This window comes from Streptomyces kunmingensis (genome assembly GCF_039533535.1).
In the GTDB taxonomy this organism is placed as follows: Bacteria; Actinomycetota; Actinomycetes; order Streptomycetales; family Streptomycetaceae; genus Streptomyces; species Streptomyces kunmingensis.
The window spans coordinates 1-43,681 of record NZ_BAAATS010000011.1 but is presented as its reverse complement, the minus strand read 5'-3'; the positions used below and the strand labels follow the sequence as shown (position 1 = coordinate 43,681).

General features: G+C 71.1%; 35 protein-coding genes. 24 read left to right on the top strand and 11 right to left on the bottom strand.

Going from position 1 to position 43,681, the window contains the following annotated elements:
* Positions 1-155: 155 nt before the first annotated feature.
* The 4 genes from ABD366_RS14700 to ABD366_RS14685 form a co-directional block, all read right to left on the bottom strand.
* Positions 156-1,235 carry a polyprenyl synthetase family protein gene (locus ABD366_RS14700; protein ID WP_324767822.1) on the bottom strand — a complete coding sequence of 360 codons (1,080 nt, stop codon included), beginning with the start codon at positions 1,233-1,235 and terminating at the stop codon, positions 156-158.
* Positions 1,236-1,501: 266 nt separating this feature from the next.
* Positions 1,502-2,407, bottom strand: coding sequence for a methylenetetrahydrofolate reductase [NAD(P)H] (metF, locus tag ABD366_RS14695; RefSeq protein WP_324767821.1), 906 nt, complete (start codon positions 2,405-2,407; stop codon positions 1,502-1,504).
* Positions 2,408-2,561: 154 nt separating this feature from the next.
* Positions 2,562-3,404 carry an AfsR/SARP family transcriptional regulator gene (locus ABD366_RS14690; protein WP_324767820.1) on the bottom strand — a complete coding sequence of 281 codons (843 nt, stop codon included), beginning with the start codon at positions 3,402-3,404 and terminating at the stop codon, positions 2,562-2,564.
* A gap of 127 nt (positions 3,405-3,531) precedes the next feature.
* Positions 3,532-4,374 (bottom strand): AfsR/SARP family transcriptional regulator, encoded by an 843-nt coding sequence (locus tag ABD366_RS14685; RefSeq protein WP_324767819.1) that lies wholly within the window; start codon positions 4,372-4,374, stop codon positions 3,532-3,534.
* A 3,454-nt stretch (positions 4,375-7,828) separates the two neighbouring features.
* Between ABD366_RS14685 and ABD366_RS14680 the strand changes: the two genes are divergently transcribed.
* The 5 genes from ABD366_RS14680 (at position 7,829) to ABD366_RS14660 (ending at position 13,015) form a co-directional block, all read left to right on the top strand.
* The gene (locus ABD366_RS14680; RefSeq protein ID WP_324767818.1) at positions 7,829-8,755 is read left to right on the top strand and encodes a ParA family protein; all 927 of its coding nucleotides are present in this window, start codon (positions 7,829-7,831) and stop codon (positions 8,753-8,755) included.
* Positions 8,752-9,363, top strand: coding sequence for a hypothetical protein (locus ABD366_RS14675; RefSeq protein ID WP_324767816.1), 612 nt, complete (start codon positions 8,752-8,754; stop codon positions 9,361-9,363). The genes ABD366_RS14680 and ABD366_RS14675 overlap by 4 nt, the downstream gene beginning before the upstream one ends.
* 490 nt (positions 9,364-9,853) lie before the next feature.
* The gene (locus tag ABD366_RS14670) at positions 9,854-10,933 is read left to right on the top strand and encodes a bifunctional DNA primase/polymerase (protein WP_411293666.1); all 1,080 of its coding nucleotides are present in this window, start codon (positions 9,854-9,856) and stop codon (positions 10,931-10,933) included.
* The gene (locus tag ABD366_RS14665) at positions 10,930-12,480 is read left to right on the top strand and encodes a DNA primase family protein (protein WP_324767815.1); all 1,551 of its coding nucleotides are present in this window, start codon (positions 10,930-10,932) and stop codon (positions 12,478-12,480) included. The genes ABD366_RS14670 and ABD366_RS14665 overlap by 4 nt, the downstream gene beginning before the upstream one ends.
* Before the next feature lie 145 nt (positions 12,481-12,625).
* Entirely contained in the window at positions 12,626-13,015 is a 390-nt protein-coding gene (locus ABD366_RS14660; RefSeq protein ID WP_324767814.1) for a DUF6009 family protein, read from the top strand.
* A 1-nt stretch (position 13,016) separates the two neighbouring features.
* Here the strand turns inward: ABD366_RS14660 and ABD366_RS14655 are convergent, their stop codons facing one another.
* Positions 13,017-13,967 (bottom strand): ScbA/BarX family gamma-butyrolactone biosynthesis protein, encoded by a 951-nt coding sequence (locus ABD366_RS14655; protein WP_324767813.1) that lies wholly within the window; start codon positions 13,965-13,967, stop codon positions 13,017-13,019.
* 270 nt (positions 13,968-14,237) lie between these two features.
* On the opposite strand from ABD366_RS14655, the gene ABD366_RS14650 reads away from it, so the two are divergent.
* From ABD366_RS14650 to ABD366_RS14595, 12 genes are all read left to right on the top strand, one after another.
* The gene (locus ABD366_RS14650; RefSeq protein ID WP_411293665.1) at positions 14,238-15,014 is read left to right on the top strand and encodes an HAD family phosphatase; all 777 of its coding nucleotides are present in this window, start codon (positions 14,238-14,240) and stop codon (positions 15,012-15,014) included.
* A complete protein-coding gene (locus ABD366_RS14645; RefSeq protein WP_324767811.1) occupies positions 15,011-15,784 on the top strand; it encodes an SDR family NAD(P)-dependent oxidoreductase in 774 nt (257 codons plus the stop codon). The genes ABD366_RS14650 and ABD366_RS14645 overlap by 4 nt, the downstream gene beginning before the upstream one ends.
* A 118-nt stretch (positions 15,785-15,902) precedes the next feature.
* The gene (locus ABD366_RS14640; RefSeq protein ID WP_324767810.1) at positions 15,903-16,571 is read left to right on the top strand and encodes a ScbR family autoregulator-binding transcription factor; all 669 of its coding nucleotides are present in this window, start codon (positions 15,903-15,905) and stop codon (positions 16,569-16,571) included.
* A gap of 391 nt (positions 16,572-16,962) precedes the next feature.
* Positions 16,963-17,601 (top strand): ScbR family autoregulator-binding transcription factor, encoded by a 639-nt coding sequence (locus ABD366_RS14635; protein ID WP_324767809.1) that lies wholly within the window; start codon positions 16,963-16,965, stop codon positions 17,599-17,601.
* 95 nt (positions 17,602-17,696) lie between these two features.
* A complete protein-coding gene (locus ABD366_RS14630; RefSeq protein ID WP_324767808.1) occupies positions 17,697-18,665 on the top strand; it encodes an SRPBCC family protein in 969 nt (322 codons plus the stop codon).
* Positions 18,666-18,709: 44 nt separating this feature from the next.
* Positions 18,710-20,029: a hypothetical protein gene (locus ABD366_RS14625; RefSeq protein ID WP_344441832.1), complete on the top strand. Its 1,320-nt coding sequence runs from the start codon at positions 18,710-18,712 to the stop codon at positions 20,027-20,029.
* The gene (locus ABD366_RS14620) at positions 20,026-20,865 is read left to right on the top strand and encodes a 4'-phosphopantetheinyl transferase family protein (protein WP_324769631.1); all 840 of its coding nucleotides are present in this window, start codon (positions 20,026-20,028) and stop codon (positions 20,863-20,865) included. Before ABD366_RS14625 ends, ABD366_RS14620 begins: the two co-directional genes overlap by 4 nt.
* Positions 20,862-22,895 carry a condensation domain-containing protein gene (locus ABD366_RS14615; protein ID WP_324769630.1) on the top strand — a complete coding sequence of 678 codons (2,034 nt, stop codon included), beginning with the start codon at positions 20,862-20,864 and terminating at the stop codon, positions 22,893-22,895. The genes ABD366_RS14620 and ABD366_RS14615 overlap by 4 nt, the downstream gene beginning before the upstream one ends.
* Before the next feature lie 129 nt (positions 22,896-23,024).
* The gene (locus ABD366_RS14610) at positions 23,025-23,237 is read left to right on the top strand and encodes an acyl-CoA carboxylase subunit epsilon (RefSeq protein WP_324769629.1); all 213 of its coding nucleotides are present in this window, start codon (positions 23,025-23,027) and stop codon (positions 23,235-23,237) included.
* 32 nt (positions 23,238-23,269) lie between these two features.
* The gene (locus ABD366_RS14605; RefSeq protein ID WP_411293723.1) at positions 23,270-24,862 is read left to right on the top strand and encodes an acyl-CoA carboxylase subunit beta; all 1,593 of its coding nucleotides are present in this window, start codon (positions 23,270-23,272) and stop codon (positions 24,860-24,862) included.
* A gap of 136 nt (positions 24,863-24,998) precedes the next feature.
* Entirely contained in the window at positions 24,999-25,844 is an 846-nt protein-coding gene (locus ABD366_RS14600; RefSeq protein ID WP_324769628.1) for an AfsR/SARP family transcriptional regulator, read from the top strand.
* A 217-nt stretch (positions 25,845-26,061) separates the two neighbouring features.
* Positions 26,062-26,883, top strand: coding sequence for an AfsR/SARP family transcriptional regulator (locus ABD366_RS14595; RefSeq protein ID WP_324769627.1), 822 nt, complete (start codon positions 26,062-26,064; stop codon positions 26,881-26,883).
* A gap of 128 nt (positions 26,884-27,011) precedes the next feature.
* Here ABD366_RS14595 and ABD366_RS14590 read toward each other — a convergent pair whose 3' ends face one another.
* The gene (locus ABD366_RS14590) at positions 27,012-27,812 is read right to left on the bottom strand and encodes a hypothetical protein (RefSeq protein WP_324769626.1); all 801 of its coding nucleotides are present in this window, start codon (positions 27,810-27,812) and stop codon (positions 27,012-27,014) included.
* Positions 27,813-28,273: 461 nt separating this feature from the next.
* Here ABD366_RS14590 and ABD366_RS14585 point away from each other — a divergent pair, with 461 nt between their 5' ends.
* Positions 28,274-29,119 carry a metallophosphoesterase family protein gene (locus ABD366_RS14585; protein WP_324769624.1) on the top strand — a complete coding sequence of 282 codons (846 nt, stop codon included), beginning with the start codon at positions 28,274-28,276 and terminating at the stop codon, positions 29,117-29,119.
* Between the two features lie 9 nt (positions 29,120-29,128).
* Here ABD366_RS14585 and ABD366_RS14580 read toward each other — a convergent pair whose 3' ends face one another.
* From ABD366_RS14580 to ABD366_RS14570, 3 genes are all read right to left on the bottom strand, one after another.
* Complete coding sequence (locus ABD366_RS14580; RefSeq protein WP_344441827.1) at positions 29,129-31,660, bottom strand: AAA family ATPase; 2,532 nt, start codon at positions 31,658-31,660, stop codon at positions 29,129-29,131.
* Positions 31,661-31,715: 55 nt separating this feature from the next.
* A complete protein-coding gene (locus ABD366_RS14575) occupies positions 31,716-32,027 on the bottom strand; it encodes a PqqD family protein (RefSeq protein ID WP_324769621.1) in 312 nt (103 codons plus the stop codon).
* 97 nt (positions 32,028-32,124) lie between these two features.
* Complete coding sequence (locus ABD366_RS14570) at positions 32,125-32,349, bottom strand: hypothetical protein (protein ID WP_324769620.1); 225 nt, start codon at positions 32,347-32,349, stop codon at positions 32,125-32,127.
* Positions 32,350-32,629: 280 nt separating this feature from the next.
* On the opposite strand from ABD366_RS14570, the gene ABD366_RS14565 reads away from it, so the two are divergent.
* Entirely contained in the window at positions 32,630-33,886 is a 1,257-nt protein-coding gene (locus ABD366_RS14565; RefSeq protein WP_324769619.1) for a helix-turn-helix domain-containing protein, read from the top strand.
* On the opposite strand, the gene ABD366_RS14560 is transcribed toward ABD366_RS14565, so the two are convergent.
* Positions 33,819-35,219, bottom strand: coding sequence for a condensation domain-containing protein (locus ABD366_RS14560; protein ID WP_324769618.1), 1,401 nt, complete (start codon positions 35,217-35,219; stop codon positions 33,819-33,821). The two genes, ABD366_RS14565 and ABD366_RS14560, sit on opposite strands and share 68 nt — an antisense overlap.
* 26 nt (positions 35,220-35,245) lie before the next feature.
* A complete protein-coding gene (locus tag ABD366_RS14555) occupies positions 35,246-35,473 on the bottom strand; it encodes a hypothetical protein (protein WP_324769616.1) in 228 nt (75 codons plus the stop codon).
* A gap of 383 nt (positions 35,474-35,856) precedes the next feature.
* Between ABD366_RS14555 and ABD366_RS14550 the strand changes: the two genes are divergently transcribed.
* From ABD366_RS14550 to ABD366_RS14530, 5 genes are all read left to right on the top strand, one after another.
* Positions 35,857-37,014 carry an aminotransferase class V-fold PLP-dependent enzyme gene (locus ABD366_RS14550; protein ID WP_324769615.1) on the top strand — a complete coding sequence of 386 codons (1,158 nt, stop codon included), beginning with the start codon at positions 35,857-35,859 and terminating at the stop codon, positions 37,012-37,014.
* Positions 37,015-37,193: 179 nt separating this feature from the next.
* Complete coding sequence (gene metK / locus ABD366_RS14545) at positions 37,194-38,405, top strand: methionine adenosyltransferase (protein WP_324769614.1); 1,212 nt, start codon at positions 37,194-37,196, stop codon at positions 38,403-38,405.
* A 93-nt stretch (positions 38,406-38,498) separates the two neighbouring features.
* On the top strand, positions 38,499-39,482 hold the full coding sequence (locus ABD366_RS14540) for a carbohydrate kinase family protein (RefSeq protein ID WP_324769613.1): 984 nt from the start codon (positions 38,499-38,501) through the stop codon (positions 39,480-39,482).
* The gene (gene metH, locus ABD366_RS14535) at positions 39,479-42,946 is read left to right on the top strand and encodes a methionine synthase (RefSeq protein WP_344441823.1); all 3,468 of its coding nucleotides are present in this window, start codon (positions 39,479-39,481) and stop codon (positions 42,944-42,946) included. The genes ABD366_RS14540 and metH overlap by 4 nt, the downstream gene beginning before the upstream one ends.
* Positions 42,947-43,026: 80 nt before the next feature.
* Positions 43,027-43,681: adenosylhomocysteinase (locus ABD366_RS14530; protein WP_344441821.1), on the top strand; the 655-nt coding region annotated here is incomplete at its 3' end.

Below are 43,681 nucleotides of genomic sequence, written 5' to 3'. Positions count from 1 at the left end.
TCGCGACAAGTGCGGGTCCGTGCGACTCCCCCGCGGTCAGCCAGCGCAACCTGCTCATGGCACGAGCTTTCTCGACATGTGTTCCTCCACGAATCGGTGCAGTGGCACGGCGGGCCGGTGCCGGGGTCGCCCGGAGCCGGGCAGGGCCGTCCGTGTCAGGAGGCCCGCTGGGTCGCGCTGATCGCCAGCCGGGTCAGCTCGTCCTTCGCGTATGCGGTGGCGGTGCTGGTGCGCAGCGCGGTCAGGGCCCGTTCGGTGCGACGGGTGATGTCGCGCTCGATGTGGTCCACCGCGCCCACGTCGGTCATGACGGTGCGCACGGTGGCGAGTTCGTCGTCGTCGACCGGTGTCCCGATCCTGGTCCTGAGGAACTTCGCCGCGTCCGGGTCCTGCTCGTCGGCGTACTTCAGCGCCAGCGCGAAGAGCATCGTGCGCTTGCCCTGGACCAGGTCGTCGCCGGACGGTTTGCCGGTCTCCTCCGGGGCGCCGAACACGCCCAGCAGGTCGTCGCGGAGCTGGAACGCGACGCCGATGTCGTGGCCGAACGCCCGGTAGGCGGCGATGAGATGGGGGTCCGCGTCCGCGACGGCGGCGCCGATGTGCAGCGGACGCGCCACCGTGTAGGAGGCCGTCTTGTACTCGTTGACACGCAGCGGCGTGTCGATGTCCTCGGCGCCGCGGACCTCGGCCGTCACATCGAGCAGCTGGCCGTGGAGCACCTCGGCGCGCTGAGCCGACCACACCGGGGCCACGCGGGCCAGTGCCCGCGCCGACAGGCCCGAGGAGTGCAGCAGGTCGTCCGCCCAGTTCTGGGCCAGGTCTCCGAGCAGGATCGCGGCGCCCGTGCCGAACAGCTCCGCGTTCCCGTTCCAGCACCGGGACCGGTGCCGGCCGGCGTAGAGGACCTGTACGGCCGGGGCGCCCCGGCGGGTCGCGGAGGCGTCGATGACGTCGTCGTGGATCAGGGCCGAGGCATGGAACAGTTCGAGCGCCGCGCCCACGCGCCGCAGCGGCCCGGCGTCGGCGCCGTGCTCCTCGCCCCCGGCGCCGAGCCAGCCGAGCCAGGCGAAGACCGGGCGTACCCGTTTGCCGCCGCGCAGTACACAGCTCTCCAGGTCGGTGACGGCCTCGGCGCAGACGGGGGCGATCGCCGCGGCCTCCTGCCGGCGTTCGTCGAAGAACCCGCGGAGCGCTTCCTCGACGGCCTGCACATGACTGATGCGGGTGCTGGTCATTCGGTCAACTTCCCTGGTTCTCATCGAGGACGAGGATTCGAGACGTGGTCGAAGGGTCATCGAGAGTATTGGCGAGCAGACTCGAGACCCGGTCGAGTTCCTGTCGTGATCGCCATGAGGCCCTCCGGCCGCGGACATGCGTCGGCCAGGGCGCGTCGGAGGACGCGTCCTGGTGCTTGCGGCAGGCCGGTGGGGGTGTCGGACGTGCGGGGACGTCGGACGTGCGGGGGTGTCAGACGTGCAGGGGTGTCGGACGTGCCGGGGCGTCAGACGTGCAGTGACGGCGCGGGCCGGGCGCCGGCCGGACCGGTCACGGCGCGGTGGATCTCCGCCGCCGCCGTCGACCGGTTGAGCGTGATGTAGTGCAGCCCCGGGGCGCCTTCGGCGAGCAGCCGCCCGGCCATCGCCGTGGCGTGGTCGACGCCGACACGGTGGCTCAGCGCCGGGTCGTGGCGCGCGGCGTGCAGGCGGTGTGCCAGTTCCTCGGGAAAGGCCGCACCGCTCAGTTCGGCGAAGCGGCCGATCTGGCGGGCGTCGGTGGCCGGCATGATCTCCGGGATGATCGGGATGTCACAGCCCGCGGCGGCCACGCGGTCGCGCAGCCGCAGGTAGTCCTCGACGTGGAAGAACATCTGGGTGATGGCGTAGTCGGCGCCCGCCCTGCACTTGGCGGCGAAGTGCTTGATGTCGCTCTCCCAGTCGGGCGAGCGCGGATGACGCTCGGGGAATGCCGCGACGCCGATACTGAAGTCCCCCAACTCCCTTACGAGGGTGACCAGTTCATGGGCGTGCCGGATGCCTTCGGGGTGCGGGATCCACGGGGCGTTCGGGTCGCCGGGCGGGTCGCCGCGCAGGACGAGGACATCGCGCACACCGGCGTCGGCGTACTGCCCGATGATGTGCCGCAGCTCTGCCACCGAGTGGCCGACAGCGGTGAGGTGGGCGACCGGGCGCAGCGTCGTCTCGGCGACGATGCGCTTGGTCACCTCGACCGTGCGCTCCCGGGAGGAGCCCCCCGCGCCGTAGGTGACGGAGACGAAGTCCGGCGCGAGGCACTCCGTGCGGCGGATCGCCTGCCACAGACCACGCATCCCGGCCTCTGTCCTCGCGGGGAAGAACTCGAAGGAGAACGAGGGGGCCGGGCGCGCGAGGATGTCACGCAGCGTCGTCATGCCCGGCCCCCCTCGGTCTCGTCGGCGCCGGTCCCCGCGGTACGCAAGGGGACTCCCCCGATCGCTCGGATTCCCCCCACCCTGCGGCCCGGCGCAGGAGAATCCCTCGCGGAACAGTGGACTCGGGGTGGAGGCCGCGGGCTCGGCTCCCGCTCTAGATCCCGTCGGAAGGGCCCTGGGCCGCGTACCGGTCGAACGTGGAGCGACGCCGCGGTTCCGCCGTCACGTCGAGCGCCGGGTCGAGCGAGATGATCGCCTGGCGCAGACGCTGTAGCTGCGGCGAGGGTTCCACCCCCAGCTCCTCCACCAGGCGTACCCGCAGTCTGCGATAGACGTCCAGGGCAGAGGGCCGTTGCCCGGCCCGGTACAGCGCCAGCATCGCCTGCGCGTGCAGCCCCTCGTGGTGGGGGTGACGAGTGATCAGGTCGATCAGCTCGGTGAGCAGGCCGGCGTGGCGCCCGAGCCGCAGATCGGTGTCGATGCGCCGCTCGACGGTCACGAGCCGGGCCTCCTCGAGCCGCATGGCCTCTATCTCCAGTACGGGACCGAGACGTACGTCCATCAAGGCCTGCCCCTGCCACAGGGCCAGCGCCTGCTCGAAGGCGTGGGCGGCCCGCTCGTCCTCACCGCGGCCGAACGCCGTCTGGCCTTCGGCGGCCAGCGTCTCGAAGTTGTTCACGTCCACGGACTGCGGGGGGATCTGCAGGAGGTAGCCGCCGTGCCCCGTGGCGAGCAGGCGCTTCTCCTCGCCACCCGATCCGGGGCCGAGGGCGGCGGAGATGCCGCGGCGCAGCTGCATGATGTACGTCTGCAACGTCGTCGCCGCGCTCGGCGGCAGTTCGCTCCGCCAGATCTCTTCCATCAGCGTCGAGATCGGCAGAACGCGACCGGAGTACAGGGCGAGCAGCGCGAACACCTGGCGGGGTTTGCCGGCGCTCGGCACGATCGTCTTGCCGTTCACGGTGGCACGCATCGGTCCCAGGACTTGTATCTGCATGACTTCCTCCGATCGTCGTCGGCAGGGCAAGCAGGACAGGGCAAGCAGGACAGGGCAACGCAGGACCGGGCGGGGCCGGACCGGGCGGGGCCGGACAGCGGGTCGGGTCGGGTCTGTGCCAGCGAGGTCAGACGCTGCGCGCCAACGACGCGCGCCGCGTGTCCGCGGCAGGCATGAAGACGCCCTCGGGGCCGGCCATGAGGATCATCTGCTGCACGCGGCGCAGCTCGGCGGAGGGCTCAAGTCCCATCTCGCGTACGAGAGTTGCGCGCAGACGCTGGTACGCCTCCAGCGCCTCGCCGCGCCGTCCGGACCGGTGCAGGGCCAGCATGTACTGCCCGTGCAGGTTCTCGTGTATCGGGTAGCGGTTGACGAGGACGGTGAGTTCGGCGAGCAGGTCACGGTGGCGGCCGAGGCGCAGTTCCGCCTCGATGCGCTGGTCGAGGACGCACAGCCGCGTCTCCTCCAGGCGCTTGGCCTCCATCTCGAGCTGCGGGCCGATCTGCACGTCGGCGAAGGCGGAGCCGGTCCACAATGCCATCGCCTCTCGCAGATGCCGTGCGGCCCCCGGGAAGTCACCGGCGTCCATCGCCCGGTACCCGAGGCCCGACAGACGGTCCAGCTCGCGTACGTCGAAGGTGCCGTTCGCGCTGTCGAGCAGATAGCCGCCGGGCGCGGTGACCAGGACGTCCTTGGTAGTCCTCGGTACGCCGTCGTCCGCGGCCAGTGGGTCTTTCTCCAGGGCGACCGCGATGAGTTCGCGAAGTTGCAGCACGTATGTCTGCAGCGTGGTGCGGGCGGTGCGCGGCGGGCGGCCTGCCCACAGCTCCTCGGTGAGCGTCCCGACGGGCACCACCTGGCCCGCGTGGAGAGCGAGCAGCGCGAGCAACTGGCGGGGCTTGGGTGCGGTGGGCGTCACGCCGACACCGTTCAGAGTGACTTCGAGCGCGCCCAGCAGCCGGATGTCCATGTGCATCTCCCCCTGTCGCCCAAGAACCGCGCCCAAAAACAGGGCGCCCGGTCTGTTGTCATTAAAGCACAGCCGTGTCCCGGGATCCGTAGATGCTTTTGAGCATCCTTTCCAGCGACAAATAAGGGCGGCCTGCCCCTATTTGATGGCGTTTCAGGCTCGACGGGAGGCGGCAAAAAAAGAGACCGTACGGTCTAAAAATGCACACAGACTTGGCAGTCTGCGTCCGGGGTGGGCTCGGTCGGCGTGGCGCCGGTGAGGGCGACCGCGGCCCAGATGGTTCAACGCTGAACGAATTCTGTGAGAGCGATTCTGAGGGCGGCCACCGGACCGCGAAAACCGGGTGTCACGTGCGCCGAGAGCATCTCCCCCGCCTTGAGCCGGGTGACTGCTCCCGCCCGTCCCGTCGGCCGGCCCGCGGCGACCGCTCCCCCGGCGAAGGACCTGACGGCCTCTCACCCGTCCAGCCGTCCGGCCGTGCGGAGCGGGTACGTCACTACTCCGAGACGTTCGGCGGCGCGGAAGTCTCTCGCTCGTGCCTCTCCCCGCAACCTCCTGGCCGACGCGCGCTCCCGGCCCGCGGCAGTAGCTCGGCGCCGCTGCCTGCGAAGGTTTTCGGCGGCGACGGTGCTGCGGACGCTTCGAGGGTCCGGTCGCCGTGACAGTGGCGGCTCGGGCCGATCTGCCGAGTCCGCGCCGCCGCCCGCAACTGCCCGTCCAGGTTCCCGGCTGCGGTCCCCCAGGCCCGTGCCCGGCTCCGCGGACGGTGGACGCGGGCCGCCGGCAAGCATGGTTCGAGGTTGCGCGTCGCTGTGTGTCGCGGTCGCCACCGCGCGGCCCCGGCATCGACAGCGGGCCATGTCCCCGGGGCCCTGGCCGAGTGGCTGTGGCCTGACGGGCGGCCATGTAGCGATCCGCGGCTCTTGGACACGAAACGTGGCGGGGGTCGTGGCCCACGTGAGCCCGTGCTGCGCGAAAGCCCCCGAGCCGGTTGCCCCCTGCCAAGCACCGGGTGCCGCACGCCCGGAGCCGAGAGCCCCCCGGCCGGGACGAGTGTCCGGGCATCCGGCCCGTACCGTCGAACGGCTTCCGCGACCCATCCTCCGGAAGGGGCGCGACAGCTGCGAACGCACGGGACGGCGTGCTTCGAGAGGGCGGCTTCGTGCTCAGGAAGAGCGGGTAGCTCCGCGACAGTTCCGCCGTAGGGAGGCAGCCCGAGACAGGCAGGAGTATGCAGACTTCCCGGCGGAGGTGCGCGGCCTGTGGTGCGCGAGAACATGCGGAGCCATGCTGTCGACGGCGTATTTCCCGGGCAGCGGTGACCGGAATGCGACCAGGGACTGCAACGACCATGAGGGGCGGCCTGAGTGCGGGCATAACGGAGTACGGGCCACTTTCTACAGGCCTGCTGCCGCCGTGTTGGGGGTGACAGTTCGGCTGGGCTGCCCCCCTCGACTCCATAGGTTGGCGTCACCGTTTGCTGCACGATGGCTGGTGCCGGCCGATTTCCTCTCTCGTCAGAACTGTGATGCGCCGGCCGATCGGCTCTCCGCCGAACGCGCGTTGGGTTCCCGCGTAGGCGCGACGCTTCGAGTTCGGTTGCTCGCCGGAACCGTCCGGACCTGTGCGCCGCCCCGACGATCAAAGGCGAAGGAACATCGAGCGAGGAGAGAGAAGGCTGGCAGGGCACGCGATGCGGGGGCCCTGCACTGCTCGCTCGTACGCCCCTCCCCTGCCCTCCGGCCTGTAGTGAGCTGCGCGGCTGTCGGCAAGTGCCGGGACGCTCATCGCCGCCGGTGGACTAGTCGTTCATGCGTAGCGGGCCGGTGATGTGCTGTCCAGACTGACTGGGCTTCATGCTCGGGAGTGTTGGAGGCGATGGTTGGCCCGGGGGATCGAAGGGGCTAGCATGCTTACTAGTTCGCCGCCAAAACGGCGTCTGACCTGGGAAAACAAACATCGTCGCAAACATCGCCACAAGTTTGCGGGCAACTAGAGGAGTGGGTTTGAGTAGTAGCCTTCACACCCACTCTGGCAACCGCAGATCCCTACGCCTTGCTAGCGATGAATGTGGCTGCGTGGCAGACCGCATGAGCATCTACGTACAAGCAGGCTTGCTTGTACGTAGATGCCCAGACCGTGCCGTCTACGAACCAGCAGGCCTGTTTGCAGGCGTGCCTACTTGTGCGCTCACCTATGTCATTGCGGGCCAGGTTCCAGACTGGGTCGGCTACCACCATGTGGGCCTGCATGCGGGTGTGCTTCGTGGCGTGACTACACGTGCACCACGAAACCAACAGGCAGGCCTGGGTGTTCACCTGCGAACCAGTCAACCTGCGCACAGATACGGAAGCAGGCCTACCCACCCGTCCCCAAGTGCGTATGCAGACAGGTACGCAGGCCCATCAGTGCACCGCCATGCAAGCCTGCATGCTGATGAATCCGCCTGTCCGTCACCAAGTCAGCGGAAAGTCAGGCCAGCAAACCCACCTGCAATGAGGCACGCAGATTGGCGTGCAGACCTACCCGCACGCCTGCATGCCGAGTTGTGGATAGGTGAGCGCAGCAGCAGGCGTACGAGTCAACCCGGCTGCCCGACAGGAAGCAGGCAGGGCAGTAGGTTCGTCGGTCTCCTCGGCAACCTGTACGCAAGTGGCAGAGCGCACGGGCAAGCAGACACAACCGGCGGCAAGTCTGCGTACGAGTACGGAGGCCAGCCCGCACGCACGCCTGAGCACAGGCCCACCCGTCAGCCGTTCGACAGACAAGCAACCCTGACGGCCTGTCCGTACGCCGGTAGGCAAGTCAACTTCCGTGTCAGCGGCTCCGGTCATCCAGTGACAGGCCGGTCCGGCTACCCGACCGTCGACAGGTTTCCAACTCGGTGCAGCAACAGGCCAGCAGGCGGCACCGCCCACGCAGCGGCTCGCATGAACGCACCCAGGCAGCCTCGTTCGCACTGAGGCAAGCATGTCCATCCGCCACCCGGTGAGTGCCTCTGTCGGCCTACATCCCTGATGAGCAGCAGATATGACGGCGCGTCGGCCCATGAGCCTGTAGAGGTTCCTGATAACGTGAGCGCTGCCCTTTGCCGCAACGTTCCCGGAGGTGAGCACTCTTGTGGGGATGTCTCCTGGCGCCCTTGCATGACAGCCGACCTCTGGAACTGCGATGCGACACCCATGAGTACACGCATCCGACACAACGGGGGACCACGCAGTGCCACTTGTAGGCCGCCCAACCCGAAGCACCTGTGTGAGCTGCGGCGATGGGGGCCAACGGAGTAATTCGGGGCTTCGATCCGCGGGACAGGGCCCTTCCGGACCCTTACCGGACGCCCTAGTGGCGCGCTGCGGAGCGCAGGATCGTTCTGAGCGAAGTTTTGACCATCAGCACCAGCTCAAAAGGGGCATTTCGCGCCCATTTCTGGGCCTGAACCAGAGTGAGAGGATCCATGGCCAGTCCCTTCGAAGCGCCTGACGCTCAAGCGCAGCTCCCGGGCATCCCCTGGGAGTCCCTGTCGCACATCTTCATGTTCGGCAACGGCAAGGGAGGCGTCGGCAAGTCCTCCGTCTCCGCGAACGCCGCGGGCAAGGCCGCGCGCAGCGGACTGCGGACGCTCATCATCGACTGCAACGCGCAGGGCAACATCGCGCGCGAGCTCGGGTACAAGCGGGCCGAGTGGAACGACGGGGGAGCGGGGATGCTCGAGTCGCTGCGCACCGGCGCCCCCCTGAACCCGGTCGAGAACGTGCGCGAGAACCTCGACGTGGTCCTCGGTGGCCCCGCGCTCGGCGACGAGTTCGGAATCTTCTTCCACACGCTGCTCGCCAAGGAGGGACCGCACGCGTACCTGCGGCTGCTCCAGTGTCTGCTGCCGATCGCGCACCGGTACCAGATCATCATCCTCGACACCCCGCCGGAGAACCCGTCGCTCCAGCGGCTCGCGCTCTCCGCCTCCCGCTGGCTGGTCATCCCCGTCAAGAGCGACGGCGGGGCCGAGGACGGCCTCGCGCAGATCGGGCTCGAGTTCTCCTACGTCAAGTTCGTCAGCCACATCAATCCGCACGTCGCCCTGCTCGGGGTGCTGCTCTTCGACACGGGGCGCAACTACAGCGGCATCCACGCCGACGTACGACGCCAGGTGCAGAAGGTGCTCGGCGAAGAAGCCCATATGTTCAAGCACCTGATCGGGCACACGGAGTCGGTCGCCCGCCTCGTACGCAAACGGGGTCAGCTGGTGCACGAACTGGCGGAAGGGCGTGCGGACGGCGACCGCTCGATCCCCGAGACCGTCCAGGGACTCGACGCGGACTACGAAGGATTCACCGAAGAGATGTTCGCCAGGGCACTGGAGCTCAGGAAGGAAGCCGCGGCATGACACCGCCGAAGAACAAGAAGACCCACACCGAGGACGATGAGCGGAGCATGTCGGACGAGGGTGTCGGCAACCTGTTCAGCGGGGGAGGGGCGGCGTCCGGCGCGCTCGCCGGCTGGGCCACGCCTCCCAGCCCCGCACCCGCTCCGGCGGCCCCCGTCGCACCACGCCCCGTCGCCGTCGTACCGCAGCCCGCCCGCGAGATCGTCGCCGACGAACCCGCGCCGGCGGTCGGTGACGCGGACACCGCCAAGCCGGTCGGCTTCTACGTGTCGACGAACGTGGCCAACCGGTTCCGCAAGCTGCGCAAGCAGAGCGACCTGACGCACACGCAGATCGTGTTCCTCGCGGTGGAGGCGGCCGTGGAGAAGGGACTCGCGCAGGTCGTCGAAGAGGCGCGGCGGGCTCCCAAGTTCCAGTCCAAGCTGTTCGCCGTGGCACCTGACAACACGGACCTGCGGGGGCTGGGCCCCGTACAGCTGCAGTACAAGCCGACGCGGGCACAGCGGCAGGTCATCGACGGTCTGGTGAGCGAGGCCGGTCTGCCGGACCACACCAAGTTCCTGGCGGTCGTGCTGGACCAGTACCTGCCGGGACGCAGGGACGCCTGAGGCCCGGCAGACCGGACGCGGTCGAGCCGCGCTCGAGAACGGAGCCGGTCCGGCTCGTGGCGCGGGACCGAACGGGACGGACCTGGACCGGGGGAGTCCGGTCCCGCGCCACGACAGAGGATGAAACAGCAGGTCAGGGCGGTGCCCCAAAAGTCAACGGGACTGACGGGGCCCAACCTCGTAGTTATCAGCTGTACAAGAAGACAGAGACATGTATGCGTACGCGTGATCCTCTGACTCTCTACATGGCAGATAACTGGAAGGTCGGGCCCCGTCAGTCCCGTAGACCGCTGGGAAGCCGCCCTGACCTGCACTTTTGTGTAACGGGACCGAAGGGGCCGAGCCCCGCGCGGGACTGACGGGACTCAACTTTCCCGATATGCCGATTCCCCCACTCGGGCCCCCACAGGTGGGCTAGTCTCTGTTCGGCCAGTTCGACCGAAAGAGGGCGACACCCTCCGCAGACGAAGAGCCCGACAAGGACCCGAAGTTGCCCGACCAGGCCTCGACCAACTCAACGGTCCCGCACGGGACCGTCGACGGGCACACGATCGCGCGGTGGTGCGCCAGGGAGGGCTGGCCGGTCCACCCGCTCGCCCCCCTCCAGAAGACCCCGGCCGCCAACTGCGCGCACTGCAAGGGCCATCAGCACGCCCCGGCCGCCTGCCCCTGCCGTACGCAGAGCCGTTGGTGTCACGGTTTCCACGCCGCGACCACGGACCCCGGCCTCGTCGACACCTGGTGGCAGGCACAGCCCCGCTTCGGCGTGGGCGTCTCGTGCGGACCGGCGGACCTCGTCGTCCTCGACGTCGACGCGCACGCGGTCCAGGTCCCCGCACGGGAGCGGCTGCTCCCAGGGATCCCCATCGGCCCGCAGGTGGTCCTTGCGGGTCTGGCCACCGGCTTCGACACCCTGGCACTGCTGGCCGCCCTCCGCGGCCTGCCGAGCCCCGCCGACGACGAGACGACCTTGCGGGTGCGGACCCCGTCCGGGGGCCTGCACATCTGGTACCGCAATCCGCACCCGGCGACCCGGTACCGGTCGTCCACCGGATCCGGCCCCAGAACAGCGCTGGCCTGGCAGGTCGACATCCGGTCCGACAACGGCTACATCGTCGCCCCCGGCACCCGCACCACCGCGGGCCGCTACGTACCCGTCGGCGCGGCCCGGCACCCCGCCCCGCTGCCCGACTGGCTGGCCGCCGAGCTGGAGCGCACCGGCCATGTCCGCGCCACGGACCCGCGGTCGACAGTCACCCCGGCCCCGGCGCGGCGTTCCCGGCGCCCCGCCGTGGCAGCGGGACGTCTCCTGGAGCCGCTGCTCGCGGAGGTCGCCGCCTGCGCGGCCGTCGCCCAGGGCGCGAGCTTCACCGAGAAGCTCAACCGCGCCGCCTACACCGCGGGAGGACTGATCGAGGGCGGCCACCTGACCGGACCCGAGGCCCGCAGGCTGCTCGAGGAGACCGCCCGCGCTGCCCGCCCGCACCAGGACCGCCGCAACCTCACGATCATCGAGTCCGCTCTGTCCGCCGGCGCGCAGCGCCCGCTCCACCTTCGAGGACGCTCATGAGCGCCGAGCCCGGGCGCTTCGACGCCGCAGCGGCAGCCAGACAGATCCAGCAGCAGAGCCTCGACCTCGCCCTGCGGCAGCAGACCGTCCCCGCCCGGCCGAGCGAGGAGCCCGCCGCGCACCCGCCGCAACCCGCCGGACTGCTGCCCGACTCCCTCAGCGACCGCGGCAACGCGAAGCTGTTCGCGCGCCTCCACAGCGACCGGTTCCGGTACGTCATCGGGATGGGCTGGCACTCCTGGGACACGTACCGCTGGAAACTGACCGGTGGCGAGGAGGCCGCCGTGTGGGCCGCGGGGGAGATGGCCGAGCAGTACGCGGGCCACGACTCGGCCGGCCGGTTCACCGACCGTCAACTGGCCGGGCATCGCCGCCACTCCGAATCGACAGCCGGGGTCAAGGCCCTCCTCTTCCAGGCGCAGGCGGCCCCCGGCCTGAGCCTGTCCCCCGATGTGTTGGACGGCGACATCTACGCCCTGTGCACGCCCTCCGGCGTGGTGGACCTGCGCACCGGTGAACTGCGCAAACCCAACCCGCTCACCGACATGCACTCGCGCGCCACCTCCGTCGCCCCGCACAAGATGCCGGTCCCGCGCTGGGACAGCTTCCTGCGCGACACCTTCGGCGGCGACGACAAGGGGCTGGAGACCACCCGGTTCCTGCACCTGCTCCTCGGTTACTCCATCACCGGCGACGTCGGCGCCCAGGTCCTGCCGTTCCTCTACGGCTCGGGCGCCAACGGCAAGTCGGTGCTCCTGGAGGTCATGACGCAGATCCTGGGCGACTACGCGAACGCCGCGCCGCCCGGATTCCTCATGGAGAAGGGCAAGTTCACGGAGCACTCCACGGAACTGACGGAACTGCACGGCAGGCGCATCGTCGTATGCAGCGAACTCAAACCCAACGACAAGTTCAACGAGGCCAGAGTCAAGCTGCTCACCGGCGGCGACACCATCACGGCCCGCCGCATGCGGCAGAACTTCTTCACGTTCATGCCGACGCACAAGCTCTGGCTGCTGGGCAACCACCGGCCCGAGGTGGGCACCGGCGGGCACGCGTTCTGGCGTCGGATGCGCATCATCCCCTTCGAGCGGCGCGTCCCCGACGAACGCAAGATCGACAATCTCGCCGCCGAACTCGTCGCCGACGAGGGCCCCGGGATCCTGCAATGGCTCATCGAAGGCGCACAGCGCTACCTCGCCACCCGCGACCCGCTCGCCGGGCCCGCCTCCGTGCGCGTCGCGACGGCCGCGTACGAGACCACCGAGGACCACATCGGGCGCTTCCTCGGCGAACGCTGCACCACCGACGCGCACGACAGCCCCCACGTCGAACTGCGCGTCGAGCAGAAGCTGTTGTACGAGGCCTACGCGCGCTGGTGCTCGGACGAAGGCATCCGTGCCTCCACGCCGCGTGCCTTCGCCAGCCGTATCCGCCAGGAGCTCGGCCTGGCCTCTCCGGCCGAAATGATCAAGAATAACGCGACCAAGCTCTACCCGGGACTCGCGCTGATGGCCGAAAACACCGTCGAAGGGGGCGCTCGATGACTCCCCGCGCCCTGCCCGCACGCGTCAGGCAACCGTACGATGGACTCGGCTGTCCCGGCCGGCCCCGCACCGCCGGTCCGGACGCAAGCCCTGTGAACGACACACCGCCAGGCCGACCCGCGGCCAGCCACACGCAGGAGGGCCGATGAGCGCGCTGCCCCAGGAAGGCGATGTCGCCCAGGAGGTCGAGATCGTGTGGATCGAGGATCCGATGAAGCTCGACTACGTCCGCCAGGCCCTCGACAAGGTCCACACCCGCAAGGGCAAGCCGCGGTACGAGCGGGACGGCCGCCTCATCGGTTACTCCAACCTCGCGCCCAAGGCGCCCCGCAGCGCCGACAGCGGCCTCTTCGCCCGGCGTACGTTCTATCTGCTGCCGCACGACCGGCCCAACCGGCCCGACGACCCCGAGTGCCCCTACAAGGTCGGCTCGCCCCTGGAGGCCGTCGACCCGCGTACGGTCGCCGCGGGAGCCGTGGGGGAGAAGACCGCCCGCTCACAGGGCACCGCGGAGACCGTACGGACCGGGCCCTGACCTACGGCTGTACCGGCCCGGTGATGGTCGTCGTGAAGACGGTCTCGCCGTCCTGCCGGCCCACGACCTCCACCGTCATCGTCCCGTCGTCGGCCGGGGTGCGGCGCGTCACCTCGATCCAGCAGGGGCGGTCGAGTTCGGCGTAGCGCTGGAAGACCGAGGCCATGCTCGCCGGCGGCATCGTCGCCGGGGCCGTCAGCGCGCACGCCGCCTGGCGTGCCGCTTCGAGCAGGACCATGCCGGGCAGATGGTCTCCGGCGTGGTCGAAGAAGATCGGGTGGTTCAGGTCCGGGGTGAGCAGCCAGACCGTGTCCATGTCGGTCGGGGTGAGCACCACGTCGGTGGCGGAGTTGCGGCCCACGGAGGCCGGGGTCATGGGAGCGGAACCCGGCCGGGCCAACGGCACCGTCGCGGCGTCGGGCCGGGGGCGGTTCGCCCGCAGGCGGGCGTAGACGGGCGGGGTGACGGCGGAGAAGTGTGCCGTGCCGTGTGCGACCACGGTGTCCTCCCGCCGGATACCGAACTCCATGCGCAACTGGCTGATTCTTCGCCCGGTACGGACGATTTCAGTGCATTTGACGTGGAGGACGTAGTCCGTGGGACAGGCTCCTATGTGCAAATTCTCCAGGTAGGTCGTGTAGTTGAGGTTCCACATCACGAAGTGATGGCCGAGCGGCACGCCCAGCTCCGCATGGGCCAGAAACATACCGGCTTGACGGAAAGTCTCGGCGACCTGGAGCGGGTCGTGGCTGCGCCCGTCGGCGCTGTTGAAGAGGGTGTGGGCGCGCGGCCACTGCCCGGTGAGTGAGAACCGGAGGTCTTCCCGGGCGGTGCAGCCGGTGAGGAAAACCTCCGCCAGGGTCGCGCGGTGTACGTATTCCTTAGGAACTGTGGTGGTGAGCCGGGGCATGTCGGGCAGTTGGATTGCGCCACTGGTGGTGGACAGCGCCATGGAAGACCCCCGTTTTGGATGCGCGGTCAGCGACCTCTATAAGATACGGACCTACCGGTTTTGTTAAAGAGAATCAGAAGGTAAAGACTTCCCCAAGTGTGGCTGGATTAGTAGAGGAACGCATTCCGATTTGCGCAATCACTCCACGTCTCCAGGTGCAAAGATTCACAAAAATAGGGGTGAAAAGGACTTAACGGGCAGATGTCGAAGCTCGGAGGGAAAATCCCGGAAGTTCGGAAACATGTTGATCGGTTTGTTTTGCTGTAAGGGATGTTCCGGGGAGCCACCCCAGAAGCGATAGGGAGAAATTCCTTGACGAACGCCCCTCTGCGCACACTCCGTCTCGCCGCGGTCAATATCGACGGTGTCCTGCTCAACGACACTTTCAGCCCCGTCCTGCACCAACTGGTCACCGAGTGGGGAGGCACCTACACCGCCGAACTGGAGCAGCGGTTGCTGTCGCAGACGCAGGCCCGGGCGGCGCGCGTGCTGGCGGAAGCCACCGGCTCCACCGCGACCGAGCAGGAGGTGACCCAGGCCTACTTCGCGGCCCGCGAGCGGTATGTGCGGACCCATCCCGTACGGCTCCTCGACGGAGCCGTACCGCTGCTCGAGCGGCTGCGCTCCCTGGGGCTCGAGCTGATCTGCTACGGCGGTCTCGAGGCCGGCCACTTCCGGCGCCACCTGGGCCCCGAGGCCTCCCGGTTCACCGCCCCCGGGTACATCTGCACCAACGATTTCCGCCCCGGGATCCGGGAGATCGTCGAGGACTTCTTCGCCCTCCGGCGCGACCAGGTGCTCTTCATCGACGACGCCGCTTCGTTCGCGGCCCGGGCCCGCGCCCTCGACATCCCCTTCATCGGACACCCCAGCGCGTACGAGCACGGTTTCCAGCCCCGTCTGATGCGAGCGGCAGGCGTCCGTCACGTGGTCGGGTCGCTGGACGAGATCGACGAGGCCCTTGTGCGCAAGGTCGACCAGGAAGCCGCGGACGGCACGGTGTGGCGGGACGCCGGCCGCGCCGCCGCGGAGGAGGTGGGCGCATGAGCCGCGCCGCTGCCCCGATCCTGGAGGGCAAAGTCGTGATCATCCACGGTGCCAGCAGCGGCATCGGCGCCGCCGCCGGACGGGTGTTCGCCCGTCATGGCGCCGTGGTGATGCTGACCGCCCGCCGGGAGGACCGGCTGCGCGAACTCGTGACCGCGCTGCGCGGCACAGGCGCCGAGGCGGCGTACCACGTCGTGGACGTGCGCGACGGGGAGGCCGTGCGGCGCGCGGTGGACAGCACCGTCGAGCGGTACGGGCGTCTGGACCTGGCCTTCAACAACGCCGGCGTCGGCATCCCCAGGACGCCGATGCACCTCATCGAGGACGACGTGTACGACCGGGTCGTCGAGACGAACGTGAAGGGGGTGTGGAACTGCATGCGCCACGAGATCGCCGCCATGCTCGTGGGCGGGAGCGGCGTGATCGTCAACACGAGCAGTGTCGGCGGGCTGGTCGCCTCCTCGACCGGGGCGCCCTACATCGCGTCGAAGCACGCGGTGCTCGGACTGACCAAGGCGGCCGCGGTCGAGTACGCGCCGCACGGCATACGTGTCAACGCGATCGCGCCGGGGCTGACACGCTCCGAGATGATCGACGAATGGTTCGCGGCCTCGCCGGAGGCCGAGGAGAGAGCTCACCGTTCCGCGCCGCAAGGACGCGCAGCCGACCCGGAGGAAGTGGCGGAGACGGCCGCCTGGCTCTGCAGTGACGGAGCCAGCTTTGTGACGGGTGCCACCCTGGCGGTCGACGGCGGACGTACCGCCTGGTGAGCGAGGTGCGGGAGTGACGAAACGAGCCTGATTGTGGCCGACGGACGCGGTCTGCCGGACAGGCGATCCGGGTAAGGTACCTCACGTTCGGTTTGCTTTGTCGGCGGAAGGTTGGGTCATGGCACAGCAGGAGCGTGCGATACGTACCCGTCGGGCGGTTATCGAGGCCGCGGCCTCGGTCTTCGCCGAGCGGGGGTACGCGGCGGCCACCATGGCGGAGATCCTCCAGCAGGCCGGTGTCACCAAGGGGGCTCTGTACTTCCATTTCGAGTCGAAGGAAGTCCTGGCCCAGGCGGTCATAAACGCGCAGGTGGACACCGAGTTGTGGATGCCGCGCGAACTGAAGCTGCAGGAGTGGGTCGACGTCGGGATGACGCTGGCGCACCGGATCCCGGACGACGTCATCCTGCTCGCCGGCATCCGCCTGTCGGCCGACATGCAGGGGCGGTCCCGGTTCGGCAGTGCGTGGCCCGCCTGGATCGGCCTCGTCACCGGCCTGCTCGCGCAGGCGAAGGAGCGGGGCGAGGTGCTGCCGCACGTCGACCCGGTGGAGACCGCGGAGTGCTTCCTCGGCGCGTGGGTCGGTACCCAGTTGGTGTCCGAGACGGAGTCGCGCTGGTCGGATCTCGGCCGCCGCATCTCCGTGCTGTACAACCACGTGCTTCCCGCCGTCGCCACGCCGGCCGCGCTCGTCAGGCTCGACACCGCGCCGGACCGTGGCGCCCGGGTCCTCGCCGAGCTGCAGGAGGCCGCGGCGGACAGGGAACTCGTGGCGGTCCAGGCGTAGGAAGCACCCCGTAGTCCGTGTCCCGGTCCTTCGGCCGGGGCGCGGACTACTGCCGTTCCTAAACCATCCACGTGGTTTTGGTGGGTCACCGGGGCCAGGGGAGTGGGTCGGGTGGATGGCTCCTCATACCGACCGTTCACGCCTTTGTTGCAGGTGTTTTCGGACAGTGATCGCCGGTCCGGAACTCCGCCCTCGCTTCCGGCCTCGGTAAAGGTGCAGGACAAGGCCGATGTGGCTCGTGATGCTGGTTGGATTCTCGTCGCATATGCCAGGCAGAAACCAACCACGCGTGCGGTTTGCTACTGTGTGCCGGGCGGGGGCACCGCTGCTGGCGGCAGCCGTCTGGGTCGCGGACCCGACGGGCCGACCAGGGCGGAACGAGGAGGAGCTCATGGTCAAGCAGGAGCGGGCGGCCCGGACCCGCCGCGCCCTCATCAATGCGGCCGCGGAAGCCTTCGCCGACGACGGGTACGCGCTGGCCTCCCTCCCCGCGATCAGCAAGCGGGCCGGTGTGAGCACCGGCGCCCTGCACTTCCACTTCTCCAGCAAGGACGCGCTGGCGGCAGCGGTCGAGAGCGCGGCGGAGCACACCGTACGGACCATGGCCGAGCAGTGCGGCGCTTCGACGGTCACACCACTGCAGTGCCTGGTGAGCGCGGTCACGCGGCTGCTCGACGCCGTGAGTACGGACCCCGTGACCAGGGCGGGGCTCAGGCTCGCGGGAGATCCCTCCCGCAAGAGCGGGGGCGGTCTCATCCGCTGGTGGCACGAGTGGGTCCGCGACGTGCTCGTGGCGGCGGCGGAAGCGGGCGAACTGCCGCGGACGGTCTCCCCGGAGGGCGCGGCCATGGCCATCTCGGCCGCCGTCGCGGGCGTGGGGCTGCTCGGAGGCGCCTTCGGCCCGGAGCCGCTTGCCCAGGTACACCTGGCCCAGTTCCGGGAGTTCCTCCTGTCGCGGTTGGCCGTGTCGCCGTGGAGCGAGCAGCCCGGGCGGCTCGACGGAGCGGCCGAATCGGTCGAGTCCGGCTGACGGATGCGCGGGTCCTGTCCGGCTCGAGCCGGACTCCACCGGGAGCCCGCAGACTCGGTCCGGTGATCCGGGTCGCAGGAGAGGGGCCAGCACTGATGTCGTCACACCCAGCGCACGTGGCCGAATACGCGATCCCGGTGGAAGCACCCGCCGGCGTGGTCTACGGCCTGCTCGCGGATCCGCTCCGCTGGCCCGTGCTCTTTCCCTCGTACATCCATGTAGAGCGCATCGACAGTGACGGGTCCCGTGAACTGCTGCACCTGTGGGACATGGCGAGCGGCCGGCTGCGCGCCCTGCACGTGCGCCGGCACCTGGACCCGCGCACCAGGACCGTCGAGACCGAGCGCATCGACCCCACGACGCGGCAGGTCACCGGCCGCGGCGTCTGGCGGGTGACGCCCGACGGCGACCATGCCAGCGTGCTGACCCTGCGCCGGGAACTGGGAACGTTTCTCGCACTCGGGCCACGGGCCGCGACCTCGACGGCGGCGCAGGCGCTCGACGCGGAGGTCAGGGCACGCCTCGACGAGGTCAGGGCGGTGGCCGGGCGCTGGGAGCGGCTGGACGAACTGCTGATGGCGTTCTCGGACAGCGTGCACACCACCGGGCCGCCCGAGCTGGTCTACGACTTTCTCCAGCGCATCGAGGACTGGCCCGAGCTGGTTCCGCACATCGAGTGGACCGAGGTGGGCACGGACGTGCCGGGTGTGCAGTTCGTCGACATCGACAGCGCCGCCTGGGACGGCGGCTCCACGGTCACCTCGGGCGCCGTCCGGCTCTGCTTCCCCGCTGCCGGATACATCGTCCACAAGGACGTGGTGCCGCCCGCGGTCCTCTCCGGGCACACCGTCCAGTGGACCCTGCTGCCGGACAGCTCCGGAGTCTCGGTGGTCTGTACGCACTCCGTGCTGCTCAGGGAAGAGGCCCTCGGCTCCTTCCTCGGCGCCGGGGCCACCCTCACCGACGCGCGCCACGAAGTGCGTACGGGGCTGGGACAGGCCGGTGCCGAACTCCTCGGGCTGGCCAAATGGCATGCGGAGAGCGCCCTGCGCCGCGTGGGGTGATCATGCTGACCGCACCGGCGGGGACGACGAGGAGGAACACGCCCATGAGCGCTACCGGGCCGAGAACGCTCCTGCGGGACGAGCGGACGACCGCGCCTGCCGCGGCGGCGCCCTTCCACCTGGCGCCACCGCCGTCCCCCGCGGTCGTGCGGCGCGCCCGGCGCCTGGAGACGCTGCTGGGCGACCCGTCCGAGCGGGCCAATCCGTACGGGCACCACGCGCTGGCCCTGCCGGCCGCGCTGCGGCGGCTGCCCGCGCTCAGCAACATCGCCGAGTCCGAGCTCCGGCCGGTCGGCCGGGGCGGGTACTTCGAGGGCGCCGACGGGCTGGTGGCCGCCCTGCGCCCGCTGTTCCGCCGCGATCTGGCCCTGAGTCATGTCGCCGTCACCACGGCGCTCTTCGCGGCCGACGCCGAGGGCTCGGGCGGCCCGCTGCCGGGGCGGACCGTGGAACTGGCCCGGCTGCTCGGGCCCGCGGCGCTCTGTGCCGCGGCCGGGACCGCGCTGCGTGCGGCCGTGCGTGCCGTCGCCGAGGGGGAGCCGCGGACGCCCGGGCTCTCGCGCTGGCGAGCCTCCCTCGCCCGGAGCTTCGCGGACCTGTCGGCGTGCGAGAGCCTGACGACCGTGGCGCTGCGCTCCCTGTGCCTGCCGCCGGGCACGGGACGGTCGCTGCGGGCCGCCGCGGGCTGCGTAGTGCCCGCCCTGGCCGCCGAGATCCTGGACGAAGCCGTGCTCACCCTGGGCGAGAGCGGTCAGCAGCCCCGCAGCGCCGCACTGAAGTGGTGTGCTAAGACGGCCGCCGAGGTGCCCTACATACGTGAGGTGGCCGGATCCGCCGACTGCCGGGCCGAGCTGATGCGCGAGCTGCCCTCGTCGGCCGGCCCCGCGGGCGGCCGTGTGGCCGAGCTTCCCGCCCCGGAGTGCGGGAGCGAGCTGGCCGGTGGGCCCGCCGACTGCGAAGCGGAACTGCTGCGCGCCCTCGACGCCGCGGCGGCCGGGGGCGCGGCGGGCCCGGAACCGGGTCCTGCTGGGGCCGCCCGGCGGCTGCTGGCCGAACGCAGGCTGCTGACCGGGCCGGGCAGGACCGTGGTCAGGGCGGGTGCGGTGGCGGCCGAACGCTATGCCCAACTCCTCACGGCCGGCGCGGTGCTGGCCGTTCACCGGGGCGCCACGACGCACGGCGGAAGCCGCTACCTGGCCTCCGAGGCGTGGGCGACGCTGGCGCTGTCCCGAGCCGTCCAGCGCCTCGGTCTGCCGACGGCCGGTTCCCCCGACACGGCCCAGACGGATGTCGAGGCGGAGCTGGACAGGCGCGACCGGCTCGGCACCGACAGCGATCTGTACGCCACCAGGATCCTGTGGTGAGCGCCTGGGATGCGCGGGAGTCGGCCACGGCCGGCGCGGCGCCGGTGTACGTGGCCTCTCCCGACGGCCCGTGGGACCTGGTCCAGGACCGGTTCGCCACCGCGGGGCGCGTGGTCGTGCACACCACATGGGGCGCGTGGGCTCCGGCCGCGCTGCTCGATCCCCAGCTGCGCCAGGTGCTCGGCCAGGACTGGCCCCGCTACCGGCAGGCGCCCCGTGCCGGGCAGCGCCTCGGGTTCGCGGCGTCGCGTCACGTCATGAAGTACACCGTGGCCGCGGTCCTGGAGATACCCGTGCAGACCATCGACTTCACCTTCCGGCCCGGCGGGCGGCCCGGGGTGCGCGGCTGGGACGAGCTCGCGCTGAGCCTCGCGCACACCGACGAACTGCTCGTGGTCGGGGTCAGCCGCACCGGGCCGGTCGGCGTCGACGCCGAGCGGGCCGACCGGTCCATACCCTTCGACCTGATGGGCGAGGAAGTGTGCACCCCGGCCGAGGCCGCACGGCTGGCGGCCCTGCCCGAAGAGGGGCGCCGCGCGGGGCTGTTGCGGCTGTGGACCCTGAAAGAGGCGTACACCAAGGCGCTCGGCTACGGGCTGCGGCACAGTTTCTCCCGGGTGGGGTTCGAGGAGGACGCCGACGGACGGACCAGGCTGGCCGCGCCCGCGCCGGACATCGACGCCTGGACTTTCGACACCCATCGCGTCCTGGACCGTTACCTGGTCAGCGAGGCACACCGGGGCGCACTGCCCGGGCCGTCGGCGGCGAGTCCCTCCGCGGCCGGGGCAGCCGGAGCCACCGCCCCGGGGGACGAGGGACCACGGGACCGGGCATGAGCGACGGACGCCCGATGCCGGGCGGCGTCCTGTGCGTGACCCACGCCAAGTCCGCCACGACACCCGACGGCTCCCATGTGCTCGACCTGTGCGGGCCGCTGACCCCCGCCGAGGCCGAGCGGGTGGCGGACCGGCTCGTCGAACGCCATCGCTCCTTCTCCGTCCTGTTCACCAGCCACACCGACACCCGGCACACGCTGACGCTCGTTCCGCATGATGCCGCCGGGGCCGGGACGCCGCTGTCGCCCGAACTCCTCGCCGACGTGCTGCTGCTGCCGGTGGGCGCGCGGACCGTGCCGCTCATGGGGGCCCAGCGCGCGCAGGTGCGGGCCGCCGTCCGCGCCCCGTACGACCGCGGGCACCACGTCGAGCAGGTGGCCCTGCGCTGGACCGGCCCCCTGGACCCGCGACGCTGGGCGGCCGCCTGGCAGTCCGTGGCCGCCGGGGAATCGGTGCTGCGCAGCGCCTTCGACTGGGTGGCCGCGCCCCGGCTCGTGCTGCACGATCGCGCGGTCGTCGACATCGTCCACCGTTCCCGAACGGAGGTACGGTCCTGGAACGAACTGCTCCTGCACGACCGGGCCCGCGGTTTCGCCCTGGACAGAGCCGGGCTGCTGCGGCTGACCCTGCTGGAGGACGCCCCGTCCGCCACGGACGCGTCCGTGCCGAGCACCCGCGTCCTGCTCACCTACCACCGGGCGCTGCTGGACGAGCGGGCCGTCCACATCCTCCTGCGGGCCTTCTACCGCGCCTACGCGGTGGGCGGGCCCCTGCCCGGCGGGGAACGGCGTCCCGACGCCCGCGACCACGCCCGGTGGCTGGCCGAGCAGTCCCCGGACGCCGCCCGCGGCTACTGGACCCGTGCCGCACCGCCGCCGGACGCCGTGATGAGTCCCGGACGGCCGAGCGGGCCCACACAGCAGCGGGGGGATGCGCAGATACGGCGCCGTCTTGACCCGCTGCAAGCGCTGCGCCTGCGGACCTGGGCGACCGGCCGGGGCGCGGGGGAGAGCAGTGCTCTGCATCTGGTGTGGGCGCTGCTGCTGTACCGCGCCGCGGGCGCCCGGGGCCCGGCGCACGTGAGTTTCGGTCTGCGCCTCGCGGGGCGGGACGTCGCGCTGCCGGGGGCCTCGGACGCGCCCGGTCTGCTGGGCGGCTGCGCCCCGCTGACGGTGACCGTCGACCCGGCGCAGACGCTGGGCGCACTGACCCACCGGCTGCGTGACGCCTCCCTGGACATGGCCGCCTACCCCTGGGTCAGCGACGAGTTGCTGCGCGAGTGGGCCGACGGCGGCGCGCGGCCGGCGGACACCACCGTCGACTTCGACAGCCGGCCGGTGATGGCCCCGGCCGTGCGCGCGGAGCTCGAGAGCCAGGGTGTCCGCGTCGACATGCCGCGGCTCGTCGGCGGCGGCACGGGCCCGGCCGTCACGCTCGTGGCGCGCCACGAACCCGACGGGGCCCTCGGTCTGACCTCGCTGTACGACCGCGCGGTACTGGGCGACGCGGATGCCACGCTCATGCTGTCGCAGTGCGTACGACTGCTGCGCGCACTGGCGGACTTCACGGACGAGGGCGCCACCGTCGCCGAGCTGCTCGGGGTGCTGGACGGTCTGGGCGTGCCGGGCGCGGCGGCGCGGCCGCCGGACCCGCCGGGGGCGCGCCGCGCTTCGCTGACCACGCTGCGGCGCGGAGAACCGGGTGGCGACGTCGTCTGTCTGATCGCGCAGGAGGGCGTGGTGCCCGGCGCCCACGACCGCTTCGCCCGGCTGCACGACGGCCCGGAGCGCATCGTGGAGCTGCACTGCGACGGTGCGCCGGCCGAACTGCCGCCCGGTCTCGTGGAGGCACAGAGCGGGCGGTTGCTGCTGTGCGGATGCGGGCCGGGCGCGGTGACGGCGTACGAGATCGCGCGCACTGTCGCCGCCTCCCTCGACCCGGTCGTGGTGATGGCGGGCACGGGGAGCGCCGAGGCGAGCGCGGACGCGCTGGTGGCGGGTCTGCGGTCGGTGGCGGCGGGCAGCACGTAGCGCCTCGGGGCCGGGGCGCGGGGTCCCGTGTTCCAGCGGGACACCAGCGATCCAGGGCTGTTCCTCCAGCGGACCGGCGGACGGTGGCGGGGCGGGGACCGCAGGAGAACGAGTCTTGAGGAGGCCGTCATGAACGATCCGGACAACATGCAGCAGGGCGTGGGGGAGCTGGACATCCTGCGCGTCGTGCGGGGACGGGCCGGGGCCGAGGAGGTGGCGGCGCTCACCGTGCTGCTGCTGAGCCTGCGCGCCCGGGCCGAGCGGAAGGACGCCGCGCCGGAGCGCGGCCGTCGCTGGCGGCCGCATGCGCAGGCGTACCGGGCGCCCAGCAGCTGGCAGTGACGGGAGGGCGTACCCGCCCGGAGAGGAGTGACATGTCCATGTCCTACGTGGCCGATCCCGCTCGACCGGAGACGGGAGACATCCGCGGGCGGGTGGCCGAGCTGCACGCGATCCGTGAGCAGGCCCTGCGCGGACCGAGCGACAAGGCGACCGCGGCCCAGCACGCCAAGGGCAAGCTGACGGCCCGCGAGCGGATCGAGCTGCTGCTCGACGAGGGATCGTTCAACGAGGTCGAGCAGCTGCGCCGGCACCGGGCGGTCGGGTTCGGCCTGGAGGCGAAGAAGCCGTACACGGACGGTGTGATCACCGGCTGGGGCACGGTCGAGGGCCGCACGGTCTTCGTCTACGCGCACGACTTCCGGATCTTCGGCGGCGCGCTGGGCGAGGCCCACGCCACGAAGATCCACAAGATCATGGACATGGCCATCGCGGCCGGTGCGCCGCTGGTCTCGCTGAACGACGGCGCGGGCGCCCGGATCCAGGAGGGCGTGAGCGCCCTGGCCGGCTATGGCGGCATCTTCCAGCGCAACACCAAGGCCTCGGGCGTCATCCCGCAGATCAGCGTGATGCTGGGCCCGTGTGCGGGCGGGGCGGCCTACAGCCCGGCGCTGACCGACTTCGTCTTCATGGTCCGCGAGACCTCGCAGATGTTCATCACCGGACCCGACGTGGTCAAGGCGGTGACCGGCGAGGAGATCACCCAGAACGGCCTGGGCGGCGCCGACGTCCACGCCGAGACGAGCGGCGTCTGCCACTTCGCCTACGACGACGAAGAGACCTGCATCGCCGAGGTCCGCTACCTCCTGACGATGCTCCCCCAGAACAACAGGCAGAGCCCGCCGGAGGTGAGTCCCGGCGATCCCGCGGACCGGCGGGGCGAGGCGCTCCTGGACCTGGTCCCGGCCGAGGGCAACCGCCCCTATGACATGACCAAGGTCATCGAGGAGCTCGTCGACGACGGCGACTACCTGGAGATCCACGAGCGCTGGGCCCGCAACATCATCTGCGCCCTGGCCCGCCTCGACGGCCGGGTCGTCGGCATCGTCGCCAGTCAACCCGCCCATCTGGCCGGGGTGCTGGACATCGAGGCGTCGGAGAAGGCGGCTCGCTTCGTCCAGATGTGCGATGCCTTCAACATCCCCGTCGTGACGCTGCTCGACGTGCCGGGCTTCCTGCCCGGTGTCGACCAGGAGCACGGCGGCATCATCCGCCACGGCGCCAAGCTGCTCTACGCGTACTGCAACGCCACCGTGCCGCGCATCTCCCTGATCCTGCGCAAGGCCTACGGCGGCGCCTACATCGTCATGGACTCCCAGTCCATCGGCGCCGACCTCACCTACGCCTGGCCGACCAACGAGATCGCCGTGATGGGCGCCGAGGGCGCCGCCAACGTGATCTTCCGCCGCCAGATCGCCGAGGCCGAGGACCCCGAGGCCATGCGCGCCCGCATGGTCAAGGAGTACAAGACCGAGCTGATGCACCCCTACTACGCGGCCGAGCGCGGCCTGGTCGACGACGTCATCGACCCCGCCGAGACCCGTGAGGTGCTCATCCGCTCCCTGGCGATGCTCCGCACAAAACATGCCGACCTGCCGTCCCGTAAACACGGCAACCCGCCGCAGTAGCGAGAGGTAGAACGTCCTGTTCTGCGTGATTTATGTGGGGTGGAAGTGCGGGCGGTTGCCCAATTGACAAACCGCCTGTGCTGTTTTTTAATGAGAGCCTCGTGCGCCAGAACAGAAAGCCATGGAGGCGAGCTGCGTGGACATCGATGCTCTAGGTGCGCTGGACGTGCGTGAGAACGGGGTGTCCATCACCCCGACCGCGCCCAAGCCGCGCCAGGTTCTCGCCCTGCTGGCCCTGCACGCGGACCAGGTGGTGCCCGTGTCCGTCCTCGTCGAGGAGCTGTGGGGGAGCACGCCGCCGCGCAGCGCCCGTACGACTCTGCAGACCTACGTGCTCCAGGTGCGCGACCTCATCGGCGTGGCCCTGCTGCGGGACGCCGCCGACCGCCCCGCCCGTACCTCCAAAGAGGTCCTGGTGACCGCGCCCGGCGGATACATGCTCGTCAGCGGTGAAGGCCGCAGCGACGTCCGCGAGTTCGACCGCCTCGCGGGGCTCGGCTACCGGGCCATGGACGCCGACGACTACCCCAGGGCCGCGGAGTCCCTGCGGCAGGCGCTGGAGCTGTGGACCGGTGCGCCCTTCTCGGGGGTGCAGACGGGCGAGCAGCTGGGCATGGAGGTCAAGCGGCTCGAGGAGAGCCGGCTGTGCGCGCTCGACCAGCGCATCGACGCCGATCTGCGGCTCGGGCGCCACCGCGAGCTGCTGGCCGAACTGACGGTTCTGGTCAGCCGGTACCGGACGCATGAGAGCCTGCACGCCCAGTTCATGATCGCGCTGTACCGCTCGGGCCGCCGGGGCGAGGCACTGGGGATCTACCGGCGACTGCGGGACACCCTGGTGCAGGAACTGGGGCTTGAACCCTCGGCCCGGATCGCGCGGCTGCACAAGTCTCTGCTGGTCGCCTCGGCCGACGACGGACGCGCCTCGGCCGACGGTGCCGTGCTCTCCATGGGCGGCGCGGGCGCCGTGCCGGCGGGCTGACGCACCCTCTCCTTCTCCCTCCGTCTCGCACAGCGGCAATCGCAGAAAAGCACGCCGAAGAAAGATCGATAGCTCGTGTAAATCGAACTATTTGAAGTCCGCTACAGAGCTACTGGAGAAAATCACTCGGTGGGGCAGGACCCGGATAGCTTGCTTCCCAGCGCAGCTTTCTGGCCACTGGAGGCCATCGCGAGCGGACGCTAACGGGGAGGGTGAAGTGAAGATTCAGCTACTAGGTCCTTTGTGGGCCGAGGTGAATGGCGGGTCGATCGTCCCGACGGCAGGCAAACCTCGCCAGATTCTGGCACTGCTTGCTCTGTATCCCAGCCGGGTGGTACCGGTCCCGACTCTCATGGAGGAGATCTGGGCCTCGCATCCGCCGCAGAGCGCACTCACCACGCTGCAGACCTATATTCTCCAGCTGCGCCGCAGACTCGGGACGGCGATGGGTCCGGGCTCGAGCGAGGGCGTCAAGGACGTGCTCGCCACCAGGCACGGCGGCTACCTGCTCCAGATACCGGACCTCGATATAGACGTCCGCATGTACGAGAAACTGGCCCGTGAGGGGCAGATCGCTTTCGAGGCGGGCGACAATGCCCTGGCGGCGGAGCGCTTTCGCACCGCTCTCGATCTGTGGCGCGGTCAGACGCTCGTCGACGTACGGCTCGGCCCGGTTCTGGAAATCGAGGCCATGCGACTCGAGGAAAGCCGCCTGGTGGCGGTGGAGCGGCGGATAGACGCGGATCTGCGAATGGGCCGGCATGCCGAACTCATAGCCGAACTCATGGAACTCACGGCGCGTCATCCGCGGCATGAAGGTCTGCATTCGCAGGTTATGGTCGCCCTTTACCGTTCCGGCCGGCAGAGTTCGGCACTGGACGTGTACCGAAGACTTCGCGGGCGGCTCATCGAGGAATTGGGCGTCGAGCCGTCACCACAACTCCAGCGGCTGCACCAGGCGATGCTGGCGGTCGACCCGCTGCTCGACGTGATGTCGGGCCCGCGACGGACATCGACGTTCGATCTCTTCGCAGCCTGATACAGGCTCTGAGGGCCTGTCATCGGATCCGGGCCGTCCTGGCGGGGGAGGGGCGGACGGCCCGGAGAGCCCCGAGCGCGCTGCCGGGACGAGTACGACTGGGCCGCGTGCGACCAGGCCGCGTGCGACTAGGCCGCGTGCGCGGCCAGCAGTGCCGAGGCCGTGCAGGCGACGTCGGAGCTTTTGAAGACGCCCGCGTGGTCGTCCGCGAAAGAGATCTCCCGGTGGACGAGAGCGGCCTCCGGGAGCAGCAGGGCGTTACGGGTGCGGTTCAGCCCACGGTCCTGGCTCGACGAACACAGCGCCGTACGGCCCGACCACAGGGGCAGCACGTCGACCGGCTCGGCCAGCGCCAGCGCGGTGAAGCGCAGCGTGGCCAGTTCGAGGTCCGCCACACTCACCTCGGGCACCGCGGCCAGCGCGGCGCACAGCCGGGCGGCGAGGGACGCGACATCGTCGCAGAGGTCCGTCGCGGCGGCGACCTCGCGCTCCAGCGCCCACAACTCGTCCCCGTCCAGCGGACGGGAGAACTCCCCGAGGACCCGCTGGAACTCCTCGACGACCGAACCGGTGTCGACCAGCTCGGGGTCGAAGAGCAGGACGTCGGGCTGCTGCTGACGGTTCGTCAGGGCCTGGGCTATCACCCCGGCGAAGATGCCGCCGACGCCGCTGCCCAGCACCGCCTCGACCCGCAGCCCCGTGGACAGCACCTCGTCGATCCACGGCGCCACGTACGCGTCGAGGCCGGGCCCGTACGGAACGCGGCTGATCGTGGGCCGGGCCCGCCAGATGGCGTGCGGTACGTCCAACAGCGGGACGAGATCGCCGAAACCCGAAGGGGACGTCACTCCGGGCGGACCGTCGACCGCGAGGACCACCTGTCCCGTTTCGCCGTTCCGCAGCTCTTCCCAGTACGTGAGTGCGCCCACAGATCCTCCTCGGTGGTGACCGGACCTGGCCGGCCCGGGAGCCGTACGGGGCCCGCGGAAGGGAAGCGGGCCCGGCACGGCTCCCAGGACGGCCGGCGAGGAGCCGCCCGGGCCGGGGTGAGCCTCTCGGGGGTGAGGCTCACGATCCCGTACCACCCGGCACGCTCTCACCGTTGCGAGCGTAGGCCGCGCGGCTGCCCGCCCCATACCCCTATCGACCCCTATGCCGTGCGCGCCTGCGGGCCGCCCGGGGGGTGGGGGAGGGGGAGAGCGGCCGGACGGCCCGCGGTTCCCGGGGGGTGGGTCCCGCGGCGCTCTCGGTCGGTCACCGGCCGCTCTCACCGCCTCGAGCGTAGAGCGGGGCGCGGCCGGTCAGTACCCCTATCGACCCCTAGGCGCGACCGCTCCTGCCAGGGCGGTGCGGGGTTCACCCGGGGGCCCGTCCGGTCTAGGGTCGGTGCATGCCGCACCGGGAGAACGCGACCCTCTGGGCCGTGAGCGATCTGCACGCCGCGTTACCGGACAACCGGGTCCTCGTGGAGCGGATGCGGCCGCGCTCGGACGCCGACTGGCTGGTGGTCGCCGGTGACTGCGGTGAGCTGGTCCACGACGTGGAGTGGGTGCTGCGCCGGCTCAGCGAACGCTACGCCAAAGTCCTGTGGACGCCCGGCAATCACGAGCTGTGGACCCCTCGCCAGGACCCCGTCCGGCTGCGGGGCGTGGAGCGTTACCAGCACCTGGTGGAGATGTGCCGCACCCTGGGCGTGGTCACCCCCGAGGACCCGTACCCGCTGTGGACCGGACCCGGCGGCCCCGTCACCGTCGCACCGCTCTTCCTGCTGTACGACTACAGCTTCCGCGTCCCCCAAGTGAGCACCAAACAGCAGTCGTTGGAGCGGGCGTACGAAACGGGGGTCGTGTGCAGCGACGAGTTCATGCTCCACCCGGACCCCTATCCGAGCCGCGACGCCTGGTGCCGGGACCGGGTGAAGGAGACGGAGACCCGGCTCGCCGAGGCCGACCCCGCGCTCCCGCTCGTCCTCGTCAACCACTATCCGCTGGTGCGGCATCCGACCAGGATCCTGCGCCACCCGGAGTTCGCGCAGTGGTGCGGCACCGAGCTCACCGCCGACTGGCACACCCGCTTCCCCGTACAGACCGTGGTCTACGGGCATCTGCACATCCCCCGGACCACCTGGTACGACGGAGTGCGCTTCGAGGAGGTCTCGGTCGGCTACCCGCGCGAGTGGCGCCGCCCCGGGCATCCCGCGGTCGGACCGCGCCAGATCCTCCCCGTCCCGGCCTGAGAGCCCGTGTCAGTGCGCCGCAGACACGTCGCTCGTGGCCGCCAGCTCCAGCGGAAGATCCCGGCGGGAACTGATGCGCAACTTGCGGTACACCCGGGTCAGATGCTGTTCCACCGTGCTGACCGTCAGGTACAGCCGCGCGGAGATCTCCCGGTTGGTCAGCCCCTGGGCGGCCAGCGTGGCCACGCGCTGCTCCGAGCCGCTGAGCCGGATCTCCGACCCGCCGCCCTCCTCGGCCGTGTCCCGAACGGCCTCGGCGCTCACCTCGGTGGCCTGATCCGGCGCGCCCACCGGCAGCTCCGGCCGTGGCGCGGACCGCGCCAGCTCCGTCAGAACGAGTTCCGCGGCCGCCCGGTCGCCCGACCGGCGCAGTTCCGAGAGCGCCTGGCCCAGCAGCGAAGCGCGCCGCGGCGCGGAGCACGCGGCGAGCCCCTGGATCCGTAGCGCCAGCCCCCGCGCCCACGGGTGCCGCCCGCCGGACAGCGCGAGCTGATCCCGGGCGAGGCGCTCGGCCTGCACGGGCCGGCCGAGCCGCAGCAGGCACTGCGCCGCGTCCGTGCGCCACGGCAGGTACGCGGGGTCGTCGATGTCCCACTCCGTCATCAGCCGGCCCACCTCGAGGAAGTCGGCCAGCGCCGAGCGTGCCTGCCCGCCCGCGAGCTGGTGCCCGCCGCGGGCGTGCAGGAGAGCGAGCCCCTGCCGCGTCCTGAACAGCCCGGCCGGCAGCGGCCCGTCGAGCAGACGGGAGGCTTCCGTGTACTGGCCCAGGGCGTCGAGGGCCCGTACGAGGACGGCGGCGGTGCCGTACATGAACGTCCCGCCGTCGCGCCCGGGGTGCTCCGGGGGCGTGTGCAGCGCGCGGGCCGCGGCCGCGGCGGCGCCCGGCACGTCACCGGTGCGCAGCAGTGCCTGCGCGTGCAGTTCCGCGAACGCGGCCCCCCACCCCGGCGCCCGCCTGCGCTCGGCCTCCTCCAGCAGGCGCCGGCTCCACACCACGGCCCGTCCGGGGGTGTCGGACAGGGCCAGGGCGAACACGGCGTGCCAGATCGGCACCCACGTCGCCTCGGTGAGCCGCGCCGAGCACAGCACGCGCTCGCCCGGCGGGACGTCGCCGTCGTCCTTGCCGACGGCGGAGGCCGACGCGCCGAGCGCGGGCCCGCCGAACGGTTCCGCGACGCCCGGCGCCGACTCCGCCACGTCCGCGCACCGGCCCTGGGCCATCAGGAACTGGACGAGCGGCTGCACCTGTCCGGGGTCCAGGGAACCGGACCGCAGCGCCCGGACCACCGTGTCCACGTGCTGTTCGGCGGCGGCCGGATCAAGACGCCAGGCGACCTGGGCGAGCCGGATACCGTCCGCTCCCTGCCGTGTCCGGTCGGCGCACGCGGGGCGCGCCAGTTCCAGCAGGCGCAGGGCGCGCGGCGCGTCGTCCTCGGCCAGCAGCGTCTCGGCGGTCTCCCGCAGCACCTTCGCCGCGCGCTCGTCGCCGGCCGGCGGCGCGTCGTGCTCCGCGGCGGCCAGCAGGTGCGCCGCCACCTCGGCGGGGGGACAGCCGTCCGCCCTGAGCGTCAGTGCGGCCCGCTGGTGCAGGGTGCCCCGCCTGCCGCCGCTGACGCCCGCGAGGACCGCCGCCCGCGCGACGGGATGAAGGGGCCGTGTGTGCGTGAGGATCCCCGACGCCTCCAGTGCCGCCAGGGCTTCGCGCGCCGTGGCGGCCGGCATGTCCGTCACGCGGGCGACCCGGTCCGGGGTGGCGAGGCCGCCGAGCAGCACGCAGGCCTGCGCCACCGATGCGGCGACGGGCCCGCCGCGGTGCAGACAGGCCGCCACGGCCATCGCGTACGGACCTGCGGAGCGGGGCGCGGGGGGCGTCGTGCTGTCCCGGCACTCCTCGACGAGCGCGCGCACCAGCAAGGGGTTGCCGCCGCTCAGCTCGTAGAACGGCGCTGCCGCCGCGCCGCGTCCGACGGCGCGCAGCAGGTCCGCCACGTCCTCTTCGCCGAGCCGGCCCAGCGTGACGCGGCGGAAACCCGGACGGCGCATGAGGTCGCTCAGGAACGCGGGGTGGACCGGCCGATGGTGCAGCGAGACGGTGACGACGATGAGCAGGCCGTCGAAGCGCGCATGGCGCGCGAGGTACTGGAGATGGTCGAGCGACGCCTCGTCCGCGTGATGGGCGTCGTCCACACAGATGACCACCGGCCGTCCCGCCCGCAGGTCGGCCAGTTCCCGGCACAGGCGCTGCATGTCCTCGGACCGGGTGGACGTGATCTCGTCCAGGGTGGCGGTCAGCGGCGCCAACGCCTTTTCGCCGCGCACCAGTTGACGCAGAACGCCGAGCGGGGAGTCCTGTTCGCCGGGCAGACCGATGGCGCTGAGCACCAGGGCCTCGTGTGCCACGGACCGTTCGACGACCGTGTCGACGACGCTGCTTCTGCCGCAGCCGCTGGGGCCTTCGACCAGGAGGACCCGCGTCCCCGCGCCGCCCGCGAGCACGCCGTCCAGGGCGGCGACGACCTCGTGCACGCCTGCCAGTGTCATGTCCGCCCCGTCCACGGTAGGTCCGCACGCTGAGCGTTCAGCGTGCGGAAGACCCCTACAGGGGTGGTCGAGCGGGGGCGGAGCACAGGCAGCCGGCGGACGCGCACGGCTCGCTGCGGACCAGCCCGGCGTCCCGCAACTCGCCGGCCCAGATCTCCAGGTCGGTCAGGGTGTGCACCGGATCGCACTCCCAGAGCGCCGCCAACGACGCGGCGGCGGCGCCCAGTTCACCGTCGCTGCGCTGAAGGGCGAGCCACATCGCGGCACAGACCGGGGCGCAGCGGTAGCGGCGGCGGGGACGCTCGGCCGCGAGGTGCAGGTGGCCCTGCGCGTCCAGGTGGACGCGGACCTGTGGCACCGGACGCACATGCACAGTCCCTCCAAGCCGCGAGTTCGACTGCGGCGGAAAACGCCGGTGTCCATCGTGATCGTCCCGCTGCGCCGGTGGCAAGAGCGGGCGACCCCTACGAACCGGCGGCCACGGGCTGGAACTCGGGGCATAGGGGTCGGACCGCGGTCCGCCACGGCCAGCCGATGTCATCGTCGCCCTCCTCGACGGCGGACGCGGACGCGGACACGGACATGGACGCGGACATGGACGCGGACATGGACGCGGACACGGCTACGACCATGGCCACGGCCCCGGGGGCGTCGGGCGCCGGCGGGAACATGGGCACCGGGTGGTTCATCAGCGACTCCCTCACGAGGACATGCGCTCGGCAAGGCTGCTCGAGAGCCTGCCTCGGATCGCTCGGGATCCACTCGCGCGGCGCTCGAGGAACGCCGAACTCCGGCGTGAGCCCTGCCGGAGGCCGGGCGACGAGCCGTGGCAAACGTTTGCCCTGCTGTTGTCAGCGGCCCTACGCTCGGTGCTCGACCGAGGCCACCCGGAGCGCCGGCTCGCCTTCTCGGGCCGCTCCCGCACCCGTTCGCGTTCCTGCCCGCCGCCCTTCGAGGAATTGGCCCCCCATGTTGCGACAGCCCGCGTTCGGAAGCCGGTTGAAGAAGCTCCGCCTGGCCCGTGGTCTCTCCCAGACCGCGCTGGCGGGCAGCGGCATGTCCACCGGCTATCTCTCCCGGCTTGAGTCGGGCGGCAGGCAGCCCACCGACCGTGCCGTGGGCTACCTCGCCGAGCGGCTGGGAGTGCAGCCGGCCGACTTCGAGGAGCCCGCGGCCGGTTCGCTGGCCCACGCGCTGACGCTGGCCGCGTCCACCGGCGCCGGCACCGCCCTCGACGTGCTGCGCGAGGCGTACGCGGCCGAGAGTCATGAGGCGCCCGTGCTGCGCTGGCAGGCGCTGTGGCTGCTGGCACGCTCACGCAGGCTGGAGGGCGACCACCTCGGTGAACGGGCCCATCTGGAGGAGCTGGTCAGCCTCGGCGACGAGGTCGCCCTGCCCGAGCTGCGGGTCCGCGGCATGACCCGGCTGGCCCGCTGCCTGCGGTCCGTGGGCGACATCCAGGCCGCCCTGAGCCTGAGCGAGAACGCCCACCGGCTGGCCGTGGAAGCGGACCTGGGTGTCGAGGACCGGGTCGGGGTGCTGCTCGCGCTGGTGTCGGTGGAGGCCGAGGCGGGCCGGCTGCCGGACGCGCGCGTCCATGCCGACGAGCTGACCGAACTGGTCGAGGGGCGCCGCGACACGCTGTGGGCGGAGGCGCTGTGGACCACGGCCGCCGTGCGGATGCGCCAGGGCGACTACCCGGGCGCGCAGCACGCCCTGGAGCAGGCCCTCGCCGGGTTCCCCAGTGCCGAGGACCTGACGCTGTGGGTCCGGCTGCGGATCGCGGGCGGCCGGCTGCATCTGCAGAAGATCCCGGCCGAACCGGCGGCGGCCCAGCACTGCTTGGAGGAGGCGAAGTCGGCGCTCGTCTTTGTCCGTACGGAGGCGCTGGAGCAGGAACTGGCCGCTCTGGAGGCGGACTTGGCGTTCGTCACGGGACGCTACGACGACGCCCGCGCGCTGCTCGCCGGGCTGGCCAGGGACGAGCTGCTGATGACCTACAGGGACCGGGTCCGCTTCGATGTCCTGCGCCACCAGCTGCGCGTACTGGAGGGCGACGAGAGCGGTGTCGAGGGTCTGCGGGCGCTGGCCGAGCAGACGCAGCACAACGGCAACATCGATCTGGCCGCGGAGATCTGGCGCATCCTCGCCGAGGCCCTCACCCGACTCCGCTCGGCGTCCGCCCCGCTGCTGCCAGGACCGGCGCGGGAACCGCACCAGCTCTGACACCCCTCCCGCCGGTGCCGCGCGAACGGGATGCCGGTGTGGCGGGAGCGGCCTCCAGTGCGGCGACGAGATCGCGGCACAGCGCGCCGGCCACCGTCTCGTCCAGGACACCCGGTAGCCAGGATGCCGCCAGCGACAGGCCCGCCGGCTGCCCGTGCGGCGTCTGGTGCTCGGTCAGGGTCAGGGACAGGCCGGCCGCGTGCGCGGCGAGTGTGGGCCGCTCGGGTGTGATCGTCAGGTTCTCCGCCTCGACGGGCGTCGGCATGGACTGAAGGACCGTCAGCGCGACCCCGCCGGGCTCCGCCAGCGGCGCGGTCCCGCTCCGGTAGGCGGTCAGGGCGCTTGCTCCGGCCCGGCCGAGCAGTTCACCGAAGTCCGCCGCGCCCGCGGTGTCCACGCTCAGTGCGAGCACCCGCCCGTACGGGCCGACGGCAGCGCGCAGAGCCGCGCTGTCCCGGGCCGGTACCGGTGCGGCCACGGTGATCCGCGGCCCCGCGCCCCACCGTGAGAGGACCTCGGCGAGGGCCGCGTACACGACGATGAACAGCGTGGCGCCGTGCCGCGCCGCGCACCGGGCCAGCCGCGTGTGCAGCGCCGGTGGCAGCCACCAGGACAGTTCGGCCCGCCCGGCGGCGCCGTCCCCCGGCGTGCTGCCCGGCACCGCGGACGGCTCGCGGTCACCCCACCGCGGGTGCGGCACGGTGTCGGGCCGGCAGCGCTGTCGGTGCGGGGCGCGGTCCGCCGTCCGGGCCGTGTACGCGCGGGCCAGCTCGGCGGCCAGCGGCAGCTGGGACCAGAGGTCGACCGAGTCGGCGGGCAGGGCGAGCTCCAGCGACAGGTCGTCGGCGCCCAGCCGGCACAGCCGGGTGCCGGCGACGCCCAGCCGGCTGTTGCGCAGCGCCTCGTGGCGCTCTCCCAGGTCCTTCAGCGCCTGGTCGAGGGCGTGTTCGTCGAGCCTTCCGCGCAGTCGCAGCGGCAGTACGGTGCTGAACTCCGCGGCGCAGCGCGGCCCGAGGGCGGTGGCCCGTGCGTCTCCGAGCAGCGCGGCGAGGCGCACCGGTGTCGAAGCGGTGCGCAGCTCCGCGTGCCCAGGGGCGACGGCGAACGTCTGCGTGAGCCGGCCGAGCAGCCGGCGTGCGGCGCCCGGCGCCTGCCCGCCCAGCCGGAAGAAGTCGCTGTCGGCCCCGACGGCGGCCCGTGGCAGGCCGGCCGCTTCGGCGAACAGGTCCCGCACGATCTCCTGCACGGGTGTGCCGGGTTGGGTGCCGTCGAAGCGGGTGCTCGCTGTCGGCCCGGCCTGGGCCACGCTCGGGTGGTCCGTGACGAAGGGCATCGCGGGCGTCTCCCTCGGTCCGGCGCTCAGGCGCCGATGACGGGCCAGCCGATGTCCGCGGTTCCCGCGGCGGTGGCGGTGGCGGTGGTGCCGGGGGCCGAGGGCCAGCCGATGTCCGCGCTCCCCGCGACGGCGGTGGTGCCCGGGGCGGACGGCCAGCCGATGTTCTCGGCCGCCGAGCCGGCCCCGGCCGTGGTGAGCACGGCGGCGGTGAGAGCGGAGGTGACGATCAGAACCCGGGCGAGACGCTTCATGACTGACTCCTCTGCGGCGGAGGCTTATTGCCTCGGTGTGCCTTTTCTTGGCAGAAGCTTGGCAACTTCGGCTTGGGATCCGCTGGGGATACGCTGGAGAACCGGTGGAGTCTGGCAAAGCAGATGACGGAAAACTTCGCCGAGTCCGCGACCCATGTATCCATGCATGGCCTTTGAACTGCGGTTATCTGCCGTCTTCGGGCTCCGTCGGGAATTGGCACAAGTGGCAACCCGGGGCGATCCCTCCGCTGGCCCTCCGTCAGGAACCGGTGCGGCGCGCCCGAACTAGAGCCTCGCTGGAGCGCTCATTGCCAACTTTCTCCTCTGTAGGCAATCTCTTGCCAAGCAAGTTGGCAACGTATGGCACAGGGGAGGCGTCGGACATGATTCACCTGAACTCGGCAGGCCAGGGCCGCATGCCCGAGGCCGCACGCACGGTGCTCACCGAATGTGTGCGCCTGGAGGACCGTTACGGTGCCCATGAACTCGAGGAACATGTCGGGGACGTCGTGCACGGCGAGATCCATCAGCGCCTCGCCCGCCTGCTCCACGCCCCGGACGGACACACAGAGCTGTTCACCAGCGGCGCGGCGGCCTTCGACGCGCTCGTGTCCGGCCTCTCGCTCGGCAGAGGTGACCGGATCTGGACCACGCCCTACGAAAGTGCCGCCCACCTCACCACCCTGCGGGCTTTGCGCGACCGCACCCGCTGCCGGCTCGAGGTCGTCCCGCTGCGCTCCGACGGCGATCTGGACGTCGCGTGGATGGCCGCGCACATCGACGACGACGTGGCACTGGTCTCCGTGGCACACGTGCCCGCCACCCGCGGCCTCGTCAACCCGGTCGAGGAGATCGGGCGCGTCCTCGCCCCCTACCGCTGCCTCTACGCCGTCGACGCCGCCTACTCCCTGGGCCAGTTGCCGGTGGACACCGCGCGCATCGGCTGCCATCTGCTGACCGGCGACGGCTGGCGGTTCCTGCGGGGGCCGCGCCGCGTCGGCTTCGCCCATGTGGCGCCGCGGCTGCGCGCCGAGCTGTCCCGGGCGGAGCCGCGCGTCGAGGAGAGCGGCACGGGCGTCTTCGCGCACGCCGTACCGGAGCCGGTACCCGCCACCGCGGCCGTCGCGGCCCTGCACGCGGCCCTGGCCGAGCACGCCGCGGCCCCGTCCGCGCCGCACGAGGAGCTGATCCCGGCCCTGCGCGCCGCGGTCGAGACGGTCCCCGGCATCGAGACGCTCACGCCAGGCAGCCGCCAGTCGGCGATCCTCGCCTTCCACCACCCGGGGCTCCCGGCCGCACTCATCCGCCGCAGCCTCGCGGAGCGTGGTGTGTCCGTATGGAAGACCGTGGCCGACGAGACCCCTCTGCTGCCCCGCCCCGGCGCCGGGGCGACGGCCCTGCGCGCCTCCGTCGACCACGGCACCACACGCCAGGACATCGACCGTTTCGCCGCAGCGCTCGCCGAAGCGGTCACCGACGCCAGGGCCTACCGCCCGGCCCCCTGGACACGCGGCCCCCGGGCCGTGTCCGCCGGGCTCTGAGAGCCTGTCTTTGAACCCCCCTCGGATGCGGAACCGGGCCCAGGAGCTGGTGCCGCCGCTGCGGATCGAGCGCCCTTCGAACCTTTCTCGAGCGCTCCGGTCGACGGTGACAGGTGCGATCGCCGTGCGGATCGAGCCCTGCACACCAACCGTCCGAACCCACACCCTTCTGGAGAGCCATGACCCGTCGTCTGTTCACCTCCGAGTCGGTGACCGAGGGCCACCCCGACAAGATCGCCGACCAGATCAGCGACGCGATCCTCGACGAGCTGCTGCGCCAGGACCCGGCGTCCCGCGTCGCCGTCGAGACGCTGATCACCACCGGGCAGGTCCACATCGCGGGGGAGGTGACGACCCGCGCCTACGCCGATGTGCCCACCCTCGTGCGCGAGAAGATCCTGGAGATCGGCTACGACTCCTCGGCGAAGGGGTTCGACGGCGCCTCGTGCGGCGTCTCGGTGTCCATCGGCGCCCAGTCCCCGGACATCGCGCAGGGCGTCGACACCGCGTACGAGAGACGGGTAGAGGGCACGGACGACGACGTCCTCGACCAGCAGGGCGCCGGCGACCAGGGCCTGATGTTCGGCTACGCGACGGACGAGACGCCCACCCTGATGCCGCTGCCGATCGAGCTGGCCCACCGCCTGTCGCACCGCCTCACCGAGGTACGCAAGGACGGGACCGTCCCCTACCTGCGGCCCGACGGCAAGACGCAGGTCACCGTCGAGTACGAAGGCAGCCGCCCGGTCCGCCTCGACACCGTCGTCGTCTCCTCCCAGCACGCCAGTGGCATCGACCTGGACGAACTGCTCGCCCCCGACATCCGCAGGCACGTCGTGGAGCCTGTCCTCGCCCGGCTCGCCGAGGACGGCATCAAGCTGGAGACGGAGGAGTACCGGCTCCTCGTGAACCCCACCGGGCGGTTCGAGATCGGCGGCCCGATGGGGGACGCGGGCCTGACCGGCCGCAAGATCATCATCGATACGTACGGCGGTTACGCCCGCCACGGCGGCGGCGCCTTCTCCGGCAAGGACCCCTCCAAGGTCGACCGCTCCGCCGCCTACGCGATGCGCTGGGTCGCCAAGAACGTCGTCGCCGCCGGTCTCGCCGCGCGCTGCGAGGTCCAGGTCGCCTACGCCATCGGCAAGGCCGAGCCGGTCGGCCTGTTCGTGGAGACCTTCGGCACCGGCACGGTGGCCCAGGAGGAGATCGAGAAGGCCATCACCGAGGTCTTCGACCTGCGCCCGGCGGCCATCATCCGTGACCTCGACCTGCTGCGCCCGATCTACTCGCAGACCGCCGCCTACGGCCACTTCGGCCGCGAACTCCCGGACTTCACCTGGGAACGCACCGACCGGGCACGGGCGCTCAGGAACGCCGCCGGAGCCTGACCGGACACGGAGCCTGACCGGACACACAGGCTCAGGGCACGCCCCCGCCGCGGCCCAGGCCCTGGGCCGCCCGACAGGACTTCAGGAGTTCACGTGCGTATCGCGGTGACAGGATCCATCGCCACGGACCATCTCATGGTCTTTCCCGGCCGGTTCGCGGACCAGCTGATCCCCGACCAGCTCGCCCATGTCTCGCTCTCCTTCCTGGTCGACGCGCTCGAGGTGCGCCGGGGCGGGGTGGCGGCCAACATCGCCTTCGGCCTGGGCAGTCTGGGCCTGGACCCGTTGCTCGTCGGCGCGGTGGGCGCCGACTTCGCCGAGTACGAGGTGTGGCTCAAGGAGCACGGCGTCGACACCGGCGCCGTGCGGGTCTCCGCCGAGCGGCAGACCGCCCGCTTCCTGTGCATCAGCGACGAGGACGCCAACCAGATCGCCGCCTTCTACGCGGGCGCCATGCAGGAAGCCGGCTCCATCGACCTCTGGCGGGTGGTCGGCACCTGGGACCGCCCCGACCTCGTCCTCGTCTGCCCGAACGACCCCGCGGCGATGATCAGGCACACCGCGGAGTGCCGCCGGCTCGGCCTGCCCTTCGCCGCCGACCCCTCCCAGCAGCTCGCCCGCCTCGACGGCCAGGAGGTGCGGGACCTGGTGTCCGGCGCCCAGTGGCTGTTCACCAACGAGTACGAGGCCGCGCTGCTGCTGGAGCGCACCGGATGGACCCGCGCCGAGGTGCTCGGACAGGTCGGCACCTGGATCACCACGCTGGGCGGCGACGGAGTCCGCATCGACGGCCGGCACGAGCCGACCCGCACCGTCCCGGCCGTTCCCGCGACGGATGTCGTCGACCCCACCGGCGGCGGTGACGCGTTCCGCGCGGGTTTCCTCGCCGGCACGAGCGCGGGGCTGTCCCTGGAGGCGGCGGCCCGGCTCGGCTGTGTGACCGCCGCGTCCGCCCTGGGCACCGTCGGCTCCCAGGCATACCGCGCCGACCGCGAGCACCTGCTGGCCGAGACAGCGCGCGTCTACGGCAGCGACGCCGCGCAGGAGATTGCGCCGGCCCTGAACGGCATGCCATGACCGCCGCCGGTTCCCGCGCCCGTGTGGACGCCCTCCGCGAAGCCCTCGCCACCCGTGTCGTGGTGGCCGACGGCGCCATGGGCACGATGTTGCAGGCGCAGGACCCCACCCTCGACGACTTCCAGCAGCTCGAGGGCTGCAACGAGATCCTCAACGTTACCCGGCCCGACATCGTGCGCTCCGTCCACGAGGCGTACTACGCCGTGGGCGTCGACTGCGTCGAGACGAACACCTTCGGCGCGAACCACACCGCGGCCGGCGAGTACGACATCGCCGACCGGGTCTTCGAACTCTCCGAGTCCGGCGCCCGGATCGCCCGTGAGGTGGCCGACGAGTTCACCGCCTCGACCGGACAGCAGCGCTGGGTGCTCGGCTCCATGGGCCCCGGTACGAAACTGCCCTCGCTCGGGCACATCGACTACGCGAGCCTGCGCGACGGATACCAGCGCAACGCCGAGGGCCTCCTGGCCGGCGGCGCCGACGCGCTGATCGTCGAGACGACCCAGGACCTGCTCCAGACCAAGTCCGGTCTGGTCGGCGCCCGCCGGGCGATGGACGCCCTCGGTGTGTCCGTCCCGCTCATCTGTTCCCTCGCTTTCGAGACGACCGGTGTGATGCTGCTCGGCTCGGAGATCGGCGCGGCGCTGACCGCGCTCGAGCCGCTGGGCATCGACCTGATCGGCCTGAACTGCTCCACCGGCCCGGCGGAGATGAACGAGCACCTGCGCCATCTCGCCCGGCACTCCAGGACGCCGCTCATGTGCATGCCGAACGCGGGCCTGCCGATCCTGACCAAGGACGGCGCGCACTTCCCGCTCTCACCGTCCGCGATGGCGGACGCGCAGGAGACGTTCGTCCGGGAGTACGGGCTTTCGCTGGTGGGCGGCTGCTGCGGTACCACGCCCGAGCATCTGCGTCAGGTCGTGGAGCGGGTCCGCGGCACCCGGCCCACGGTGCGCGAGCCGCGCCCGGAGCCGGGCGCCGCCTCCCTCTACCAGACGGTCCCGTTCCGCCAGGACACCGCCTATATGGCGATCGGCGAGCGGACGAACGCCAACGGGTCGAAGAAGTTCCGGGAGGCGATGCTGGAGGGCCGCTGGGACGACTGCGTGGAGATGGCCCGCGAGCAGATCCGCGAGGGCGCGCACATGCTCGACCTGTGCGTGGACTACGTGGGCCGGGACGGCGCGGCCGACATGGAGGAGCTGGCCGGCCGCTTCGCCACCGCCTCCACCCTGCCCATCGTCCTGGACTCCACCGAGGTCCCGGTGCTGCGGGCGGGGTTGGAGAAGCTGGGCGGGCGCGCGGTCCTCAACTCCGTCAACTACGAGGACGGGGACGGCCCGGAGTCCCGTTTCGCGAAGGTCACCCAGCTCGCCCAGGAGCATGGTGCCGCGCTGATCGCGCTGACCATCGACGAGGAGGGCCAGGCCCGTACGGTCGAGCACAAGGTCGCCATCGCCGAGCGCCTGATCGAGGACCTGACGACGAACTGGGGCATCCACGAGTCGGACATCCTCATCGACTGCCTGACCTTCACGATCTGTACGGGTCAGGAGGAGTCCCGGGGCGACGGCATCGCCACCATCGAGGCGATCCGGGAGCTGAAGCGGCGCCGCCCGGACGTGCAGACCACGCTGGGCCTGTCGAACATCTCGTTCGGGCTGAACCCGGCCGCCCGGATCGTGCTGAACTCCGTCTTCCTGGACGAGTGTGTGAAGGCGGGGCTGGATTCGGCGATCGTGCACGCGTCGAAGATCCTCCCCATCGCCCGCTTCGACGAGGAGCAGGTGCAGACCGCCCTCGACCTGATCTACGACCGGCGGGCCGAGGGCTACGACCCGCTGCAGAAGCTGATGGCGCTGTTCGAAGGTGCGACGGCGAAGTCGCTGAAGGCGGGTAAGGCCGAGGAGTTGGCCGCGCTGCCGTTGGAGGAGCGGCTCAAGGCCCGCATCATCGACGGCGAGAAGAACGGCCTGGAGGCCGATCTCGACGAGGCACTCACCACCCGTCCGGCGCTGAAGATCGTCAACGAGGTCCTGCTCGAGGGCATGAAGGTCGTCGGTGAGCTGTTCGGTTCGGGGCAGATGCAGTTGCCGTTCGTGCTCCAGTCGGCCGAGGTGATGAAGAACGCGGTCGCCTATCTGGAGCCGCACATGGAGAAGTCCGACGCGGAGGGCAAGGGCACGATCGTGCTGGCCACCGTGCGCGGCGACGTGCATGACATCGGCAAGAACCTGGTCGACATCATCCTGTCGAACAACGGCTACAACGTGGTCAACCTCGGGATCAAGCAGCCGGTCTCGGCGATCCTGGAGGCGGCCGAGGAGCACAAGGCCGACGTGATCGGCATGTCGGGGCTGCTGGTCAAGTCGACGGTGATCATGAAGGAGAACCTTCAGGAGCTCAACCAGCGCAAGATGGCCGCCGACTTCCCGGTGATCCTCGGCGGCGCCGCGCTGACCCGCGCCTATGTCGAGCAGGACCTGCACGAGATCTACGAGGGCGAAGTCCGCTACGCCCGCGACGCGTTCGAGGGTCTGCGGCTGATGGACGCCCTGATCGCGGTCAAGCGGGGCGTGCCCGGCGCCACCCTGCCCGAACTGAAGCAACGCCGCGTTCCCCAGAAGGAGTTGGTCCTCCAGGAACCGCCGGACGTCGGCCGCTCGGACGTCGCCGCCGACAACCCGGTCCCCGAGCCGCCGTTCCGCGGCACGCGTGTCGTCAAGGGCATCCAGCTCAAGGAGTACGCCTCCTGGCTCGACGAGAGCGCCCTGTTCAAGGGCCAATGGGGCCTGAAGGGCGACACCATCGAGAGCGAGGGCCGGCCGCGACTGCGGATGTGGCTGGACCGGCTGCGCACGGAGAACCTGCTGGAGGCGGCCGTCGTCCACGGCTACTTCCCCTGCGTGTCCAAGGGCGACGACCTGATCATCCTCGACGAGGACGGCGGCGAGCGGACCCGCTTCACCTTCCCGCGCCAGCGCCGCGGCCGGCGCCTGTGCCTGGCCGACTTCTTCCGCCCGGAGGAGTCCGGCGAGACCGACGTCGTCGGACTCCAGGTCGTCACCGTCGGCTCGAAGATCGGCGAGGCCACCGCCGAACTGTTCGCCGCCGACTCCTACCGCGACTACCTCGAACTGCACGGCCTCTCCGTCCAGCTGGCCGAGGCCCTCGCCGAGTACTGGCACGCCCGCGTCCGCTCCGAACTCGGCATCGACGGCAGCGACCCGGCCGCGATGCAGGGCATGTTCCGCACCGAGTACCAGGGCTGCCGCTACTCGTTCGGCTACCCGGCCTGCCCCGACCTGGAGGACCGCGCCAAGATCGCCGCGCTCCTCGGACCCGAGCGGATCGGCGTCCACCTCTCCGAGGAGTTCCAGCTCCACCCCGAACAGTCCACGGACGCCATCGTCGTCCACCACCCCGAGGCGAGCTACTTCAACGCCGGGGGCCGTGCGTGACCCCGTCACCACCGGATGACCAGAGACACCAAAGACACCAGAGACCCATCAGAAGACCCAGAACCCTAGGAGCAGCACGCATGCCTGCACAGCCGAAGGCCGCCTTCACCGACTTCAAGGTCGCGGATCTCTCCCTCGCCGATTTCGGCCGCAAGGAGATCACCCTCGCCGAGCACGAGATGCCCGGACTGATGGCGATCCGCCGGGAGTTCGCCGCCACGCAGCCGCTCGCCGGGGCCCGGATCATGGGCTCGCTGCACATGACGGTCCAGACGGCGGTCCTCATCGAGACCCTGGTCGCGCTCGGCGCCGAGGTCCGCTGGGTCTCCTGCAACATCTTCTCCACCCAGGACCACGCGGCCGCCGCGATCGCCGCCGCCGGCATCCCGGTCTTCGCCTGGAAGGGCGAGACCCTGGAGGAGTACTGGTGGTGCACGGAGCAGGCGCTGACCTGGCCGGGGCAGACCGGCCCGAACATGATCCTCGACGACGGCGGCGACGCCACCCTCCTCGTCCACAAGGGCGTCGAGTACCGGAAGACGGGCGAGCTGCCCGAGGCGTCCAACGACGAACTCACCGTCATCCGCGCACTGTTGGAGAACAGCACACTCGACTGGTCCGCCATCGCCGCCGAGATCCGTGGCGTGACGGAGGAGACCACGACGGGCGTTCACCGGTTGTACGAGATGCAGCGTGAGGGCTCGCTCCTGTTCCCCGCGATCAATGTGAACGACG

Excerpts from the sequence above, each read along its gene's own strand:
- ABD366_RS14685 (WP_324767819.1), bottom strand. The coding sequence starts at position 4,374 with ATGGACATCCGGCTGCTGGGCGCGCTCGAAGTCACTCTGAACGGTGTC.
- ABD366_RS14555 (WP_324769616.1), bottom strand. The coding sequence starts at position 35,473 with ATGAAGCGTCTCGCCCGGGTTCTGATCGTCACCTCCGCTCTCACCGCC.
- ABD366_RS14580 (WP_344441827.1), bottom strand. The coding sequence starts at position 31,660 with ATGACACTGGCAGGCGTGCACGAGGTCGTCGCCGCCCTGGACGGCGTG.
- ABD366_RS14635 (WP_324767809.1), top strand. The coding sequence starts at position 16,963 with ATGGTCAAGCAGGAGCGGGCGGCCCGGACCCGCCGCGCCCTCATCAAT.
- ABD366_RS14610 (WP_324769629.1), top strand. The coding sequence starts at position 23,025 with ATGAACGATCCGGACAACATGCAGCAGGGCGTGGGGGAGCTGGACATC.
- metF (WP_324767821.1), bottom strand. The coding sequence starts at position 2,407 with ATGACGACGCTGCGTGACATCCTCGCGCGCCCGGCCCCCTCGTTCTCC.
- ABD366_RS14650 (WP_411293665.1), top strand. The coding sequence starts at position 14,238 with ATGTTCCGGGGAGCCACCCCAGAAGCGATAGGGAGAAATTCCTTGACG.
- ABD366_RS14625 (WP_344441832.1), top strand. The coding sequence starts at position 18,710 with ATGAGCGCTACCGGGCCGAGAACGCTCCTGCGGGACGAGCGGACGACC.
- ABD366_RS14655 (WP_324767813.1), bottom strand. The coding sequence starts at position 13,967 with ATGGCGCTGTCCACCACCAGTGGCGCAATCCAACTGCCCGACATGCCC.
- ABD366_RS14550 (WP_324769615.1), top strand. The coding sequence starts at position 35,857 with ATGATTCACCTGAACTCGGCAGGCCAGGGCCGCATGCCCGAGGCCGCA.
- ABD366_RS14675 (WP_324767816.1), top strand. The coding sequence starts at position 8,752 with ATGACACCGCCGAAGAACAAGAAGACCCACACCGAGGACGATGAGCGG.
- ABD366_RS14570 (WP_324769620.1), bottom strand. The coding sequence starts at position 32,349 with ATGAACCACCCGGTGCCCATGTTCCCGCCGGCGCCCGACGCCCCCGGG.
- ABD366_RS14630 (WP_324767808.1), top strand. The coding sequence starts at position 17,697 with ATGTCGTCACACCCAGCGCACGTGGCCGAATACGCGATCCCGGTGGAA.
- ABD366_RS14565 (WP_324769619.1), top strand. The coding sequence starts at position 32,630 with ATGTTGCGACAGCCCGCGTTCGGAAGCCGGTTGAAGAAGCTCCGCCTG.
- ABD366_RS14560 (WP_324769618.1), bottom strand. The coding sequence starts at position 35,219 with ATGCCCTTCGTCACGGACCACCCGAGCGTGGCCCAGGCCGGGCCGACA.
- ABD366_RS14645 (WP_324767811.1), top strand. The coding sequence starts at position 15,011 with ATGAGCCGCGCCGCTGCCCCGATCCTGGAGGGCAAAGTCGTGATCATC.
- ABD366_RS14700 (WP_324767822.1), bottom strand. The coding sequence starts at position 1,235 with ATGACCAGCACCCGCATCAGTCATGTGCAGGCCGTCGAGGAAGCGCTC.
- ABD366_RS14615 (WP_324769630.1), top strand. The coding sequence starts at position 20,862 with ATGAGCGACGGACGCCCGATGCCGGGCGGCGTCCTGTGCGTGACCCAC.
- ABD366_RS14665 (WP_324767815.1), top strand. The coding sequence starts at position 10,930 with ATGAGCGCCGAGCCCGGGCGCTTCGACGCCGCAGCGGCAGCCAGACAG.
- metK (WP_324769614.1), top strand. The coding sequence starts at position 37,194 with ATGACCCGTCGTCTGTTCACCTCCGAGTCGGTGACCGAGGGCCACCCC.
- ABD366_RS14680 (WP_324767818.1), top strand. The coding sequence starts at position 7,829 with ATGGCCAGTCCCTTCGAAGCGCCTGACGCTCAAGCGCAGCTCCCGGGC.
- ABD366_RS14585 (WP_324769624.1), top strand. The coding sequence starts at position 28,274 with ATGCCGCACCGGGAGAACGCGACCCTCTGGGCCGTGAGCGATCTGCAC.
- ABD366_RS14605 (WP_411293723.1), top strand. The coding sequence starts at position 23,270 with ATGTCCATGTCCTACGTGGCCGATCCCGCTCGACCGGAGACGGGAGAC.
- metH (WP_344441823.1), top strand. The coding sequence starts at position 39,479 with ATGACCGCCGCCGGTTCCCGCGCCCGTGTGGACGCCCTCCGCGAAGCC.
- ABD366_RS14660 (WP_324767814.1), top strand. The coding sequence starts at position 12,626 with ATGAGCGCGCTGCCCCAGGAAGGCGATGTCGCCCAGGAGGTCGAGATC.
- ABD366_RS14690 (WP_324767820.1), bottom strand. The coding sequence starts at position 3,404 with ATGCAGATACAAGTCCTGGGACCGATGCGTGCCACCGTGAACGGCAAG.
- ABD366_RS14640 (WP_324767810.1), top strand. The coding sequence starts at position 15,903 with ATGGCACAGCAGGAGCGTGCGATACGTACCCGTCGGGCGGTTATCGAG.